This is a genomic window from Treponema denticola, assembly GCF_024181605.1.
Taxonomy (GTDB): Bacteria; Spirochaetota; Spirochaetia; order Treponematales; family Treponemataceae; genus Treponema_B; species Treponema_B denticola_B.
Map to the genome: position 1 here is coordinate 1 of NZ_CP054477.1, position 57,671 is coordinate 57,671.

The 57,671-nt window shown below is 38.0% G+C and carries 54 protein-coding genes, 3 tRNA genes and 1 pseudogene (1 of these 58 running past the window's edge); 25 read left to right on the forward strand and 33 right to left on the reverse strand.

Annotated elements, in window-relative coordinates:
- Positions 1–1,404 carry a chromosomal replication initiator protein DnaA gene (gene dnaA, locus E4N80_RS00005; RefSeq protein WP_253699562.1) on the forward strand — a complete coding sequence of 468 codons (1,404 nt, stop codon included), beginning with the start codon at positions 1–3 and terminating at the stop codon, positions 1,402–1,404.
- A gap of 45 nt (positions 1,405–1,449) precedes the next feature.
- Here dnaA and E4N80_RS00010 read toward each other — a convergent pair whose 3' ends face one another.
- Positions 1,450–2,742 carry a Fic family protein gene (locus tag E4N80_RS00010; RefSeq protein ID WP_253699563.1) on the reverse strand — a complete coding sequence of 431 codons (1,293 nt, stop codon included), beginning with the start codon at positions 2,740–2,742 and terminating at the stop codon, positions 1,450–1,452.
- Between the two features lie 185 nt (positions 2,743–2,927).
- Between E4N80_RS00010 and dnaE the strand changes: the two genes are divergently transcribed.
- Together dnaE and E4N80_RS00020 are read left to right on the forward strand one after the other, a co-directional pair.
- Positions 2,928–6,377, forward strand: coding sequence for a DNA polymerase III subunit alpha (dnaE, locus tag E4N80_RS00015; RefSeq protein WP_253699564.1), 3,450 nt, complete (start codon positions 2,928–2,930; stop codon positions 6,375–6,377).
- A gap of 39 nt (positions 6,378–6,416) precedes the next feature.
- Positions 6,417–6,998 carry a YggT family protein gene (locus E4N80_RS00020; RefSeq protein WP_253699565.1) on the forward strand — a complete coding sequence of 194 codons (582 nt, stop codon included), beginning with the start codon at positions 6,417–6,419 and terminating at the stop codon, positions 6,996–6,998.
- A gap of 2 nt (positions 6,999–7,000) precedes the next feature.
- Here the strand turns inward: E4N80_RS00020 and E4N80_RS00025 are convergent, their stop codons facing one another.
- The 5 genes from E4N80_RS00025 to E4N80_RS00045 form a co-directional block, all read right to left on the reverse strand.
- Positions 7,001–8,710 (reverse strand): DUF5312 domain-containing protein, encoded by a 1,710-nt coding sequence (locus E4N80_RS00025; RefSeq protein WP_253699566.1) that lies wholly within the window; start codon positions 8,708–8,710, stop codon positions 7,001–7,003.
- 83 nt (positions 8,711–8,793) lie between these two features.
- Positions 8,794–8,865 (reverse strand) — tRNA-Glu (locus E4N80_RS00030).
- 15 nt (positions 8,866–8,880) lie between these two features.
- Positions 8,881–8,951 (reverse strand) — tRNA-Gln (locus E4N80_RS00035).
- A 265-nt stretch (positions 8,952–9,216) separates the two neighbouring features.
- Positions 9,217–10,974 (reverse strand): ABC transporter ATP-binding protein, encoded by a 1,758-nt coding sequence (locus E4N80_RS00040; RefSeq protein WP_253699567.1) that lies wholly within the window; start codon positions 10,972–10,974, stop codon positions 9,217–9,219.
- A complete protein-coding gene (locus E4N80_RS00045; RefSeq protein ID WP_253699568.1) occupies positions 10,968–11,366 on the reverse strand; it encodes an SPASM domain-containing protein in 399 nt (132 codons plus the stop codon). The genes E4N80_RS00040 and E4N80_RS00045 overlap by 7 nt, the downstream gene beginning before the upstream one ends.
- Before the next feature lie 361 nt (positions 11,367–11,727).
- Between E4N80_RS00045 and E4N80_RS00050 the strand changes: the two genes are divergently transcribed.
- From E4N80_RS00050 to E4N80_RS00065, 4 genes are all read left to right on the forward strand, one after another.
- Positions 11,728–13,518 (forward strand): ABC transporter ATP-binding protein, encoded by a 1,791-nt coding sequence (locus E4N80_RS00050; protein ID WP_253699569.1) that lies wholly within the window; start codon positions 11,728–11,730, stop codon positions 13,516–13,518.
- Between the two features lie 17 nt (positions 13,519–13,535).
- Positions 13,536–15,365, forward strand: coding sequence for an ABC transporter ATP-binding protein (locus E4N80_RS00055; protein ID WP_253699570.1), 1,830 nt, complete (start codon positions 13,536–13,538; stop codon positions 15,363–15,365).
- A 66-nt stretch (positions 15,366–15,431) separates the two neighbouring features.
- A complete protein-coding gene (locus E4N80_RS00060) occupies positions 15,432–16,376 on the forward strand; it encodes a hypothetical protein (protein WP_253699571.1) in 945 nt (314 codons plus the stop codon).
- A 20-nt stretch (positions 16,377–16,396) separates the two neighbouring features.
- The gene (locus tag E4N80_RS00065; protein ID WP_253699572.1) at positions 16,397–16,627 is read left to right on the forward strand and encodes a PspC domain-containing protein; all 231 of its coding nucleotides are present in this window, start codon (positions 16,397–16,399) and stop codon (positions 16,625–16,627) included.
- Between the two features lie 50 nt (positions 16,628–16,677).
- Here the strand turns inward: E4N80_RS00065 and E4N80_RS00070 are convergent, their stop codons facing one another.
- Positions 16,678–17,637 carry a poly(ethylene terephthalate) hydrolase family protein gene (locus E4N80_RS00070; protein WP_253699573.1) on the reverse strand — a complete coding sequence of 320 codons (960 nt, stop codon included), beginning with the start codon at positions 17,635–17,637 and terminating at the stop codon, positions 16,678–16,680.
- A gap of 6 nt (positions 17,638–17,643) precedes the next feature.
- Positions 17,644–18,585: a prolyl aminopeptidase gene (gene pip / locus E4N80_RS00075; RefSeq protein ID WP_253699574.1), complete on the reverse strand. Its 942-nt coding sequence runs from the start codon at positions 18,583–18,585 to the stop codon at positions 17,644–17,646.
- Between the two features lie 861 nt (positions 18,586–19,446).
- Here pip and E4N80_RS00080 point away from each other — a divergent pair.
- The 5 genes from E4N80_RS00080 to E4N80_RS00100 all read left to right on the forward strand — a co-directional run bounded on the left by E4N80_RS00080 (position 19,447) and on the right by E4N80_RS00100 (position 24,737).
- On the forward strand, positions 19,447–20,886 hold the full coding sequence (locus tag E4N80_RS00080) for a Na+/H+ antiporter NhaC family protein (RefSeq protein WP_253699575.1): 1,440 nt from the start codon (positions 19,447–19,449) through the stop codon (positions 20,884–20,886).
- Between the two features lie 16 nt (positions 20,887–20,902).
- Positions 20,903–21,796 (forward strand): acetamidase/formamidase family protein, encoded by an 894-nt coding sequence (locus E4N80_RS00085; RefSeq protein ID WP_253699576.1) that lies wholly within the window; start codon positions 20,903–20,905, stop codon positions 21,794–21,796.
- Between the two features lie 130 nt (positions 21,797–21,926).
- Positions 21,927–22,949: an ABC transporter substrate-binding protein gene (locus E4N80_RS00090; protein ID WP_253699577.1), complete on the forward strand. Its 1,023-nt coding sequence runs from the start codon at positions 21,927–21,929 to the stop codon at positions 22,947–22,949.
- On the forward strand, positions 22,946–23,950 hold the full coding sequence (locus tag E4N80_RS00095) for a FecCD family ABC transporter permease (RefSeq protein WP_253699578.1): 1,005 nt from the start codon (positions 22,946–22,948) through the stop codon (positions 23,948–23,950). Before E4N80_RS00090 ends, E4N80_RS00095 begins: the two co-directional genes overlap by 4 nt.
- The gene (locus E4N80_RS00100) at positions 23,934–24,737 is read left to right on the forward strand and encodes an ABC transporter ATP-binding protein (RefSeq protein ID WP_253699579.1); all 804 of its coding nucleotides are present in this window, start codon (positions 23,934–23,936) and stop codon (positions 24,735–24,737) included. Before E4N80_RS00095 ends, E4N80_RS00100 begins: the two co-directional genes overlap by 17 nt.
- Here the strand turns inward: E4N80_RS00100 and E4N80_RS00105 are convergent.
- The 11 genes and pseudogenes from E4N80_RS00105 to E4N80_RS00155 all read right to left on the reverse strand — a co-directional run bounded on the left by E4N80_RS00105 (position 24,728) and on the right by E4N80_RS00155 (position 35,111).
- On the reverse strand, positions 24,728–24,931 hold the full coding sequence (locus E4N80_RS00105; RefSeq protein ID WP_253701076.1) for a hypothetical protein: 204 nt from the start codon (positions 24,929–24,931) through the stop codon (positions 24,728–24,730). The two genes, E4N80_RS00100 and E4N80_RS00105, sit on opposite strands and share 10 nt — an antisense overlap.
- 54 nt (positions 24,932–24,985) lie before the next feature.
- Positions 24,986–26,969: pseudogene (locus E4N80_RS00110) on the reverse strand (xanthine dehydrogenase family protein molybdopterin-binding subunit); the annotation flags it as partial.
- An 8-nt stretch (positions 26,970–26,977) separates the two neighbouring features.
- Positions 26,978–27,817, reverse strand: a complete 840-nt coding sequence (locus E4N80_RS00115) for an FAD binding domain-containing protein (protein ID WP_253699580.1) — start codon at positions 27,815–27,817, stop codon at positions 26,978–26,980.
- Positions 27,817–28,278, reverse strand: coding sequence for a (2Fe-2S)-binding protein (locus E4N80_RS00120; RefSeq protein ID WP_253699581.1), 462 nt, complete (start codon positions 28,276–28,278; stop codon positions 27,817–27,819). Before E4N80_RS00120 ends, E4N80_RS00115 begins: the two co-directional genes overlap by 1 nt.
- A 180-nt stretch (positions 28,279–28,458) precedes the next feature.
- On the reverse strand, positions 28,459–29,043 hold the full coding sequence (locus E4N80_RS00125) for an NTP transferase domain-containing protein (RefSeq protein ID WP_253699582.1): 585 nt from the start codon (positions 29,041–29,043) through the stop codon (positions 28,459–28,461).
- Positions 29,044–29,088: 45 nt separating this feature from the next.
- The gene (locus tag E4N80_RS00130; protein ID WP_253699583.1) at positions 29,089–30,048 is read right to left on the reverse strand and encodes an XdhC family protein; all 960 of its coding nucleotides are present in this window, start codon (positions 30,046–30,048) and stop codon (positions 29,089–29,091) included.
- 38 nt (positions 30,049–30,086) lie between these two features.
- Complete coding sequence (locus tag E4N80_RS00135) at positions 30,087–31,631, reverse strand: BCCT family transporter (RefSeq protein WP_253699584.1); 1,545 nt, start codon at positions 31,629–31,631, stop codon at positions 30,087–30,089.
- Positions 31,632–31,642: 11 nt separating this feature from the next.
- Positions 31,643–32,617 (reverse strand): aromatic amino acid lyase, encoded by a 975-nt coding sequence (locus tag E4N80_RS00140; RefSeq protein ID WP_253699585.1) that lies wholly within the window; start codon positions 32,615–32,617, stop codon positions 31,643–31,645.
- Complete coding sequence (locus tag E4N80_RS00145) at positions 32,598–33,140, reverse strand: aromatic amino acid lyase (protein ID WP_253699586.1); 543 nt, start codon at positions 33,138–33,140, stop codon at positions 32,598–32,600. The genes E4N80_RS00140 and E4N80_RS00145 overlap by 20 nt, the downstream gene beginning before the upstream one ends.
- Positions 33,141–33,310: 170 nt before the next feature.
- Positions 33,311–34,159 carry a DUF4300 family protein gene (locus E4N80_RS00150; protein WP_253699587.1) on the reverse strand — a complete coding sequence of 283 codons (849 nt, stop codon included), beginning with the start codon at positions 34,157–34,159 and terminating at the stop codon, positions 33,311–33,313.
- Between the two features lie 76 nt (positions 34,160–34,235).
- Positions 34,236–35,111: a PD-(D/E)XK nuclease family transposase gene (locus E4N80_RS00155; protein ID WP_253699588.1), complete on the reverse strand. Its 876-nt coding sequence runs from the start codon at positions 35,109–35,111 to the stop codon at positions 34,236–34,238.
- Positions 35,112–35,453: 342 nt separating this feature from the next.
- Here E4N80_RS00155 and E4N80_RS00160 point away from each other — a divergent pair, with 342 nt between their 5' ends.
- Genes E4N80_RS00160 through fliP form a run of 11 tightly spaced genes read left to right on the forward strand, consistent with a single transcriptional unit; the run spans position 35,454 to position 44,800 of the window.
- Positions 35,454–36,827, forward strand: a complete 1,374-nt coding sequence (locus tag E4N80_RS00160; protein WP_253699589.1) for a flagellar hook-length control protein FliK — start codon at positions 35,454–35,456, stop codon at positions 36,825–36,827.
- A gap of 11 nt (positions 36,828–36,838) precedes the next feature.
- Positions 36,839–37,348 carry a flagellar hook assembly protein FlgD gene (gene flgD / locus E4N80_RS00165; protein WP_253699590.1) on the forward strand — a complete coding sequence of 170 codons (510 nt, stop codon included), beginning with the start codon at positions 36,839–36,841 and terminating at the stop codon, positions 37,346–37,348.
- A gap of 12 nt (positions 37,349–37,360) precedes the next feature.
- Positions 37,361–38,752 (forward strand): flagellar hook protein FlgE, encoded by a 1,392-nt coding sequence (gene flgE / locus E4N80_RS00170; protein WP_253699591.1) that lies wholly within the window; start codon positions 37,361–37,363, stop codon positions 38,750–38,752.
- Between the two features lie 25 nt (positions 38,753–38,777).
- Positions 38,778–38,975, forward strand: a complete 198-nt coding sequence (locus E4N80_RS00175) for a flagellar FlbD family protein (RefSeq protein ID WP_253682773.1) — start codon at positions 38,778–38,780, stop codon at positions 38,973–38,975.
- A 21-nt stretch (positions 38,976–38,996) separates the two neighbouring features.
- Positions 38,997–39,776, forward strand: a complete 780-nt coding sequence (locus E4N80_RS00180) for a motility protein A (protein WP_253699592.1) — start codon at positions 38,997–38,999, stop codon at positions 39,774–39,776.
- Position 39,777: 1 nt separating this feature from the next.
- The gene (gene motB / locus E4N80_RS00185; protein ID WP_253699593.1) at positions 39,778–40,497 is read left to right on the forward strand and encodes a flagellar motor protein MotB; all 720 of its coding nucleotides are present in this window, start codon (positions 39,778–39,780) and stop codon (positions 40,495–40,497) included.
- Between the two features lie 42 nt (positions 40,498–40,539).
- Positions 40,540–41,085, forward strand: coding sequence for a flagellar basal body-associated FliL family protein (locus E4N80_RS00190; protein WP_253699594.1), 546 nt, complete (start codon positions 40,540–40,542; stop codon positions 41,083–41,085).
- Positions 41,086–41,099: 14 nt separating this feature from the next.
- Entirely contained in the window at positions 41,100–42,134 is a 1,035-nt protein-coding gene (gene fliM, locus E4N80_RS00195; protein ID WP_253699595.1) for a flagellar motor switch protein FliM, read from the forward strand.
- A complete protein-coding gene (fliN, locus tag E4N80_RS00200) occupies positions 42,127–43,302 on the forward strand; it encodes a flagellar motor switch protein FliN (protein WP_253699596.1) in 1,176 nt (391 codons plus the stop codon). The genes fliM and fliN overlap by 8 nt, the downstream gene beginning before the upstream one ends.
- A 26-nt stretch (positions 43,303–43,328) precedes the next feature.
- A complete protein-coding gene (gene fliO, locus E4N80_RS00205; protein WP_253699597.1) occupies positions 43,329–43,988 on the forward strand; it encodes a flagellar biosynthetic protein FliO in 660 nt (219 codons plus the stop codon).
- On the forward strand, positions 43,985–44,800 hold the full coding sequence (gene fliP / locus E4N80_RS00210; RefSeq protein ID WP_253699598.1) for a flagellar type III secretion system pore protein FliP: 816 nt from the start codon (positions 43,985–43,987) through the stop codon (positions 44,798–44,800). The genes fliO and fliP overlap by 4 nt, the downstream gene beginning before the upstream one ends.
- A gap of 32 nt (positions 44,801–44,832) precedes the next feature.
- On the opposite strand, the gene E4N80_RS00215 is transcribed toward fliP, so the two are convergent.
- From E4N80_RS00215 to E4N80_RS00235, 5 genes are all read right to left on the reverse strand, one after another.
- Positions 44,833–45,309, reverse strand: coding sequence for a hypothetical protein (locus E4N80_RS00215; RefSeq protein WP_253699599.1), 477 nt, complete (start codon positions 45,307–45,309; stop codon positions 44,833–44,835).
- Between the two features lie 25 nt (positions 45,310–45,334).
- Positions 45,335–46,078 carry a hypothetical protein gene (locus tag E4N80_RS00220; RefSeq protein ID WP_253699600.1) on the reverse strand — a complete coding sequence of 248 codons (744 nt, stop codon included), beginning with the start codon at positions 46,076–46,078 and terminating at the stop codon, positions 45,335–45,337.
- A gap of 101 nt (positions 46,079–46,179) precedes the next feature.
- Positions 46,180–46,485, reverse strand: a complete 306-nt coding sequence (locus E4N80_RS00225; protein WP_253699601.1) for a helix-turn-helix domain-containing protein — start codon at positions 46,483–46,485, stop codon at positions 46,180–46,182.
- 3 nt (positions 46,486–46,488) lie between these two features.
- Complete coding sequence (locus E4N80_RS00230; protein ID WP_253699602.1) at positions 46,489–46,842, reverse strand: type II toxin-antitoxin system RelE/ParE family toxin; 354 nt, start codon at positions 46,840–46,842, stop codon at positions 46,489–46,491.
- Positions 46,843–47,070: 228 nt separating this feature from the next.
- Positions 47,071–47,559, reverse strand: a complete 489-nt coding sequence (locus tag E4N80_RS00235) for a hypothetical protein (protein ID WP_253699603.1) — start codon at positions 47,557–47,559, stop codon at positions 47,071–47,073.
- A 166-nt stretch (positions 47,560–47,725) separates the two neighbouring features.
- Here E4N80_RS00235 and E4N80_RS00240 point away from each other — a divergent pair, with 166 nt between their 5' ends.
- Positions 47,726–49,345: a peptide ABC transporter substrate-binding protein gene (locus E4N80_RS00240; RefSeq protein ID WP_253699604.1), complete on the forward strand. Its 1,620-nt coding sequence runs from the start codon at positions 47,726–47,728 to the stop codon at positions 49,343–49,345.
- Positions 49,346–49,392: 47 nt separating this feature from the next.
- Entirely contained in the window at positions 49,393–50,484 is a 1,092-nt protein-coding gene (locus E4N80_RS00245) for a peptidoglycan DD-metalloendopeptidase family protein (protein WP_253699605.1), read from the forward strand.
- 116 nt (positions 50,485–50,600) lie between these two features.
- Here the strand turns inward: E4N80_RS00245 and E4N80_RS00250 are convergent, their stop codons facing one another.
- The 9 genes from E4N80_RS00250 to E4N80_RS00290 form a co-directional block, all read right to left on the reverse strand.
- Entirely contained in the window at positions 50,601–50,873 is a 273-nt protein-coding gene (locus E4N80_RS00250; protein WP_253699606.1) for a glutaredoxin domain-containing protein, read from the reverse strand.
- Between the two features lie 3 nt (positions 50,874–50,876).
- Positions 50,877–52,589, reverse strand: coding sequence for a DUF8510 domain-containing protein (locus E4N80_RS00255; protein WP_253699607.1), 1,713 nt, complete (start codon positions 52,587–52,589; stop codon positions 50,877–50,879).
- Between the two features lie 57 nt (positions 52,590–52,646).
- A tRNA-Ala gene (locus tag E4N80_RS00260) sits at positions 52,647–52,719 on the reverse strand.
- A gap of 65 nt (positions 52,720–52,784) precedes the next feature.
- Positions 52,785–53,960, reverse strand: coding sequence for a GTPase HflX (hflX, locus tag E4N80_RS00265; protein WP_253699608.1), 1,176 nt, complete (start codon positions 53,958–53,960; stop codon positions 52,785–52,787).
- A gap of 20 nt (positions 53,961–53,980) precedes the next feature.
- Complete coding sequence (locus E4N80_RS00270; RefSeq protein WP_253699609.1) at positions 53,981–54,196, reverse strand: PIN domain-containing protein; 216 nt, start codon at positions 54,194–54,196, stop codon at positions 53,981–53,983.
- On the reverse strand, positions 54,165–54,476 hold the full coding sequence (locus tag E4N80_RS00275) for a type II toxin-antitoxin system RelB/DinJ family antitoxin (RefSeq protein WP_253699610.1): 312 nt from the start codon (positions 54,474–54,476) through the stop codon (positions 54,165–54,167). The genes E4N80_RS00270 and E4N80_RS00275 overlap by 32 nt, the downstream gene beginning before the upstream one ends.
- A gap of 96 nt (positions 54,477–54,572) precedes the next feature.
- Positions 54,573–55,031, reverse strand: a complete 459-nt coding sequence (locus E4N80_RS00280; RefSeq protein WP_253697029.1) for a GNAT family N-acetyltransferase — start codon at positions 55,029–55,031, stop codon at positions 54,573–54,575.
- A 90-nt stretch (positions 55,032–55,121) separates the two neighbouring features.
- On the reverse strand, positions 55,122–56,852 hold the full coding sequence (locus E4N80_RS00285; protein ID WP_253699611.1) for a M3 family oligoendopeptidase: 1,731 nt from the start codon (positions 56,850–56,852) through the stop codon (positions 55,122–55,124).
- 234 nt (positions 56,853–57,086) lie between these two features.
- On the reverse strand, positions 57,087–57,671 hold the 3' portion of the coding sequence (locus E4N80_RS00290; protein WP_253701071.1) for a leucine-rich repeat domain-containing protein. 690 nt of this gene lie beyond the right edge of the window; the window shows 585 of its 1,275 coding nt (coding positions 691–1,275); the start codon falls outside the window, past its right edge; its stop codon occupies positions 57,087–57,089.

Genomic DNA, 57,671 nt, shown 5'->3' on the forward strand with positions numbered 1-57,671 from the left:
ATGAGTGAATGGGATTATAAAATTTTTTGGGATGAAGCTGTTAATCAGTTTAAGGAAGAATTAGCCTTTTCTATATTTTCTATGTGGTTTTTACCGTCCAAATATGAAAAATCGACGGAGAATTCAATAGTTTTGGCTGTGCCTTCACAGTTTTTTAGGGATCAACTTGTCTCAAAGCACAAAAAAGCTATCGAAAAGAAGCTTTTTGAGCTGTCCGGTAAAAAGTTGTCTATAGAATTCATTATCAATAAAAATTCTGCAAATTCCGAGGAGATGGAGGAAAATACAGCTATATCCGGCTCTGTATCAACTGAAAAAGGAGCAAAAAAAAAGCAGAAAACGGTCAAAAATGAAGATAATGGGAGAGGCCTGCATCCCGATTTAAGACCTGAGTATAATTTTGAGGACTTTGTTGTAGGTCCGAATAATAACTTTGGAGTAAATGCCGCTATAGCGGTCTCGACAAATCCCGGAACGGCTTATAACCCATTTTTGATTTACGGAGGGGTAGGCTTGGGGAAAACCCATCTTATGCAGGCTATAGGAAACAAAATATGGAATACGACAAAGCTTAAAGTTATTTATGTAACGGCAGAAAACTTTACAAACGAATTTGTCGAATGTGTCCAAAAAAAGATGATGCCTGCTTTTAAAAGTAAGTACCGAAAGGCCGATGTCCTTCTCATAGACGATATCCACTTTTTTCAAGGAAAGGTAGAAACTCAAGAAGAGCTTTTTCATACTTTTAATGAGCTCTACGAAAAGAATAAGCAGATTGTGTTTACATGCGACCGTCCACCCTCAGAACTTAAAAATCTTTCACAGCGTTTAAAATCCAGATTTGAAAGGGGATTAAATGTAGATTTACAGACCCCGGCTTATGAAATACGTTATGCGATTCTTTTAAAGAAAATGGAAAAACACAGCACAAAAATTCCGAATGAAGTCATCGACATGGTTGCAAAAAATGTTTCTTCAAATGTCCGTGATTTGGAAGCGGCCTTAACAAAACTTATCGCCTATACGGAACTTATAAAAAAAACAATGGACGAGGCTACGGCAAAGAATATTTTAAGAGATTTTTTCGGATCAGCCCGCCAAAGGAATGTTACCATCGACCTCATTCAAAAAACGGTAGCCGATTATTTTAGTATTTCAATTTCGGACATTAAAAGCAAAAAGCGCACCAAGAGCTTTTCGTTTCCGCGCCAAATTGCCATGTTCCTTTGCAGGGAAATGACCGAGTGTTCTACCACGGAGCTGGGTAACGACTTCGGAGGCAGGGACCACACGACCATCTTGCACGGTTGTAACAAGATTGAAGAGCAAATTGCTGCCGACCCAAGTTTAGAAAAAATTATACATGAACTTAGAAATACGATAAAGGAAAATACGAATAAATAGATGGGCATCTCTAAAAAACTTGTTGGATAGTTCAGACTTTTTAGTTTACGGTACGTTTTCCAACAAAGAGTCAAAAACTTTCGATCTTACATAGGCTCTTTTTACTTTATTAAGATTTATTTCCGATAAGAATTCGAGTTTTACCAAACCTTCCAAATCGCTTCGAGCTGTGAAGTTGGATACGGCAAAACGGTTTTCTATTTCACGGACTGTCAGCATAATATCCGGATTTTCCCGTACGATTTGAATAATTTCTCCCTGCCTTTCATTGATTCCGTTGATGTAACTTAGCAGTAAAGGATTTTTATTTTCTTGGGTTTTGCGGTTTATGTAAACTTTTAGATCTTCAAATGCTTTTTTGATTGTACGCAGATTGTACAAAATAAAATAAGTGAGATCATTTTCGTCGTACTCGGTATATAGAAAAGCCTTTTCGTACATTCGTTTTGTTTTATAGATAATGCGTGAAATAGGCATATATTCAATAAGCAAATACCCATGTTTTATCATGTACCAGTAGAATAGGGATCGTGCAGTACGCCCGTTTCCATCGGTAAATGGATGTATATAGGACATAATAAAATGAATGATAATCGCCTTTATTATGGGATGGATAAATATTTTATCTTTTCCATTAAAAAATTTTTCTAAATCGGAAATCAGCTCTTTTAATTCTTGATAATCAGGCGGACAGTGAGCAGTTTCTCCTGTAAGCCCATCCATTACGATGATATTATTATGTTCACGAAACTGACCTGAATCGGTTTCATTTTCCAATGTTTTTTTTGTCATTGAATGATGTATATCTTTTAAAATTTTGACCGAAAAATTTTTATATATATTTTCTTTTATGTAATTTATTGTTTGATAGTTATTTAAAATCATTTGTTGGTCTTTATTTTTAGGCTTTTCCTTTTTGCGCAGCATATTTTTTGCAACCTTTCTTGTGGTCGCAGCTCCTTCCATTTGGCTTGAAGCAATAGCTTCTTCCATTATAGATGAAATCAGTAAAGTATTTTTATTTTCGTAAGGAAGAATGTGAGATGTTTTAAAGTTTCCTCCGATATTCATATCAAAATAGTGAAGCAATTTGATTATTTCGTCATTTACCGTAAAACTGAATTTATATTTACCGAAGGTTAAAAAAGTACGATTAATCCGGCGAAGTTTCTTAATAGCGAACCATAGTTCTTCAGGGTTGATATTGGGTAAATGGAAATATTTTACCTTATCCCAATAGGGATAACCTGCATTTAGCTTTTCTATCTCAGGTTCAAATGCTGTTTGAGAGGTTTTTTTTTCTTGCTCTTTTGTAATTATAGGCGGACGTTCCAGCATACTTATATAACAACAGTGGTGTAAAATAGTTTCAAATTTCTTCTTGATTTTTAAAGAATCAAGAAGTTTCAAGAGGTTTTAAATCTTCCGGTTTTTCTTTCAGTTTTATTCCGATTGGCAGCTTGGGTGTTTTTCTTTTTACAAGTCTTGAAAAAAAGGGCATTTTGTGGTAGTCTTAAAGCCTTATGACTGTCGATTATGTTCATCTTCATGTTCATTCCGATTTTTCTCTTTTAGATGGAGCGGCTTCGGTCAAAGCTCTTGCGGCAAAGGCTGAAAAGCTGGGACAGACAGCCCTTGCATTGACCGATCACGGCAATATGTTCGGGGTTATAAATTTTTATAATGCCTGTAAAGAAAAAAATATAAAACCCATAATCGGCTGTGAGTTTTATGTGGCTCCCGAAAGCCGGTTTGAAAAAAAAGAAACTCCGGGCGGAAAAAAATACTACCATCTTATCCTCTTGGCGAAAAACGAAACAGGATACCGCAATTTAATGGTGCTTTGCTCTAAGGGATATACTGAGGGCATGTATTATAAGCCGCGTATAGATGATGAGCTTTTGGCACAGTATTCGGAAGGGCTTATATGCTTGTCGGCCTGTCTTGCAGGAGAACTTCCTGTTCTTTTATTAAACAGCGAAAAAGAAAAGGCCGAAGCCCATGTCCGAAAATACCGTGAAATTTTCGGTGCCGAAAATTATTTTATCGAGCTTCAAGACCATGGACTAAAAGAAGAAAAAAAGGCTTCCAAACTTTTAATCGAGATGGCCCGCAAGGTCGGTGTTCCTTTGGTTTTGACCAACGATATTCATTATGTAGAACAAAAAGATTATATAGCTCAAGATATTTTAATGTGTATCGGAATGAAAAAACTTAGAACCGATACCAACCGTATGCAGTTTGAGGGAAACGAATTTTATTTTAAGTCGGGAGAGGAAATGGCTATGCTCTTCCCCGAATATCCCGAAGCAATTTTAAACACTGTCCGTATTGCGGAAATGTGCAATTTGGAAATCCCTCAACCCGGTCCCATTCTTCCGATATACAAAATCCCTGAAGATTTTAGCTCAAAGGAAGACTATATCAGGCATCTGGCTGAGGAAGGCTTAAAAAAGCGTTATCCCGTCATTACCGATGAAATAAAGAACAGACTTAACTATGAGCTCGATATAGTTATAAAAATGGACTTTGTCGGCTATTTTTTAATTGTTTGGGATTTTATAAACTGGGCAAAAAATAACGGAGTACCCGTAGGCCCGGGGCGCGGTTCCGGAGCCGGTTCAATCCTTGCATACTCTTTGCGGATTACCGACATAGATCCCCTAAAGTACAACCTCCTTTTTGAACGCTTTTTAAATCCCGAACGGGTTTCGATGCCCGACTTTGACGTAGACTTTTGCTTTGAAAGGCGACAGGAGGTAATAGAGTATGTGCGTCAAAAATACGGGGACGAAAATGTCGGTCAGATTATTACCTTCGGAACCTTAAAGCCTAAGGCTGTCGTAAAAGATGTGGGACGGGTTTTAAATATTCCGCTTGCCGATGTAAATGCCATTACAAAGCTCATACCTCCAAAACCCTTAACGGACGGTATAAAAGAGGTTACCTTAAAATACGCTGTTGATGTAGTTCCCGAATTAAAAGAGATGGCTGAAGACTCTCAATACAAAGAGCTTTTTGAAATAAGCATAGCTCTTGAAGGCCGAAACCGTAATTCCAGTCTTCATGCTGCGGGTATCGTTATAGGTAAGACAGCCTTAACCGACTACGTTCCGCTTTACAAGGATTCAAAAACCGGAAAGGTCGCGACTCAGTTTACAATGGACTTAATCGAAAACTGCGGCCTTGTAAAGATGGACTTTTTAGGCCTAAAAACCTTAACCCTTATAAAACATACCGAAGACCTAATCCATAAAAGAGGCGGAGACTGGTTAAAATTTTCTATAGGCGATATTGATTATTCGGATGCTGCTACCTTTAAGATGTTAAGTGAGGGATTGGCGGCTGCAGTTTTCCAGTTTGAAAGTCAGGGAATGCAAAATATTTTAAAGCGTGCAAAGCCTTCCAAAATGGAAGATCTGATTGCTCTAAATGCCTTGTACCGTCCGGGGCCTATGGATTATATCAACCAATTTATCGAGTCAAAATTCGATAATTCTAAAATCAAATATCCCGACCCTTGCCTTGAAGATATACTTTCCGAAACCTATGGAGTTATCGTTTATCAGGAACAGGTTATGCAGGTTGCCCAAAGGATAGCCGGCTACTCTTTAGGTCAGGCCGATATACTCCGCCGTGCTATGGGAAAGAAAAAAATCGAGGTTATGAAAACCGAAAAAGAAAAGTTTATTAAGGGTGCACAAGAAAAGGGATTCAGCAGGGAAGACGCCGATAGAATCTTTGAGATTCTTATCCCCTTTGCAGGCTACGGTTTTAATAAGAGCCATGCAGCCGCCTATTCGGTTTTAGCCTTTCAAACAGCCTACCTAAAAGCTCATTTTCCGGCAGAATTTATGGCGGCTAACCTTACTAACGAAATTACCTCGACCGACAAGCTTCCCGAATACATTGCCGAAGCCGAAAAGATGGGCCTTAAGATTCTTCCCCCCAATGTAAATTTGTCCGATCCCTATTTTAGTGTTTCCCCCGATGGAAATATTATTTTCGGCCTTTTGGGAATCAAGGGTGTCGGAATGCAGGCGGCTCACGAACTTGTAGAAGAACGCGAAAAGAACGGCAGGTACAAGTCGTTTATCGACTTTTTGGAAAGAAACGATTTGCACACTCAAAACAAGCGGAACCTTGAAGTTATGATTAAAACCGGCTGTTTTGACGGCTTGGGGCAGGAACGTTCTACATTGATGGTAAACCTTGATGCAGCAGTTGCTTACGCTTCCCAAAAAAAAGAAAACGAAAGTACGGGGCAGGGAAGTCTTTTTGAGGGCTCCGGCATAAAAGAGTTTTCGGATTTTGTTTTTGAAAAAATCGAAGAGTTTCCCAAAAAAGAAAAACTGAGGCTTGAAAAAGAGCTGATGGGCTTTTATATTTCAGGACACCCTCTGGATGAATACCGAAAGGTTATAGATAATTCCGCTACCTTGGATATTTCACATCTTGCACGCGCTACCTCAAAAAAAAGATATGTTCTTGTGGGTATGCTTACAGGAGTCAGACAGCATCAAACAAAAAAAGGTGCGATGATGGGTTTCGGAACCTTTGAAGACTTAAACGGAACATTGGATTTGGTTTTCTTTCCAAAGACTTGGGAAAAATATAGGGCTGTTCTTTTACCTGAAACCGTCTGCGGCTTTGCCGGCTCCGTCGATAACAGTGACGGGGAGTCTCATTCCTTTTTGGTAGATGAAGTTTTGGAAATTGATAAGTTACAGCAAAAGGCTTTAAGCGAAGTTCATATTGAGCTTGATGAAAATATAACATCGGCAAAAGAATTGACAGGTTTAAAAGACTTCTTATATGAGCGGTCAGGGAATTGCGAGGTTTATATTCATGTAAAAGATGAGGATAAGGCTTATATAATTAAAGCTTCTCCTCAAATTCGAATTCCTTCAACTCCGGAATTTATAGAAGAATTAAATATGCAGTTCGGGGTTGAACAAATTTGGCTTGAATAAAAAAAATGATTAAATTAAAGTATAGGTAGAGAGGTTTATATGATATCATCACTTTTTAATACATTTGGTTTTGCGGTAAAGATTTATTCTTACCTTTGTATTGTTTATATTTTTCTTTCGTGGTTCGGTTCCAATTCACGAGGCGGTTTTCTTTATGAAATTTGTGATCCTTACTTGAGCTGGTTTAGAAGGTTTAAATTTACTCAAATCGGAATGGTAGATTTTTCGCCTATTTTGGCCATCGGGATTTTATCCCTTTTTTCCGGTGTGTTATTCCAAATTGCAGATATGCGGACATTTTCAGTTTTGGGAATTATATTAAACCTTGTAGGTATAGTTTGGTCATTTTTTTCATTCTTACTCAATTTCTTTATTATCATATTGATAATCAGGCTGGTGCTTGATTTTTCCGAAAACTACCGCCAAGGAAATTTTGCAGATATGCTCGACAGGTTTTTGTCTCCTGTTTTTGTTAGAGTGCACAAATTATCCGGCGGAAAATTTATGAGCTTGAGAAAACAGATAATCGTATGCTTAATAGTTTTAATTCTTATACGCTTTTTATTGGGAGCTTTCATAGGGTCTTTGAGTGTGATGTTTACCTACTTTAGATTTGTATAAGCTTATAGAGCCTCGGCTTCAAGTTTTTCCGCTAATGAGAGGAGGTTTATGCCTGTATGTATTTGTTCCTTTGCAGCAGCAACTTCCTCGCGGAAAATACCATTATTAACTCCGGCTATAACTGCCCAGTTTGTAATGGTTGCATATGTGCTTGTTTTTCCGCCTCCAAGGATTCCCGTTAAAATCATTTCAACCGATTTTAGAGCGTCAATACTCGAAGTTATAAGCTGCTTTGATTCAGACTCTATCGTGTGCATCAAACCTTCAATTTGATTTTTATTTTTTAGAGTTGCGGTTTTTTCTGCACGTATTTTTGCAAAGGTTGAACCGATATCGCCTGTGGGTGATAAGCGGTTTTCAAACTTTTCAAATTCACCCTTGCGGTGTTCAAGCACATTGTAAGAGGTTGTATACTCATTTAAATTTTCATGTTTGTAGAAGTTACCTTCTACCAAAATTGTTTTTAGGGTATCTGAAAGTTTTTCATTGTAAAAGGAATAAAAAAATGTTTTTAAAAATAAAAAGGGAAGTTCTTTTTTAAATTTGCATTCTACCCATAAATTCCTCCATGGGCAAAACTTCATGGATTCCAAATCTCCTACTTTTAGGAGATTAATCATTTGAACCTTAATATTAAACTTTTTTTGTTCATATGACCAAGTTGACCATTTTTGGTTAAACCTATCATACCAAGCCTGCTTAAAGTAAATAAACCAATCTTCACCGCCTGTTAGTCTATACGGCATCCAATTGATGTCTTTTTTGATGTAGCGGGTAATGTCAAGAAGCGGAACTTGTTTTAAAAAGATTCTTATTGCACTAAGGGCTTCGATAGCATCTTTTACGAATTCGTCCGCTTCTTTTACCATTCTGCTGTCATCATCTATTATTGTCTCTTGCGCATGCATTAAAAATAAGGCTTGCAGAAGGTTATGAGGTATATTTTTTTTGGAATAAAGTATTGATGAAAGGACTTCCATTTCGGGCTGTATTGTAAGGGCTTGGCAGGTAGCATTTGAATCCGATATCATATTAAATCTTAGTAGGGTTTTATCCAATGCCAGAGAGCAGAAGGACTTCATCCACTCTATGGCTTGGGCACATAGGTACATTTCACTTTTTTCTTCATCCGTTAAATTGGAAAAAACCGAATCTATTTTTCTTAAAAAGCCTGTCCTTATGTTTGAGGAAACTTCCGAGCCTATCTTAATTGAAAAAGGATTTGTTTCTTTCATAAGCTTTTCATAGGTTGCAGGTGCAACAAAGGAACTTACCAGCATATAGAAAGAGCCCTTTCCCGAATCATATGCAGAAAGAAGAGATGTAAAAAATAATTGGGTTTTTCGTAAATTTTTTAATTCCGTGTAAAAAACACCCGTATATACATTCTGGTGTATATTTATATACGCTCCGGCCGATCTTTTAAGGCTTTTTGCCATTCTTTTTAATAGTTCTTCATTATATATTACTTTTAAGGGGATGGAACGTAAGAATGACCTTATGGAAAGCCATAAGCGGATTAAAAAAGGCTCGCTTGATATGCCTGCATGCTGGTGTTCTATAATTTTTTCTGAAAGGCTGTTTTTTTCTTCCGGTTGTGCCTTTCTGCTAAATTCTTCCATGCTGTTCTGAATGCTTTCCAGTAAGCTTTGTGTTTCTTCTGTGGATAATGACTTTACTAATTGATCGAATGTTGATAGACTTCTTTCCATATCTTTATATATTATCGTAAATTTTGAAAAAGTCTATAGGGTATCAAATTACTTATTGCGGTATTTTTAACAGATGGGAAAATCGGTCCCTACGGGAATCGAACCCGTCTTTTAAGATTGAGAATCTCATGTCCTAACCGATAGACGAAGGGACCAAAGATATAGAAAAATTCCCCAGGGAGGATTCGAACCCCCACAAGCAGAACCAGAATCTGCGGTGCTACCATTACACAACCGGGGAATAACAAGACAAGAATATATCATCAAATCAAAAAAATGTCAATAAGGGTCCGTAGATGAAAAACCGTAAAGAGGAATCGGCATACTTATAATTCAAATGCTATCGAGGGAATACATTAACCCTCAAAGAAACAGCGTTGGTTATCAACAGAGGTTTGACTGTGGAAAATAAATCCTTAAAAGAACATTTTGAAGTAATAAATCATAAAGAATGTATCAATATGACTGAAAAGTATGTTGAATATCCCATTAATATTTCTTTCACATTATTTATACATATTGGCCTGATTTGAGTACAATTCATTATAATAGGAACAGGAGTTCATCAGGTTTTCATGTGAACCGGAGGCAATAAGCTCACCATTCCTCAAAACTAAAATACTGTCAGCCTTTTTTATACTGCCAAGGCGATGTGTTATAAAAATTGTAATTTTTCTAGCATGTGCCATTATTTTTTCATATATCCGGGCTTCTTGTATTGGATCAATTGATGCCGTTGGTTCATCTACAACAAAAATAGCTGAGTTTTTTTTCAATCCTCTAAGGATCGCTATTCTTTGCCATTCACCGCCTGATAATTCACGTCCACCAAATTCTGTGCCAAGCATTGTATCAAGCCCTTCCGGAAGAGTTTTATAAAAATAATCTCCAAGAATATTAACCTCTTCAGGTGATAATTCAAAATACCCATTATTTCCCGGCAAAATACTTTCTTTTAACAACAACTCAAATTTTGGAAAATCTTGAAAAATAGCAGATATTTTTTTTCGATATTGATGGATATCATATTTTTTAATATCAATGCCATTTATAAAAATAGTACCGGAACTTGCATCATAAAAACGCAAAAGTAATTTTATCAACGTTGTTTTTCCTGCTCCATTTTCGCCAACAATGGCAACTACACTTCCTAATTTTATTTCAAAGCTAATATCTTTAAGGACTGCTCTATCACCATAAGAAAAAGAGACTTTTTCAAAGCGTATTTCTTTTATTTCCTCATCAACCGATAAACCATCATCTGGAATTTCAATACTATCCTTATAGTCCATATAATCAAAAAAGTATTTAATTGTTTGTAATGCCCTGTCAACTTCTGTTTTCCACCCTGCAATCTGAAGAAAAGCATCTGAAAAAACAAAAACTGATTGTAGATATAAAGCGAGCATGCCCACTGTATAAAACACATCTTGTTTTGCAATTACCTTTAAAAAGATATAATACAAAATGGCTGAGGCAACAACAAGCCGGGGAAAAAATCCTAAAAGATTAAATTTTAATGTTTGCAATTCAAATTTTTTCTTTGTGTTATATATCTTATTTTGTATTTTATTATATTGCTGGCTGAATACAGAGAAAAAATTAAAAATTCGAAATTCTTTAGAATAACGAGGATCTATAATATTTCTTCTCAAATACATTTCTCGTATTTGAATTTGGCTAAGTTCTGTTTCAAGCTCTACATCTAAGACTGCGAGCTTTTTTTGTGTAAGGACAGCAGGTATGAGCGAAAAAATAATCGCTATTGGTATCCAAAATTTAATATTTCCAAAAATAAAAAAAACACTAGCGCACTGGATAATATATTGAGAAATATCGGTAAAGCAGTGTAGAAAGTATGGAAACATATTTGAACAAAAATCAAGCCGCCTCTCCATTTCTCTATATTCTTTACTTTCAAAGTTTTGAATTCCGTGGAACGAAATTGTTTTTTTCATTATCATATTATTCATGCGAAGGTGTGTTTTATTATTTAAATTTTGTCTTAAGGTTTCGTTTACTATTAAAGACAGATGCTGCATCAAAAAAGCCCCACCCCAAACCAATGACAAAATTAAAGTATTTTTAGCAAAGTTGGAATGACCACTAGCTGCGTCAATAATCAATTTAAAAACGGTAAGGGATAAAAAAGGCATAAAGCCTTGCAAAAATGTTAGAATTTCAACACCTATAAAAGTAAAAGGCCCCGACAAATAAAAAAGTCTGAGTGCATTGATTATTATCTTGCTCTTTTTATTTAACATTTGTTTCCTCTAATTAAATCCAAATATTGCATCTCCAGATATGCATCAAAATCACCTTTTAAAAAAATACATCTTTTCTTTTTTTCTGTTATCCGATAATTTGTACATCCACCATTGCAAACAAAAACAAGTGGGCAAACTACGCATTCTGGATCATCTAAATACTCACTTTTAATTAAATATTCTGCTTCTATAAAACTATTTTTTACTTCATCAGAAACAACATTAAACATAACTTTATTTATGTCTCCAATATCTAATATACATTTATAAACATCTCCTATCGGATCAAAGATAAAAGAGTCAATATTGTTGGCCCCACAACCAAATAAACCATATTGAAACTCACTTAAAGATAAACCATATGGAAAAGAGCCGTTGCTATCAAACAATGTTAGATTTTCCTGTAGTTACCAAATCACCAACTTCAGCAGAAAATTCTTCATCAACCTCTAATTATTTAGGTACCACGTCGAAACAAAGTTCATTCTGTCAAATAACATAAGGTCTGATGCTTACATTTACATCCCATTAGCCCAATTTTGTCTTTCTTCAGATTCTGATTAACAAAACACTTAGGATTTTTATATAAAATTCTTACTTTCATTGCTTCCTCCTTGATAGATTGTAGCACAGATTTTAAAAAAAACCAAGGTTTTTTGGACCGTAATAGGAATAATTTAGACGAAATTTATATAGCATAAATATTTTTTTTGTGCTAAAATAATAACTTAGGAATTAGAGTATCAAACTATGCAAAATTTAAAAAGACTTTTATCGTATGCGAGAGGGCAAAGCCGGCTTTATCTGCTTGCCCTTATTTTTACGCTTTTTTCGCAAGTGATTGTTGCCATGCAGCCCCAGCTAATCCGGATTACAATAGACTCGGTAATAGGCGGAGCTCCCCTGCCGAAAGGTTTAATATCTCGGCTTGTTGCCTTGTTTAAAAATCACTTAAACGGAACAAGCGGTCTTATTGTGATGGCCTCATTGGTAGTTGCATTTTCACTTATAAGGGGCATCTTTACATTCGGCAGAATAAATATAGCCAGTATTGCAACCGAGCGCTCAATAAAAACCCTTAGAAACAGGCTTTACAATCACATTCAGCTTCTTCCTTATTCTTATCATTCAAAGGCAGAAACAGGAAACTTGATTCAGCGGTGTACTTCTGATGTTGAGACCATCCGTTTGGCCCTGTATTCCCAGATAATGGATACTATAAGCGCCGTGTTTTTAATAATTTATACTATTTACCTGATGGCGCAATTAAACACAAGCCTGATGCTTATCTCTTTTTGCATTATGCCTTTAACATTTTTTTCGTCGGCTATATTTTTTAAAAGAATTCAAAGTCAATTTAAAAAGGCAACAGAGTATGAAGCCTCAATGACTACTGCAATACAGGAAAATTTAACCGGCATAAGAGTCGTAAAGGCTTTTACCCGCCATCAATACGAAATAGAAAAATTTATTAAACGGAGCGAAAAATACCGCAATCAGAATTTAAAGATTAACAACAGCTTTGCTGCCTTTTGGGCCTTTGCCGATTCTCTTTCGATTGCCCAAGTTTTTGGGATAATCCTTTACGGAAGCCTTCTGGCCTACCGCAATGAGATAACGGCAGGCGATTTGGTAGCCTTTATTTCTTATACGGAAATGTTAATCTGGCCTGTCCGCCGTTTAGGCCGAATAATAAGCAATATAGGTAAATCATTTGTTTCGGCAAACCGTATTGAGACTATTTTAAATGAAACGCCTGAAGATATTTTTCCGACAAACGAAAAACCCGAAATTACCGGAAATATAGTTTTTGATTCCGTTTCGTTTTCTTATCCCGAAACGCAAAATCAAAAGATACTCGACAATGTTTCTTTTAGTATTAAAAGCGGACAGACCCTTGCAATCTTAGGGCCTACAGGTTCGGGAAAAAGCTCCCTTGTACATTTACTTGCCCGTCTTTATGAATATGATTCCGGTTCCATCAAAATAGACGGAAAAGAATTAAACACAATAGACAAGGGCTGGATAAGGTCGCAGATAGGGCTTATTTTGCAGGAGCCTTTTTTATACGCCAGAACAATTATGGAAAACATCAAATTAGCTGTGCCTGATGTTTCAGATTCCTCGGCCCGTCATTTCTCAAAGGTTGCTTTTTTAGATGATGAAATAAGTAAGTTTGAAAAAGGTTATGAAACCTTGGTCGGCGAGCGCGGCGTATCTTTATCGGGAGGGCAAAAACAAAGGCTTGCAATTGCCCGAACCCTCATCAAAGACTCTCCCGTTATTATTTTTGATGACTCCCTTTCGGCCGTCGACACCCAAACGGATATCGGCATTCGTTCCGCTCTAAAAGAAGAAAAGGGAAACAAAACTATGATTATAATTTCGCATAGAATTTCAACTATTTGCGATGCGGATAATATAATCGTTTTAGAAAACGGGAAAATAAGCCAAGAGGGCACTCATGAGCAGTTGATAGCTCAAGAAGGTTTATATAAGAGAATTTACGATATTCAAAGTGCTGTACAAGCTAGAGCGTAATTTAAGGAAATAAAATTATGGAAGATTTTGATATAGATAAAGGTAACGAGAAATTTAAAAGCGGAGTATGGAAAAAGGTTCTAAAAGAATTCGGCTATTTTAAGGAACTTTTGATTCCGGGTGTCCTTTTGGGCGGTCTGACAGGAGTCTTGGATATTGTTCAGCCTAAGATGACAAAATATGTTCTAGACACCTTTGTAAAGGGGCGGGATTTAAGTAATTTTAATGCTTCAATCATTTTTACGGGGGTGTTTTTGCTGATTACGGCTGTTTCTACCTTTTTCTTTATAAAATTTATAGGCCATTTGGAAATAAAAATGTGCCATCGCCTAAGAACGAGGTGTTTTACAAAGCTGCAGTCCCTTTCTCTTTCTTTTTATGATAAAAATGCCGTCGGATGGCTTATGTCAAGAATGTCCTCAGATATAAATAAATTATCCGGTATTGTCGCATGGGGGGCAACCGACCTCTTTTGGGGTTTTTGTATGATGATGGCTGTAATAATTGCAATGTTGGGAGACAGCCCTCGGCTCGCCCTCATAGGTTTGGCGGCATTGCCCGTAATTGTGCTTTTCAGTATTTATCTGCGGGGGAAAATTTTAAAAGCCCAAAGGCGGGTACGCAAAATAAATTCTCAATTGACAGCTTCTTATAATGAAGATATTCAGGGTGCTAAGACTACCAAGACTTTGGTTCGTGAAGAACGTAACGCAAAAGAATTCTTATCTAAAACCGAGGAGATGAAAACCGCCTCTATTATGGGTATCTTAATTTCGTCTATCCTTATGCCGACAGTTCAATTAATCGGTGCTGTCGGCACCGCCCTCATGATTGTGTATGGAGGAATTTCGGTTGTTTCGGGTGCTATTACGATGGGCTTGCTGGTTGCCTTTTTTTCTTATGTTACTCAGTTTAATGCACCCTTGGCTGAAGCTGCCGACCTCTTTGCCGAATTTATTTCGGCTCAGGCAGCAGCTGAACGTATCTTCGGGCTTCTTGAAGAGGAGTCCGAAATTAAGGACAAGGATGAGGTTATAAAAAAATACGGCACAGCTCTTTGTCCCACAGGAGAGCAAATGCCGCCTATTAACGGCAGTGTAAAATTTGAAAATGTTTCTTTTTGGTACAAAGAGGGAGAACCTGTATTAAGCGGTTTTAACCTCGAGGTTGAAGCGGGACAGACTATAGCCTTGGTCGGAGCTACGGGAGCCGGAAAATCTACCATCGTAAATCTTTTTTGCAGGTTTTATGAGCCCAAAAGCGGCCGCATCCTTGTAGACGGCATAGACTATACCGACATGAGCGAAAGCTGGATTCACGAAAACCTAGGCTATGTGCTTCAGTCTCCCCATCTTTTTTCGGGAACAATTGCAGAAAATATCAGGTACGGAAAATTGGATGCAAGCGATGAAGAAATTATCGAAGCTGCAAAGCTGGTAGATGCCCATGATTTTATAGTTAAAATGGAAAAGGGTTATGATACGGAAGTCGGAGAAGGCGGAAGCCTTCTTTCCACAGGACAAAAGCAGCTTGTTTCTTTTGCCCGCACCTTGGTAAGAAACCCGCGTCTTTTTGTTTTGGATGAAGCGACTTCTTCGATAGATACCGAAACCGAACAAAAAATTCAGAGCGCCATTACGACCGTATTATCGGGACGCACCTCCTTTGTTGTAGCCCATAGATTATCGACAATAAGAAATGCAGATAAGATAATTGTTGTTGAAGGCGGAAAAATGATTGAATGCGGTAATCATGATGAGCTGATGAAGCAAAAAGGCCATTATTATGAGCTTTATACCCATCAATTTATCAGTGAAGAGCAAAGGTCGCTTAACATAAATAGTTAAAATTATCCTCATTGCTGTTGTCTTTTTGCAATTATAGGTGTATAATAGAAGGAGGAGGAATTGAAAATGCAAAAACTCTACTCAAAAATATTTATCGCAATTTTATGCACGGCTCTTGTTTTAGGCTGTAAATCGACTCCGAAGCAGGCTTCTGATACTCCATCAGGGCCCGGACAGATATCCATTAATTCGGTTACATGGATGATAGAAAGATTGGATACTTCAATATGGAACGGAACGCTTAAAGGAAATGGTGAGATGTTTATAAGCTTTTTTATCAATTATGAAGGCTCTTTTAATACAAATTATGTCCAGAAACTTTTGGTTGAATCCCCGGTCGATATGTGGGTATTAAATTCTTCTCAGCTTGAAAAGATAACCGAAATTGATGACAAGGCTAAGATTGCATCCGTAAAACGCCTTCAATGCGGGGAAGGATCAGGTTCCGTTGCTCTCGGAAAGTGGAAATTCATTCTTACCGATAGGAACGGCAATAAGTATGAGCAGGTTCTGGATATTACCGGTTTTGAAAAGAAAGCTCAAGATAAAACCGATGAATCCAAGGCTGAAGAAGGAAACCTTACTTCTGCCGAAACTGCTCCGGAAAATATCAAAAAGATAGTTCCTCAATCTTCGTCAAAGAATGAAATAGCCGCTCTTTCGGTTCCCGTAATTAAATCGGTTTCAAAAGAAGCTGACTCGATAGAAATTTTCTTTTCGGTAAATGATGAACGCGTAAAAAACGGATATTTTTGGTTTGATGTGCCGGGAGAAAAATACTATAAAGATTCCGGTTCTATGATAGATGCATCGGGAAAACCTGTAAACGGATGCAGAGCTTTTTCAAAAGACGGAAAGGAATGCCGTTACATCTTGCGCAAGGATGATTCCAATTCCGATTGGTTTGATAAGATAACCGCCTGTTTCTTTGTTGTATCAGATACAAACAGGGTTTCTTCTCCTTGGGAAGAGAGAAACAGAACCGTAAGTGCCAAGGCTGAAGTTAAATAGACTCATTTTACGAGGAAAAGATGAAAAAGAGATTATGCAAATCGTCAAGGGATAAAAAAATTTTAGGAGTTTGTGCAGGCCTTGCCGAGTATCTTGGCGTTGACCCTGTTTTGATAAGGCTCCTGTGGATTATATTTGCCTTATTTGTAGGCTCCGGAATCATTGTTTACATAATAGCAGCTATTATCATGCCCTATGATACGGAAGTTAAGGATGATGATGAGCCCTATGAGTATGCCCCCCGTGATTGATTGAGTTTATAACTATATAAAGCAAAAAGCTGCCGATAAAGGCAGCTTTTTTATTTTAAATTACGCGAATCATAGCTTGGATAGGCTTCATGTTCTCTATGTATTTCGGTATAAAGCAAGTCTTTAATATCTTGAAAACTTTCATCATTTATTTGAAAATATTTTAAATTTTCTTTTTTACCCTTTAAAAATGCATCAAACCATAATACTGAAAGACGGGAATAAAGTTTAAATGCTTTTTCATCATACCCTCCGGATAGGGGTGTTTTAAAAATATCCAAGGCTCCATTATGCTTTATATTTTTAAATGAGAGAAAACATGCAGGGGCGTCTTTATTTAAGTTTTTAAAAAACTTGTAGGTTTTTTCGGGATAAGCGGATCTATCAATTTCGGAAGTTAAAAATAAAACGGCACTTTTAATTTTCGGGAATTCGTCGCCTAGTTCTTCATTGGAGCTTGCTATGGCTTCAACAATAGGTGAGGCTCCATTATAAGGATGAATTGCACTTATAGCCTTAACTTCAGGCATAAGGCTTGCGTAATAAAAAGATGCAGGCCCGCTCATCGAATGGGTTACAATACCTATATTATTTATATCGATTAAGCCGTATAAATCGTGAGAGGAATCTTCATTTTTATTCTTTATCAAATTGTGGACGGCAGTAAAGGTTGGAATCCAATCCTTTGGGATGGCTTTTTTCTTTGAAGTAAAAAGAGCTACGGCATATCCGTATGAGGCAAGATAGTGTCCGATAGGTAACAAACCGTATTTATAATTAGCCCACCCATGGCTTACTAAAATAAGAGGGTATTTTCCTTTTTTTTTAGGTATATAGACTGTAACTACGTCTCTTAAATTTTCTTCATTTGAAAGGCTCTTGTCCTCTTTGTTGTCATCCAAGGTTTTTTTATAAACACGGTTAAAGCCTATAATATTTTTGTCATTATAAGCTCTTATATCGTAGGGGCCTTCAAAGATTTTATGCTCGTCTTGTAAATGAGAATTCATAATAAACTAAAAGAATTTTTTATGGTCTTCTGCAGCTCTTACAAGGCCGTCCACCAGTCCCGGTTCCATGCTGGAGTGTCCTCCGAATAGTACAATGTTCAAATTCGATTTGGGTAATTTTTTATGCAGTTTATAAGCGGAGAAGGGCGGACAGTCCATATCGTATCTTCCTTGCACGATAGTACATGGGAGGTCTTTAATCTTATTGCAGTTGTTTAAGATATAATTATCATCCTTAAAAAAGCACTTGTGCAAAAAGTAATGACATTCAGCCTTGGCCATAGCAAGGGCTTCTTCATCACTCATATCATAGACTCCGGGAAATAGACGCACGAGGGCCGATTCCCAACGGCTCCACTTATGGGCAGCTTCAAGCGAAAGTTTTTTATCCTCTCCAAAAAGGCGTTTTGAATAAGCCCTTACCAAGGAGCTCCTTTCTTCCAGCGGAATAAAATTTTGGTAGGCTTCAAAATCTTCAGGGAAGAATTTGGAAGCTCCGCCTTCTTCGTAAATCCAGTCTATTTCTTCTTGCGTTCCTAAAAAGATTCCTCGTAGGATTATAGATACAACCTTATCGGGGTGAGCTATGGAATAGATTAGAGCGAGGGTGCTTCCCCAGCTTCCGCCGAAGACCATCCATTTTTTAATACTTAGATGTTCCCGTAGTTTTTCTATATCTTCAATTAGATTTTCCGATTTGTTTTCTTTCATCTCGCAGGGAGGTAAACTTTTTCCCGCACCCCTCTGATCAAATAAAACTATTCGGTAAAATTCGGGATCAAAATACTGGCTGGCAACCGGAATGCATCCTCCTCCGGGGCCTCCGTGTAAAAAAACTACGGGCTTCCCATTGGGATTTCCGTATTGGGCATAATAAATACTGTGAATATCGGAAACTTTTAAAAAGCCTTCATCAAAAAGCGGTGTTTTTTCATATAAAATTTTCATAGATTACCTCTAATAAAAACTTTTTGCAAGGATTATCAAATCCTGAAAAAAGTTTTTCAAGTATGTGCTGAAAGCACATACATATAATAATGCGAAGTTTTGTACCTTAGGTACAAAACTCGGCAGATAAACAGTGAGGCTGAATTTCTGCCGAACTGTTTATCATACCTCCTAATAAAAACTTATAATAGCTTTTTTGTTGCGGAATTTCAAGTACGGATAAAAATAAGAAATTTAGCAGTTAAATTAATTTTTTTTCAGGTTTAGCATTGTTTTTTAAAAAACATTATGTTATAATTTTCAGTATGGGAAAGCAATATTTAATTTTAAATAAAAAATATTCTCAAAAATTAAGTAAACCACTTGACAAAGTTGAATCCGATCCCATAATTACTCGGTACTCGGTACTCGGTACTCGGTACTCGGTACTCGGTACTCGGTACTCGGTACTCGGTACTCGGTACTCGGTACTCGTGCATAGATTATAACCAAAATATACCATCATCACATTATAACGCACAAAGCGGCATAGTTCTGCTTTGTGCGTTTTTTTATATCTTACTCGTGGTATGCTGCCGCAAGGAAAGCTGCTGTGTAAAGAATTTAGGAGGTTTAATAAACCCTTAATATCTTTAGCACGGTTTGCAAACTGAGCGGTATGATACGGCTCAATGCTTTGCGGTTACATATAAAAATTATTTTAACAGGAGGATTACATGAAGAAAAGTAATTCACACAAAGAGAAGAGAACCGCATTGAAATCGGATAAGCGGTTCTTGAGTTGGATGGCAGTATTTGAGCTTACTGTGTTGTTTCTGTGTGCAGGTCCTTTGACCGGTTTTTGTAAGGAGGGTTAGGTAAATGTTTTCTTTAAAAAAGATATTATCTCCCCATACAGCTTTGCATAAGTTAATGACATTCGGTGTTGCACTAATTGTAATTCTTTTGGCTGCCTTTTTTACACCCGGAGCTGAGGGATTAAGTGCAAGTATAGGAACGCTGGTTATCGTATTTATTCTTTATTATACACTGGTCAGCCGAAGAATTTTGGAAACACTGATTTTAGGTACTTTTTTCAGTATTGCCTTGCTTAAAGGCCGGGGAGTTGTGCAGGGATTTATCGATCAACTCTTTGCAACAATGGCAAATGCGGATTTCGCATGGATTTTACTTATGTGCTGTTTTTTGAATGTTTTCAGCAAACTATTGGGTAAAGCCGGTTCTATGCATGCAATTGCACACTTGATTCGCCGTATAGTAAAAAAACCTAAAGATTTAAATCTTGCTTCATGGCTGATGCAGTTTCCGCTTTTTTTCGATGATTACATGACAATCGCCGTAGGTGGAAATATTATGGCTCCTATGTATGATGAGATGGACGTACCTAGAGAGGAAGGTGCATTTATCATCCATACATTAGCGGAACCTATGAGAGTTTTGTTCCCCATTACTTCATGGGCTGCATTTTTAGGAGGGCTTTATGTATCAGGCGGAATGAATGCAGATGGTACCGGAATGACAGCCTTTTTTAAATCTATTCCTTTTCAGTTTTATCCGATTATTGCCATAGTAGGAACATTGCTTTTTGCAATCGGGAAGCTGCCCAAATTCGGAACAATGAAAACGCCGGACAAAACTTTGTATACCCAATTAGAAACTGCAGAAGATGAACCTGATAAAAAGCACGGAACTTTATTGGATTTCTTTTTACCGCTAATTGGTATGATGGCTGCATCATTCTTATTTAACTTCGATATTGTTCCTGCAATGATGGTTATACTTCCTGCAACTGCAGCATATTATCTTATCCGTGGAATTATCAATTCGGAAGATGTTGAGGCATGTTTGGTTGAAGGTTTTGCAGATTTTATGAGTTTGATTTTACTTTTCTGTCTTTCATATATGTTAAATGCAGTGTTGTCGGAAATGGGTTATGTAGACTACTTGGCAGGATTGGTCAGCCGTTTTGTAAGTCCTAATCTTTTACCTTTCATTGTATTTACAGTGTTCTGTCTTTCTGAGTGGATTATGTCATTGAACTGGAGTCTTTTGCTGATAGCGTTCCCAATGATTTTACCGGTGGCAATTTCGGTAGGAGCTAATCCGTATCTTACAGGTGCTGCAATGATTTCTGCCGGCTGTTTCGGATGCAATATGTGTTATATCTGTGATTACACGATGTTGACATCCTCGGTTTTCGGATTAAAACCTGATCGCCATGCATCGACATGTGTACCTTATTCCGTAGGTTTTGCCGTTATTTCTGCCCTGTTATTCCTTTTGGCAGGGTTTGTATTTTAGTGAAAGGAGGAAATTTATGTTAACAGTAGAAAAAACAACATATACTTTTTCCAAAAACGCCGAACCTGCAGCGCGCGTAAAGCCAATGGATATATTGGAATTTATAACTGTAGATTGTTTTGGAAATCAGATTAAAAAAGAAACGGATTTAGCTGAAGTCATAGATTGGGAGCGTGTCAATCCTGCAACCGGACCTGTATTTGTTGAAGGGGCAGAAAAAGGAGATGTGCTTGCTGTTGATATTTTGGATATTACCGTTAATGAGTCCGGTGCTGTCTGTACAATCCCCGATTGCGGACCGTTTATAGAAAAAAGTGAACTGCGTACCCATATTATTCATGTCAAAGACGGATATGTACACTTCAAAGATATGAAGTGGCCCATTAAACCTATGATAGGTGTTATAGGCTGTGCTCATGACGAGCGTGATATTCCGACAGGGCATGTATATAATCATGGCGGGAATATGGATAGTGCCATTATCACAAAAGGGGTTACTCTCTGGCTTCCCGTTAGGGTAAAGGGAGCTCTCTTGGCTCTCGGAGATCTTCATGCAACTATGGGGGATGGAGAAGTCATCGGAAATGGTATCGAAATAGGCGGACGTGTTGTTGTGCGTGTGCGCCTGTTAAAAAACTTTGAACTGAATTGGCCGATGACGGAGACTGAAACGGATTTCTTTGTCAATACTTGCGGACCTACATGTGATAAAGCAATTGAAGCGGGATACCGTGAAATGCATCGTTTGATTTCCAATGCTTATGGCTGGGATTATACAGATACCGGTATGTATATGACAATGAGAGGTATACTCTCTGCAAACCAAGCTTGCTTAACTGATGAGGCGGGCGGAAATACCTTCCGTGTTGGTACACCCAAAGATGCAGGGAAAAAGAGACTAATCGGATAAAAACTTTATCGAAGGGCATATTGATTTTCAATATGCCCTTATTTTTTCATCTTGAATAAATGCTTGACAGACCATTCACATATCTGTAAAATCGTATGTTAGTTATAGTTAAATCACAGGAGGAATATCTATGAGAAAAAAAATGAAGTTGTTTGCTGTTTTTATGTTTGTTATTGCAGGATTCCAATTATGGGCTGGGGGAAGCCGTGAAAAGTCGGGAACAGGGACTTTTGCCGAAGTTACCGACCATCGGGGACGGCAGGTTATAATCCAAAAAAAGCCTGAGCGTATAGTTGCTCCTTTTTATATTTTGAGTAATACAGCTCTTGCAATCGGCTGTAGAGATATAATCGTTTCAGGTGACGGCGGTAAGAGCGGAGTAAGACCCTTTATAAAAGAATTCGCTCCCGAATTAGCTGAAAAGCCCGTTTGCGGCTCTGCAAAAAGTTTAAACCTTGAAGCCCTTGCTTCGGTAAATCCCGATCTTATCCTTGTTCCGTTTAAGGCTGCTGATCAATTGCCTCAAATAGAAGCTCTCGGAGTTCCGGCCTTGGTTGTTGAACCTGAGACTATAGAAAATTTTTTCATCTATGTGAAAATGTTGGGAAAAGCAGCCGGTAAAAATAAAGAAGCCGATAAACTTCTTAAATTTTATAATGAGATTTTAAGTGATGTGGCAGGTTTTATAAAAGGTGAAGCCCCTGTTTCAGTTTATATGAACAGCCGCTCCGATGCCTTAAATGCACTAAGCCCTAAAATGTTTCAAGCGGAGCTTATCAAGGCTGCAGGCGGCCGATTGGTTACGGACGATATAAAGGACACATATTGGACAAAGGTTTCTCTTGAGCAAGTGCATAAGTATGCTCCTCAAGTTATTGTTATGGCTGCCGGTGCAAAAAAATCAGGAGACCTGTCTTCTAAAAAAGAGTGGAAGGGTATTCCTGCGGTAGACACAGGAAAAATTTATACCTTTCCGTCATCGGTAGATGAGTGGGATTCTCCTATTCCCGGTTCATGCTTAGGTATTATTTGGCTCGCAGATAAATTGCATCCTGGTAAGATACCTGAAGGTTATCTTGAAACAAAAGTAAAAGCATTTTATAAGGAATTTTTCGGTAAAGAAAAAGACATAAAATCCTTGAATGTAGAGTGAAACAAAAGTATAAAATATTTTTAGTTATTATTCCCGTCATTGCGGTATTCTTTTCGCTTAGTTGGGGGAGGTATTTTATTCCATTTTCGGAAATATTTAAAATACTTATCCCGCTAGGCGGAGAATATTCTAATTCAGCTTATAATGTTTTTATAAATATAAGACTTCCCAGAACGTTATTTGTATTTATTGCAGGGGGCGTTTTAGCTTTAAGCGGTACAAGTTTACAAAGCCTTTTTAGGAATCCTCTTGCTTCCCCCGATATTATAGGTGTTTCTTCCGGCGCTTCTCTTGGGGCAGCTCTTGCAATAGTTATTTTTCATGCAAGCCCTTTTATCGTGCAAACATTTGCTTTTGCAGGGGGAATAATTGCAGTTATCTTGGTATTACAAATTTCTCATATAGGAGGGGAACATTCTCTTATAAGGCTTATCCTTGCAGGTATTATCATAAATGCAATAGCCGGTTCTTGTGTTTCGATTATTAAATATACTGCCGACCCGATGAATGAGTTACCCTCTCTTGAGTTTTGGCTGATGGGCTGTTTTAATATTATTACATGGCGGAATTTTATCGTGTTTTTGCCGATTGTGTTTTTGGGAGGAGGCTTTATTTTTTTATACCGCAGGCAATTAAATATTTTGTCCTTGGGAGATGAAGAAGCTGCAAGCCTCGGCGTATCGGTAAAAAAAATGAGGCTGCTTTTTATCGCTTCTTCTACCTTGTTGGTGGCCGTCGTTGTTTCTGCTGCCGGAATAATAAGTTGGATAGGTTTAATTGCTCCTCATATTGTAAGACTTCTTTTTGGAAATAATAACGATAAGCTGGTTCCGTTTTCGTTTATATGCGGGGCATCTCTTTTACTTGTTGCAGATACCTTTGCCCGTTCCATTACAGGAGGAGAAATTCCGATAAGTATTATAACGGCATTTATTGGGGCTGCGGGGCTTGCAAGTTTTATGTCGGCTAAAAAGAAGGTTGGCTATGAATACGGCTTTTGAGCTTAAGGATGTTTTTGCCGAAAGAGGAAAAATTACCGTACTTAAAAACATATCGCAAATTATTCCGCAAAATAAGATTATAAGTTTGATAGGTGCGAACGGTGCAGGTAAAACTACTCTTTTAAGATTATTGGCCGGTTTGGAAAAACCTGTAAACGGAACACTGTCGGTATTGCAAAAAGATTCTGTCTCATTAACACGGAAAGAATTTTCCCGCTATGTTTCTTATATTCCGCAAGAACATAGGAGTGTCTTTGCTTACACTGTAAGAGACTTTGTGGTTATGGGAAGAAATCCTTATCAATCGGAAATAAAGGCTCCTTCAAAAGAAGATTGGGAATTTACGGATTATGTGCTCGAAAAATTGAGATTAAAAGATTTTGCCGAGCGTCCTTATACTCAATTAAGTTCGGGTGAAGCCCGTCTAATTTTGCTTGCACGCGGTCTTGTTCAAAATGCTCCTATCATGCTTTTAGATGAACCTACCTCAAACCTTGATTTTTATAATGAGCATAAACTCATGGAAATTATATGCAAGCTGTGTAAAGAAGAAAAAAAAAGCATAATAGTTTCTATTCATAATCCGGCTCTTGCAATTCAATATTCGGATATTGTTTATTGTATTCATCAAAACACAATCTTTGAAACGGTAGAAAAATCCGATAATTCTTTTGACAAAAAAATAATCGAGCTTCTTAATCTTATTTATAAAAAAGATGAGGCTTCACAAATTCATTTAAAATATGTTGATGATAAACCCTTTGTTTATATAAAGCCTTATTTTTGAGATAATTTTGTAAGTTCTTCAACAATTCTTTCGGGTGTTGCAGGGTAGTCGGTTATGTTTGTTCCCAATGCATGATTTATTGCATTAAGAACAGCAGGGGCCGGTGCTACCGCCGAAATTTCGCCTACGCTTTTTAAGCCGTAGGGAGCCTTTTCGTCTTCACTCTCAATAAGAAGTGTTTTTATATATGGCATATCTTGCGAATTTAAAACATGATATTTTGAGAGAGTGCTGTTTTTGATATAGCCTTCCTTGTCTCTGATAATTTCTTCCGAAAGGGCCATGCCTAAAATAAATTGGCAGCCGCCGTGAATCTGGCCTAATGGCTTTCCCTATGTCATGAATTGCAAGTAAATCCGTTATTTCTACAAGCCCCGTTTTTTTGTCGACCTTAACTTCGGCAAAGCAGGCCGCAAAGGCTGCGGGGTTTGTTTTTTGTTCGTGGTGAACATAAACGGAAGTTTGATCCGAAAGCTTTTTTTCTCTCATTGTAGCTATTTCGCCGTAAGTGTAGGTTTTAGACGAGTTTTTGATTTTTACAATACCGGAATCCGTATACATATCTTCAAACGGGATATTTTCTACCTTGTTGAGCGTATCAAAAAGTTTTGTCTTTAATAATTCTCCGGCTTCGATTAGAGCTCCGCCAGCGACAAAGGTTACTCTGCTTGCTTGTGTACCTGCTGCGTCATAAGGTGTTATTGCCGTATCCGCTTCGGGTATTGTAATTGCGGATGGGTCAATGTCAAGGGCTTCCGCCGCTATAAGGCGTAAAGAGTCAATGGTTCCGCAGCCCTGTTCGTGTACTGCAATTTTTACAAATACGGAACCGTCGGGGTTTAATATCATTTCGGTATTTATAAAATCGGGGAAGGCACCAAGATAGCCGTTTCCGTGCGTGGCACAGGCGACTCCTACTCCGTAGGCATAGCGTTCGGTGTTTTGTTTATGGATGTTATTGTATTTGTTTTTCCAGTCGAAAGTTTCCATTCCTTTAATGATACATTCTTTGACGGCAGCCTTTCCTAAATTCGGGCCGCCTACCGGATCATCATCATAAGGGTCAACCAAATTTTTAAGACGGAATTCGCAAGGGTCTATTCCTAATTTTTTTGCGGCATTTGTTATATTAATTTCGGAAACGGCATGGGACTGAGGGCCTCCGTAAGCACGGCAAGCTCCTCCGGGGATTCCGTTTGTATAATAAGCCCTGCCGTGAAATTCCTGATTATAAATTTTATAAAGTCTAAAAAGTTTTTTTGCATAGGCATTTGTTATGCTTGTGTTATTTGTATCGTAGGCTCCGCCGTCGATTAGGGTTTCAACCTTTCTGCCTAATATGGTTCCGTCTTTTTTTACAGCGGTTCTGATTTTTACCTGAGTAGGATTCCGTGAAAATGTTCCTATTATGCTTTGTTCCCTGTCCATGTAAACAAGCACGGGGCGTTTACAAATCCATGCTGCAGCACCTGCAGTAAATTCCAAAAGGGGCTGCTGCTTTCCTCCAAAGGAGCCGCCCATGTTAGTCTTAATTACCCTTACCTTAGAATAAGGAATTTGTAAAATGCGGGCCATGTGCATTTGCACTGCAAAAACGATTTGTCCCGGGCTGTGTATTATTAAATTTCCGAAGTCGTCAAATTCGGCTAAGGAGATGTGAGGTTCTATTGCAAGGTGATGGGTACGCGGGGTGGAGCCCGTATCTTCTATTATGTAATCGGCTTCCGCTTCCGCTTTTTTAAAATCTCCGCATGCTATTTTTTTTTCATAAGCAAGGTTGGTTTCTCTTTTAAGGATTACCTTATCTTGAGCGGCTTCTTCAATGCTTGTTACAACCGGTAATTCTTTATAGTGTACGGTTACTTTTTTTATGGCTTCTTCAACAGCTCTTTTTGTTTCTCCTAAAACGAGGGCAATTCTGTCGCCTACAAAACGAGCCTTATCATTTAAAATATATTCATCACGGTGTGCAGCTATTCCTGTAAACCATTCCATACAGTTATAAGGAACTTTCGGAATATCTTTGTAAGTAAGAATTCGATAAATTCCTTTTACCTTTAATGCTTCGTCAAAATCAAAACTTATTTCTGCGTGAGGTTTTTCACTCAGTATTAGTTTACCGTAAAGCATGTTATATCTTTTTATGTCTGCTAAAAATTTTGTTGTGCCTGTTACCCTTTCAAGGCTGTCTTCCCGTTGGAATCTTTTACCGATGTATTTATATTTATTCATAATAAACCTCAATCTTCTTTTAAGTTTTTAATTAGGTCTTCAATTAATCCTTCGACCGCCGTTCTTTTATAAAATCTGGAAGAGCGTGCAGGAATTGCACTTTCTATTTCGTTATGTGCAATGTTTTGTAATTCTTGAAGATTAATATTTGAAACATTTTTCCCTTCAAGATAGGTTTCAATATTAACGGCTTTTACAGGCTTTATTCCTACAGCCCCTAAGTAGGCTCTTACATTTGTCAGTGCCCCATCATCGGGTATGTATTCTACAGCGCAGCTTACCTTAGAAATTGTAACGGCTTTCCTTGCTCCTACTTTTTTAAATGCACTCACTCTATTTTTTTGAGGGATTAGAATTTCGGTAACAACTTCATTTTTGGTAAGAATAGTTTTTTCCCTTCCGATTATAAATTCATTGATAGGCACGATTCTTTCCTCGCCGCTGTAATCAAGAATTTTTACGGCAGCTTCTAAGCAAAACAATGCTAAACTGCAATCTGCCGATTGGGATGCGTTGCAAACATTTCCGCCGATAGTTGCTCTGTTTCTTATAAGGGTAGAGCCTAATTCATAAGCGGCTTGGTGTAATGCTTTACATTTTTCTTTTATTATATTATTTTCGCAAAGTTCGGTCATAGTTATGAGCGAGCCTATATGTAAGAAATATTTTGTTTCATAGACAGTTTTAAATTCTTTTATTTTTGTTATATCGATAATGCTGTAATCGGTAAGCTTACTATTTTTTAAGTGAATAACCAAATCCGTTCCGCCGGCAATTATAAAAGTGGAATCGTCTATGTTTTTTAGCAGGTTTAATAATTCATTTTTTTCCTTAGGAGAATAGAGCATTAATTTACCTCCTTTACTGCCGCTTCTATGGCTTCAATAATTTTAATATAGCCGGTACATCGGCAGAGGTTTCCTTCTACGGCTCTTTTTATTTCATTGAGGCTGGGATTTTTATTGTTCATCATAAGGGCTTTTGCACTCATTATAAACCCCGGAGTGCAAAATCCGCATTGTACGGCTCCGTATTCAATAAATTTTTTTTGTAGAATATCAAGTTCTCCGTTTTGTGCAAGGCCTTCGATGGTTAAAATTTCGCAGCCGTCTATTTGTCCGGCTAAGACGGTACAGGAGGTAACGGCTCTTTTATCCATAATTACGGTGCAGGCACCGCATTCTCCTTCGGAACAGCCTTCTTTTGTTCCCATTAAATTTAGTTCATCTCTTAAAAAATCAATGAGCCTCATTTTTTCATCTACATCCGCTTCAATCGGACGGCCGTTAATTATCGTGTTTATTCTCATTATAAAACCTCAAACTGCATTATACACTAATTTTTAAATTATTAGAATATATGGCATCTCTAAAAACTTTGTTAGATTTTTAGAGATGCCTGACGAGTTTTTCATAAGTCCTTATATATCAATGACTTACGAAAAACATCGCAAGTTAAATCTAAGGTAAACCTCTAAAAACTGAGGTTTTTAGAGGTTCTCTATATTCATTTTAATAATTTTTTCATAGCTTTCAGTATCATCAATATCAAATCCTTCAATTGTGTTTTTAATGATTAAAAACTTTGAGTTATTCTCATTTATTAAAGAGGCTCCGCCCTTATCTTTTTCAAGGTTTAATAATTCGTTCTTGTATTTAGAAGGGAGGATTACGGGAGAACCCCGGTCATTCCCGTACTTAGGATAAATAATATAATCTTTGTTTTTGCAATAGAATTCCATAAGATTTTTTATTGTAGGAACCGTTAAAAAAGGCTGATCTGCTACAAAGAACATATAAGCATCGGCAGATCCGGACGCCTTTATTCCCTTTTTTATCGATTCCGATTTTCCGATATGTGCAGTTTCATTAGGTACCGGCTTGATTTTTCTTTCGGAAGCATAAAGTGAGATTTCGCTGTCATTTGTTACAATTATTTTTTCCGCAAATTCGATTTTTTCTATATTGTCGATAATGTACTGATATACTTTTTTCTCCCGTATCAAAAGTTTTAATTTATTTTGCGGCATTCTTTTTGAAAAACCGCTTGCCAATATTATTGCAGAAATTTTCATTATAATTATCCTTGTAATTTTTTGTGAGTTTGTAAAAACAAACAGCTATTTATTATTCCTGTAGCTTTGAATTATTTCACCTGCAATGCTTACTGCAATTTCTTCAGGAGTCAAGGCCGAAATTTTTATACCGACAGGAAGGTGAACTTTTTGATTGTAGATATTTTCCAAATCGGTATTTGTAAAATGTTCTTTATAAGAAACAGCTTTGTATTTGTTTCCGACAACGCCTATATAATAAGGCTCTTTTTTTAAGACGCTTTCCAATACCGTGATGTCATGCTGATGGCCGCGGGTCATGATACAAACATAGTCGCTTTTTCGAATATCGATGCAGTCAATTTCGGAAAAGTCCATAATAATTTTTTTTATTCCGGGAAAATCTTTTTCGGTTATAAAGTCTTTTCTGTCATCTATGACCGTTACATCAAGATTTAAAAATTTAAACAAGTTTGCTGCAGCTTTTGCTATGTGTCCTCCGCCGAAAATAAATACCTTCATCGGATTTTTTATTTTGGTTTTAAATAAGTCTTCTTCTTTGTATTTGTTGCTGCCGGAGGTAAAAGGATATAGCTTTCCGTTTATTTCTATTGAAATTCCTAAGTCCTCTTTTAGATTGTATACTAAATATACATCATTGTCTTCAACCGATTCGATTATTTTATCTAAGTATTCCAATGTTTTTTTATTGGTTACATCGATGTATTGATAATGAATGGTGTTACAACCTCCGCAAACCATTCCAAGATTTGCAGCCGTTATTTTTGAAACTTCATACTTGACATTTTCGGACTGTTTCTTTTCCAATAATTCGACCGCATGGTTTGAAACTTCGTACTCTTGGCTTCCCCCGCCTATAGTTCCTGCATATCTGCCGTCACTGGTAACGAGCATTGTGGCTCCCACTTCTCTTGGGGCTGAACCGTGTTTAAAAATTATTGTTGCCGCTACAAATGGAATCTTTTTTAGAACTAAGGAGTGGGCTTCTTCTATTATCTTTATCATATGAAAAAGCGGGTCAAAGAAGACCCGCTTGTTTTATCTTATTCTACGATTTTGTCCACAAAGAACATTTTGATTGCCGATATTACCTGTAGAATGAAAATGAATAATACGACAAAACCGCCTGCTGCCGCTAAAGACTTAACGCCGGCAACACCTTGTTCACCTCCGCCGAAGGCTGCCATAACGATAGCAACTACACCGATGATAACGCCCCAAAGAACTTTTAAATATCTGGGAGCTTCGGAACCGATAGGTATGTTTTTGATACACATGGATGCAACGTTGTTTGCAGTTGCATCGGCTGCGGTTACAAACGATATCAAAATTACAAAGAGGTTTACCGGTACAAGTATTGCAGCAAGAGGAATGTTCTTTATAAATTCAAACAGTCCCATAACCGCATTTGAATTTTGGATTACACCTACCAAGTCGACTTGACCTGTCAACTGCATATTTAATGCCGTGCTTCCCCATACTCCGAACCAAACGATGCCGAATACTGCAGGAAGAACCAGGTTTACAATTAAACATTCTCTGATAGTTCTTCCGTAAGAGATTTGTCCTAAGAAAATACCTGTTACGGGTGCATAAGCTACCCAGAATGCAAAGTCAAAAAGTGTCCAAGAACGGGTAAGAGGTGCTCCTCCGATATCGATAGGATCCAGTCCCCATCTCCAGAAGTTATGAAGCCATTCAGCCATACCTGCTGTCGTATTTCTTAAAATATAAAGGGTTGGGCCTGTCACGAGTAAAAGTATAAGCAATCCGTAATAGAAGTATGCATTAATACCTGCGAGCTTCTTTAATCCCTTATCAAGACCTACATAAGAAGAAAGTGTAAACATTGCAACAATTAAAATACCTACTACAATGAACATTGTCAAATTGTTTGATAGTCCGTATGAAGCATTTAAGCCGGTTATTATCAATGTTATACACATTGTCAATGCTGTACATAAACCTATGGCGATTGCAAGCATTGAAAGGGTGTCGATAATACTTGATGCAACTCCTTTTTTTATTTTGTCTCCAAATAGGGGCTGCAAGGTTGAAGTTACGTTTAATTGTTCTTTTTTGTTAAAATATATGTAAGCTACAACGATACCTGCAAGGGCATAAATAGCGTAAGGAATAAATGTCCAGTTATAAAAACATCTTCCCATTGCAAAGCGGGCTGCTTCTGCCGTTCCAGGCTGGATTCCTAATGCATCGAGTTCTCCCCAGACATTTCCCAAATAGATAATGGGCTCGTTTACACCCCAAGTTACTATTCCTGTTGCAACACCGCCTGTAAGGGTCATAGCAAACCATGTTCCGAAAGAATATTTCGGTTTTGCATCTTTACCGCCGATTCTAACGCTTCCAAGTTTTGAAAACATAATTACACAGGTAATAATAAATACGGCCATTACTGTAATTTGATACAGCCAGCCGAAGCTTTCTAAAGACCATGCAAAAAATGTATTTGACATGCTTGTCAAAGCTTCATTGTTTACTATACCGATAATAGCGGCAATTAGTACAAACGAAAATGCCGGAATAAAAACCGACCATCGTATTTCTTTTTTCTTGTTCTCATCCATAAAATTGCTCCTTAGATGTTTAATAATTTTTTTGATTTTATAAACTCGTACATTGTTTCAATGTCGCGGCTTATATTTCTATCTTCGTTGTAGAAAGGTAGGACTTCTCTTATAAGAGAATAGGCTTTTTTTGTACCTTCTCCTAACTTTTTATTTCCGCGCAAGTCTATTGCCTGTGCTGCATGCATTGCTTCAATTCCGATAATATAACGTATATTATCAAGCATTTGAAATATTTTATAACATGCCAAAGGTAAATTGCTTGCGTGGTCTTCAATAGTTCCTGCCAAAGAATAAAAGTCCATTGATGACGGATTTGCCAAACCTCTGTTTTGGGTGTCAAGCATTGTGAAGGTTTTTTGAATTGTACCGAAAGCAATGGTCTTTACGTCTTGAGGCGTTAAAAACCTGTTTAGCTTTGTAAAAGATGGGTCTGCAAGTTTTATCATTCTGTAGCATGAAGTTTTTGATAAATGGCTTAAAGCTGTTGCAAGCATTTCAACTCCGATTGCCAAAGATGTTATTTCAAAATTTGCACTGACAAAGGAAGAATGTTCGTCTATTATGATACAGGGATTGTCATCGGTTGTATTCATTGTGGTTAATAATTGTTCTCTGACATAATCCATTGCATCATACATTGTTCCGTTTACAGAATGTGCACACCTAAAGCTCAATGGGTCTTGTAAGGCTCTTTCAGGATCGGGATCATGTAAAAAGCTGCCTTTCAAAAATTCTCTGCACATTTCAGCTGCTTTTATTTGACCTTTGATTCCCCTTACGGCATTGACATCTTCTCTTAATGATTGAACAACTCCGTTGAGCCCTTCAAGGCTTAAACAAAATATCAGGTTGGACATATAAACCAAATCTTCTATTTCTTTTAAGACAATGGCAGTCATCGCTTCCCCTTGCGCATTACAGGAAACGATACTCAAACCGTCTTTGGGACCCAGCTTTGCCGGTTTAAGACCTGCTTTTTCCATAGCTTTTTTTGGAATTCATAATTTCGCCGTTAAAAGAAACATCTTCCTCTCCGATAAAAGCAAGGCCTATGTGGGAAAGGGTTGTTATGTCTCCTTCTCCTATGGAAGAACGCATCGGTATTCTCGGATGAATTCCGTAATTTAAAAAATCCCTGTAATGGTGTAAAAGCTCTGCGGAAATTCCCGTGTGTCCTGTAAGGGCCTTATTTAAGCGCAAAAGCAGGATTGCTCTTACCTGCTCATCGGGATGATAGGGTTTTACACCTAAACAATGGCTGTTTAACAGGTTGCGGTTATAGGTTGCAAAAAAATCTTCGTCAAATTCTTTGTCTTTGTTCCAGCCTACTCCTCGGTTAAGACCGTAGACGGGCTTTCCTTCGGCGGCCATATCGAATAAGATTTGACGGGCTTTTTTTACTTGGTCTTCCGCATCATCGGAAATTTTTACCTGGCGATTACCGTATGCAACAGAGTATACATCTTCCAAGGATAATGGCTTGCCTGTTAAAATTAAAGCATCCATAATTATTCCTCCTTAAATCTGCCTAAATAAGGGTTAGATTGGTTCCGCATTTGCCTATAACTGACAGACAAATCAATCTTTTTTTATCCATAATAGGCTCTTCAAAGATTATATAATATAAATTCCAATATTGCAAGAAAAATTTATTAAATTCTTGCTAAAAAATTTCCTTAATATAGCTCCAATTCCACAAGCTCTCCGTTTTCCATGATAAAAGGTTTTGCCGTATCTTCGTCTTGGTAATGTTTATATTTTAAAAAGAGGTAATTATAGCAATCTTCTTTTCGGGCAAATTTTACGGCTTGAAATGGTTCGGAAAAAGAAAGTTTTTCTACAAACAGGAATGTGTTATTATTTTGCAGCAATACACCCGTGTGTCCTATAAAAAGATAGTCTCCGTCCAAGTTATCATGCAGAACAACCGAAAGCATTTTTGCATTTTCATCGAAACCTATGTTTGTAAAATGTTCTTTCATCTTTTGGGCATGAATGAGAATATCCTTTGTATTTTCGGTTTTTACCCTTGAAAATAATTGTTTAAACCTTTCAGTATCGTTATCATTAAATATTTTCCCTGTGGAGATAGCTTCATTATCCATAAACAAAAGAGCATCATCGATAGGGGCTTTTTTAATTTCAATATTATCCTTTAGAAGCATAAAGACGTTTATCCTGCAATTTGTTCCGATAAAATTGCCCTTTTTAGATTTCCATAATTCGTCTATTTTTTGCTCATCATATTCAGGCGGCTTTTTTTCAAAACCCTTTGTCAAGCCGGTTTTTTCTATCGTTTCATTATAGTCGATAACTCCTCGTATAAAGGTTTCCGCATTTTTATTTTTCAAATGCGAATTCAAAACAGCTTGAACTTCTTTTATACTTTCATCGTCACTCATGTTCGAAAATAGTGGTTTTTTGTCTTGTACCTCATTTTGAATTGTAAGAGCCTCTTTTGTATCATTGTTTTTTTGGCATGATACAATGAGCATTACCATAAGCACTGTTAATATTTTTTTCATTATTGTCTCCTGAGTTTTTCTAAAATTTCATGTTTATTTAAGTTTAATTATTGCTTTAGCCGTATTCTATCATAAATTATAGTTGTTCGATTTCTTTAATATCCAATCCTGTAGCCCTTGCAATATTATTGGGTGATAGCCCCATATCAAGTAAATTCCTAGCCGTTTCAAGTGCTTTTTGATGTGAGCCTTCAGCTAAACCTATACTTCTTCCTTTTTCCTGCCCTTCGGCTAAACCCTCTCTTCTTGCTTCACTGCGTTCATCTTCCACATACATCCGGTATTTTTCGTCAGAGAGTTCTATTGCCATTCGCCTCTCTTCATCAGTTACCCTAAAGAGTGTTGCTTCTGCCATTTTTATACCCTCCTCTAATTTACACAATTCTTCCAACATTCCGCTTTTTTTGTCTTCTTCATAGTTGGCTAAAAACCTTATCCAAAAGTCTTTTAAGCTATACTCTTCCAAGCTCTTTTTCATAGTATAAACTATTAACTCGTTTAATTCAACATAAAGATATTGAATTATCGAGCTCTCAGGCATCTTTACAAGCTCTGCGTTTTTAGGAACATCGCAGCCGAAAACGGAAAGACTTATGGCGTACAAAAAGTCGTCCTCTTTGGGCTCCGTTTTTAAAAAGCGGGAAGCGAGACGCATGAGGTACATTTGACTTCTGCGATGATAATTTGTTTTCCAAAACTGCTGCATCTCAAGGTCTACAAGAAGACCGTTGTCGGTTCGAATCAAAAAATCGAGGCGGTAAGTTTCTCCCGAAGGCCTGTCCCTGATAAGCTCGGTGTTTATGATTTCGGCCTTGTTGATTTTACCGTAAGAATCTTCCAAAAAAGCGTTTAAAAAGCTTATAAGGGCTTTGTTGCCTTCTTCGCCTTTTGAAAACATCAGCTTAAAAACCCAATCGGTTTTTGGATTTAAAATAGTTTGTTCATCATTCATATTACATTTCTCCTTAAAACAGCAAATTATTTTGCTGCTCTCACTATTATTATTCAAATTTTTTGTAATATATAGTAATTTTTTTTAAGAAATTTTTAATTTAAAGCTTGTATAGATTTTTTTCCTAAACCCGCCTTAAAAATAAGCCGAAAATTTATTGAAGTAACATATAGGAGGTATGATAAACAGTTCGGCACAAATGGTACCTCTCTGTTTATCTGCCGAGTTTTGTACCAAAGGTACAAAACGTCGCATTATTGTATGCAGTTTGTAAACAAACTGCGTGAAAAAACTTTTTTCGGAAATTGATATTTCCTGCAAAAAGTTTTTATGGAGGTTCATATGCAAGCACTTGATGTTCGTATGCAGGCTTTGCCGGTAAAAGAGCCGGAGAGAGAAGACCCTAGGGACATTAAAAAAGCTGATGCGGAACCTGTAAGAAATGGAGATTCATTCCTGGCAATGATCAAAAAGATGATTGCCGCCGCCAAGGATGGAAGCAAGGAGACTGATGAAGCCCGATTTGAGGATGCCCGTCTTAGGGAAGATAAAATAAGGGATTTATCGCTTCAAAAGGAAGCAGGAAAGCAGAATACGGAACTATCATCTGAAGACCCTAAGTCTAAGAAAATAGATGCCGAAAAACTGCTTAATTCCAAAGAAGCTTATTTAAAAGAGGCCAAAGACTTAACGAAAAAGCCTAAAAACGAAACTCGTAAGCTGCACTCAGAAAATTTAGATACCCAAAAGGTACAAAAAAACATGCCTGAGCTGGAGCTTAAAATTCTCAATGAAGATTTTAGTGATGAGATTAAGGACTTTTTGCCGCAAGATGTAAAAGAAGACGAAACTATTTCTCTTTTTTCCGATGAAGCTTTAAAAAAATTAGACAAGGCGGAAAAGAAAAAGACTCAGTCCTTTGACGATGAAAAGACGGAACAAGCCGGAAAGTTAGGGCTTTTATCCAAGGCCGATAAAAAGGACTTATCAAAAAAACTTTCTTCACAAACAGAGGCAGCACAGGAAAATTTAAACAAAAAGCCGGTTTCCAAGTCTAAACCTAAGATTTCCGTAGAAGATTTACGCTCAATGCCTTCTGCCCAAGCGGATGCTGCTATTCATACCACAGCTTCCGAATCACGGGTTGAGACGGACAATTCCGTCGATATGGTAATCGATTTTAGCGGAAAGGCTCAAAATGCGTCACAGGGCGGAGAACTGCAAAACACTCAAACCGGAAACGAAGCTCAAAAAACAAACCAAACTTTTTCTGCTATGTTGACTCAAGAAATAAGGGATGCTGCCGCAGACTTTGTACAAGCCGGAAAAATCGTTCTCCGCGACAATAATGCAGGAGAAATAAGACTCCATCTAAGACCTGAAAATCTGGGAGCCGTAAAAATCAATTTGGAGCTGAGTGAAGGAAAAAGGGTTACGGGAACAGTAACTGTTGCCTCTAAAGAAGCCTACGAAGCCTTTGAGAAAAATTTGGATAATTTGGCCGAAGAATTTAAACAAAACGGTTTTGAATTTGCCGAATTTAATTTAGATTGGTCGGGTTTTTCGGGGCAAGAAGGATTTGCCGAAAATTTTGAATCTTTTGCAGGATTTGCCTATAAAAATCAAGAACAAGATTTAAGGCAGCTTGAAAAAACGGCCGATAATTTGAGTACCTACAGTTATGTCTATGGTTCGACTGTAGATCTTTTGGCTTAAAGGGGTATTTTATGCAAGTAAATAACATTAATAGAAGTGCCGTAGATACGGCTTTTGAACAAGCTGAGATGATGAAGGATTTTAAATCCGAGATGAGTCCTGAAGAAAAGGCTCTTTTAGGTCTGCAGGTTGACACCTTAAATAAGCAGAATTTTGCAGAAACAAGGGTTCCGAAACAGCAGCTTGGAAAAGACGACTTTCTTCAGCTTTTAATTGCCCAGCTCACCCATCAAGACCCTACATCTCCGATGGAAGATACGCAATTTATAGGGCAAATGGCTCAATTTTCATCCCTTGAGCAGATGACCAATATGAACAAAAACTTTGCCGCCTTAAACGAGCTTATGACAGGCTCATCGGCCGTAAACGCCGTCGGCAAAAAAGTTGACTTAGACCTAGGGTCTTCTCAGGTTTCCGGTTATATTTCAGCCGCAACACGCGGTATAAATCCGGAAGTTATGGTAAACGGAAACTGGTACAACTGGTCAGCCGTTAAAACAGTTTATGCAGATAACAATTAGGAGGCAATAATTATGATGAGATCATTATTTTCGGGTGTAACCGGAATGCAAAATCACCAAACAAGAATGGACGTTATCGGAAATAACGTTGCCAACGTAAATACAACAGGTTTTAAGAGAGGAAGAGTAAACTTTCAAGACTTAATTTCACAGCAATTAAGCGGTGCAGCCCGTCCTACCGAGGAACTCGGCGGTGTAAACCCCAAAGAAGTCGGTTTGGGTATGATGGTCGCAAGCATTGATACAATCTTTACACAGGGTGCCTTGCAGACAACAGGTGTCAACACCGATCTTGCAATTCAGGGAAACGGCTTTTTCATTCTTAAAGACGGAGAAAAAACTTTTTACACAAGGGCCGGTGCTTTCGGTATAGATAAAGATGGAACCTTGGTAAACCCCGCAAACGGAATGAGAGTCCAGGGCTGGATGGCTGAAGAAGCTGACGGTTTCAGGATAATCAATACATCGGGTCAAACGGAAGATTTAAATATTCCTATAGGTCAAAAACTTGATGCAAAGGCAACCACAAGTGTAAACTATGCTTGTAACCTTGATAAGAGACTGCCTGAATTGCCCGAAGGAGCAAACCGGGCTCAAATTTTGGAATCTACTTGGTCTACGGAATTTAAGGTATATGACAGTTTCGGTGAAGCCCACGAGCTTCAAATCGATTTTGCCAGAGTCCCCGGGGAAGTAAATGCTTGGCAGGCAACAGTAAATGTTGATCCGACAAATGCGGAAGCCACAGCTACCCGTGTAGGAATTGGAACAACCGACGGCGTTCAAAACAGCTTTATAGTCCGTTTTGACAATAACGGACATCTTGCTTCCGTTACCGACACTGCAGGAAACGTAACGTCTCCCGCAGGACAAGTTTTAGTTCAAATTTCATACAATGTAGTAGGTGCAAACCCTGATGAGGCCGGAGCTCCCACAAGACATACATTTGACGTAAACTTAGGTGAAATCGGAACTTCCAAAAATACCATTACTCAGTTTTCCGATAAGAGCACTACAAAGGCCTATGAACAGGACGGATATACTCTAGGTTATCTTGAAAACTTTAGAATAGACCAAAGCGGTATTATCACCGGCGTTTATTCCAACGGCGTAAGGCAGGAAATAGGTCAGATAGCTATGGCCGGTTTTGCCAATCAGGGCGGTCTTGAAAAAGCGGGACAAAACACTTATGTTCAGTCCAATAACTCGGGTATTGCCAATGTTTCCACATCGGGAACCGTAGGTAAGGGCTACTTTATCGGCGGAACCCTCGAAATGAGTAACGTAGATTTAACAGACCAGTTTGTAGACATGATTGTTACTCAAAAAGGCTTTCAGGCAGGTGCTAAAACAATACAAACTTCGGATACAATGCTTGAAACAGTCTTGAACTTGAAACGATAGTATGGTATAATATAGGGTATTATTTATGATACAGGTAACGCGGCTAAACGGAACAAAGTATTGGATTAATCCTCATCAAATTGAAACTATTGAGTGTAATCCGGATGTTACTTTGCAGATGCTTTCAGGAAAGTATTATGTAATTAAGGAAAGGCCTGAAGAAATTTTGGAGTCCATAGTCGCGTACCGCCGTAAAATCGGCGTATTTAAAAATGAATTGTAGTAGAAGCAAAAAGGGGTAGATATGGATATAGCGTCGTTTATAGGAATATTCGGAGGTATAGCAGTTGTTGCATTCGGTGCCATCCTCGGCGGTTCTGCCGGAGGTCTTGTTCACCCGGCTTCAATGTTCATTACAATGGGCGGCTCCTACATGTGTCTTTTTTTAACCTATCCTTTATCCTATACGATAGGAATCTTCAAGGTTGTTTCAAGAGTTTTTAAGGTAACCGATTACGGTGAAAAAGCTCTGGTACAGCGTTTTGTAGCCCTATCCGAAAAAAGCCGCCGTGCAGGTCTTCTTGCCTTGGAAGAAGAAATTGAAGACTTTGAAGATCCATTTATGCGCTCCGGTTTAAGGAACGTAGTTGACGGTATTGACGGAGAGGCTATCCGCTCCCTCATGGAAAATGAGCTTAACCAAATGGAAGAGCGCCATAACACATGGATATCTTTGGTAAATGCTTGGGCAACCCTTGCTCCCGGTTTCGGTATGTTGGGAACGGTTATAGGCCTTATCGGTATGTTGTTAAACTTGGATGATAAAAGTGCTCTTGGTCCTAACATGGCTACGGCTCTTGTTACAACCTTTTACGGTTCGCTTATGCAGAACTGGCTTTTGGTTCCTATAGCAACAAAGCTTATGTACCAAAACAATATGGAAGTTAAATCCAAAGAAATGATTATAGAAGGCGTACTTGGAATTCAAGCCGGAGATAACCCTCGAATCTTGGCTCAAAGACTTGTTACATATTTGACGCCTTCCGATCGAAAATCTATTGAGGCGGAAGTATTAAAGGATTAAAATGGCAAGGAAAAAGAAACACGGTGCAAGTGCCGCGGGAAGCGGATGGCTTACCACTTATGCAGATATGGTTACTCTCATGCTTTGCTTTTTCGTAATGCTTTTTGAGCCGTCTGAGGTTGATGTAACTCAGCTCATGGCTCTTTCTGCGTCAATAAGCGGTGACCCGACCGGTGGCGGCCTTTCTGTTTCTGCCGGTAGACTTTCAGATCTTGGAAACACCATAAGCTCCATGCCCTCAATGGAAAAAGGAAAGATGCTTGCAACTGCCTTAAAAAAGGCTGTTTCGCTTTTTGCCCCCGAAATCAAAACAAATAAAATTGCAGTTACAAGCGATGAACGGGGGATAGTAATCAGCTTGGCATCGGACGTTTTCTTTTATCCCGGGAGTGCAGAACTTAATATTGCCGAATCCAGAGATACGCTTTTAAACCTTGCTCAGTTTTTATCTTCACAAGATTTGGCTTCTCATAGATTTAGGGTTGAAGGGCATACCGATTCGGGCGTAACGGATCCGGATATATGGAAAAGTAATTGGGAACTTTCATCTGCAAGGGCAATAAATATTTTGCACAGCCTTACGGACTTTGGAGCTCAAGAATCCAGATTTTCCGTGGCAGGTTATGCGGATACCCGCCCTATATTTTCGAATGATACGGCAGAAGGAAGAGCCTACAATAGGCGGGTTGATATAATTATTCTTGATGATGCACACTTTTAGTAAAAATAAAAATGTGCCGATTATAATAGTAAGGAGAAAATTATGGCTGATAATGACTTAATGGATGACGATGATATTCAGGAAAATATGACTTCATCAGTAGATACCAAAAGAAGAGGTGCAGGTCTTATACCCATGTTGATAAAATGGGTTGCTATTGTATTGGTTGCTCTAATATTCATTGTTACCGTTGTAGTTATTACAATGAACATAAGAGATAAAAAAGGTGCATCTCATTCGATATCCCCCGTTTCTGAAGAGTACAGGGAAACAAGGGACGTTTTGCAATGGTATCAGGCAATCGGTATTTTGAAGGTACATACGGCAGATAGAATTCCTGCAACCTTGATAGTTGATGTCGCCTTAGGCTATACTAACAATGATAAGTCTACACCTCAAGAGCTTTCTGCAAGAAAGGTCGAAATAATAGACTTTTTACGCTCTTATTTTAAAGGCAAGACTACTGCTGAGCTAAGACAAGAAGAAAAAATAAAGATTGAAATAAAGCACGAAATAAACGATAATGTACTTACAAAAAATAAAATAAAGGATGTTCGATTTACGCAATACGATATTGTTGAACAATAAAGGATAGGAGAGCCATGACAGAAGTTCTTTCGCAGGATGAAATAGATCAGCTTCTCACCGCAATAAGCTCAGGAGATACGGAGACAGAGGATTTTCGTGCTGTTAACGATACTCGTAAAATAAAAATTTATGACTTTAAACGTCCCGACAAATTCTCTAAGGAACAGATGAGAACGGTACAGATGATGCATGAAACCTTTGCCCGTCTTACAACCACTTCTCTTTCCGCTCAGCTGCGAAGCATGGCTCATGTTCACGTAGCAACTGTAGAACAGCTTACGTATGAAGAATTTATAAGATCAATACCTACGCCGACAACCTTGGCGATTATAAATATGGATCCTTTAAGGGCCAGTGCCCTTTTGGAAATAGACCCCTCGGTTACCTTTTCGATTATAGACCGTTTGTTCGGCGGTAAGGGACATGGGACAAAGGTTCAGAGGGAGTTGACCGAAATTGAAAGCTCTGTTATGGAAGGCGTTATCGTACGTATCCTTGCAAATATGAGGGAAGCGTGGACAACCGTAGTAGATTTACGTCCCCGTTTGGGAAACATAGATACTAACCCTCAGTTTGTTCAAATTGTAACCCCTTCTGAAATGGTGCTTTTGGTAACCTTGGAAACTAAGGTCGGTGAAGAAGAAGGAATGATGAACATCTGTCTTCCTTATATTACCCTCGAACCGATTATTTCAAAATTGTCGACACAGTTTTGGTTTTCTTCGGTTAGAAGGGCTTCGACGGGACAATATGCGGCAGCAATTAAGGATAAACTTTCTTCGGTTGAAGTTGATATGGTTGCTGAGGTAGGCTCCTTGGATGTTTCAATCAGGGATGTTCTTAACTTGAGAGCCGGAGACGTTGTACGCTTACCTAACGTAAGAGTTGGAGATCCTTTTAAGCTCACAGTAGGAAGCAGGCCTAAATTCTCCTGCCAGCCAGGTGTAAAGGGTAAAAAGTTAGCAGTTCAGATTTTGGAAAAAATAGAAGATATTAGCGGTGATGAATTCGAAGAATTAACATCGGAAGGAGATGAGTTGTATGAGTGATGGTTCAATTTCTCAAGATGAAATAGATGCTTTGTTATCTGGAGTAGGCGGAGGCGGAATTGCTTCGGCTCCTGCTGCAGGTGCAGGCGATGATTTGGCTGCTTTCAAAAAAACGGCCATGCTTCAATTTACAAAAGAAAATATCCCGGGGCTATCTTCTAATTTGGAGTCTATGACGGGTAAAACTGTCAGCATCTCGGAACCGGTTATCGAACTTTCAGATAGAGAGGCCTTTTTACGAAAAGTATCAGAAATGGCTGTTGCTACCCTCATTGATTTTTCGGGGGCTATGACCGGCGATCATGCCTTTATGATGACTCCTGAGCTTGCAAAAAAAATAGTCAGCTTGGTAAATCATGAAGACAATGTAGAAATAGATGATATGGCCCTTTCGGTTATAAGTGAGACAATCGCTCAATATGTAGGAACCGAGCTTAGCTACCTTGAGCGTTCCGGGCTTGCCGGTGTTTCATCTGCTCCGGCAGAATCTTCACATGTTCCTAAGGCTATGATGAGATTACCTCAGCGTAACTTTGTAAGCGTAACTTATAATGTGCAGCTTGATGATTCTTCATACCAACTGTGGGAGATTCTTTCTGAAGATGTTGTTGATAAAATAGCCTCTACGATTGCAGGTCCTGATCCTTCAATGCAAGGAATGGGAGGAGATGCCGGAATGCAGGGTATGGCTGCAATGGGAGGTATGCAAAATATGGGTGCAATGCAAAACGGAATGATGGGCGGTTCTGCACAGCAAGCGTTTAGTTCCGGTATGCCCCAAGGATCGCCTCAGCAAGGAGGAAATATGCAGGCTATGAATAATATGGGCATGATGCCACAAATGGGAATGGGCGCCAGTGTTCAGCCTGTTCAATTTCCGCCCCTTCAGGGTTTTGTAAGTCAGGAGGAGCAGGGTAATATCGGTCTTATCATGGACGTTTACATGGAAATGACCGTAGAACTAGGACGAACAAAGCGAATGATTAAAGAAATCCTTGGAATGGGTGAAGGGCATATTATTGAACTTGATAAACTTGCCGGTGAACCTGTAGACGTTCTTGTAAACCACAAGCCTATAGCCAAGGGAGAGGTTGTAGTTATAGAAGAAAGTTTCGGTGTCCGTATAACCGAAATTTTATCTCCGGCTGAGCGTATTTCGGATATATAAACTTAAAAATCGGGTGGGGGCCTTTAATGAGCTTGGGGAAAAAGCTGTTGTTTATTCTTTTCTTTTTGTTTTCGGTTTTTTTGTTTGCAGAAACTGATGAAACTTCTTCGGATGGAGATTCACTGCCTTCAGAGTCGGGTATTTTGTTGGATGCAAAAATAACAGATAATATCGGCGAAACCGGGGATAATTCTACACCCGCAGAAAATGAAACCGGTTTTAATTTGAATGTTGCAGAAAGAGCTCAATCTCCTATTTCAAACCTTTTACAAGTTCTTGTATCTTTAATTATAGTATGTATTTTGGCCTATGTTGTGCTGAAATTTTTAAAAAAATCTTCACTATCTTTTTCTTCGGATAGCCCTTACCTAAAAAGCGTTGCTTCAATTAACATTGCTCAAGGAAAAAGTATTCATGTTATTACCTTGGGTGAAAAGGCGTACATTGTAGGCGTTACCGATTCTTCAATCAATATGATAGGAGAGGTGGAAGATAAAACCCTTGTCGATACTATGAACTTGGATGCTGAAAGACGCAGCTCCTCTCCTAAGCAAGATTTTGCTTCTATGCTGGCCTCGGTTTTTAAAGGCTCAAAAAATAATGACGTCGATGTGAATTTTTTTGAAGCACAAAGAGAAAGGCTAAGCAATGCTGCTAAAACTCAAATGCCGGAGGAAAGAGAATGAAAAGAAATCTTTTGATTCTAGTTTTTTTCGGTATGATCCTTTTTGTTCCGGTTCAAGCTTTTTCTCAGTCGAGCTTTCCCGACGGCACTACTGCCGGAAGAACTGATGCCGATCCTAACAGGCAGGCAGGGCGAATTCCTTTTATCGATTTTTCGATAAGAGAACCTTCGACAAATAAGGATGTTGCTTTTTCAGTTCAGCTTTTAATTTTTATTACGCTTATTTCGATAGCTCCAAGTCTTTTGTTATTGATGACGAGCTTTTTGCGTTTAAGTATTGTTCTGGATTTTGTTAAAAGGGCCTTATCTCTTCAGCAAGTGCCGCCGACTCAGGTTTTAAACGGAATTGCCTTTTTTCTAACTCTCTTTATTATGCAGCCGACATTTACTCAAATATACAATAACGCTTATAAACCTATGAGTGAAGGACAAATCGGAATAGAAGAAGCCTATAGGGAGGCGGAAAAACCCATGCGGTATTTTATGTACAAGCAAATGCAAAAAAATCCGACACATATCCGTACATTTATGGCTATGTCTAAACTCCCGAAGCCCGATACTCTTGCAGATGTACCGACCCATATTTTAATAGCTGCCTTTATATTGCATGAGCTTACAATAGCTTTTCAAATCGGAATATTTTTGTACCTGCCCTTTATTATAATAGATATGATTGTCGCCAGTATTCTTATGTCTATGGGTATGATAATGCTTCCGCCCGTCCAAATATCCATGCCGTTTAAATTGATTCTTTTTGTTATGGTTGACGGCTGGGGACTCCTTTTCGGTAAATTATTTGAATCGTTTTTATAAAAAATCACTATATTTTACTGATAAGTCAATATTTATTTTGCTAGTTTAATATCGGTATATAAAGTATTTTCTGATATTTGGTCTTTTATTGTGTAATAAAGACATAAATAATACATTGCTTTATTTCTATACAGTTCTATTCTTTCAGCACAATATTCACCAATATACACTTCTCTCCCTATTTTATTAAAATCAACATTTTCAGCTATTAATTTAAAATCTTGTTTTAGCGTTTCTTCCCATTTTTTTTGATTTTGTCTTATTTCCTCTTCAAACTCTGGAATAATTGAGATCAATCTTTCCATTTCCAAATACATTTGCTTTTCCCAAATAGATACATATTTTCCAATAATGCTCTGCCATTCATAATTAGTAACCCAAGACTGCATATCTATTTCATATTGTTTATCAATTTCATTATTTTTTGGAAAATAATCTTTATTTATCACTTGCGAGAAACAGGGAATACTTATAATTAAAACTAATAATATTAAAAATAATTTTTTCATTTTTATACCTTTCCATTCCTATAGGCTATTTATCTAACATCCGCCTAACCTGTATTTGCGGCTTGTCCACAATGTCAGCGTTGAAGCGGGTGTTAGGCGAATTTTTTCTTTCTAAATAAAGTTTCTTGCCTTTATTATCCAAACACCATAAAAACTTACTTGTTGCTTTACAATTATTACATTTATAGAAAAATTTCTTTCTAAATAAAGTTTTTTTAATTTCTGGAATTACTAATTTATTACATTTTTCACAGAAAGCCATCTTAAAAAAATTATCAGGTAATTGCTCTTTGTATAGGTCTATATCCAATAGTATTTTTTCTTTTATATAATCACATAAATTGTCTTTATTTATATCGTATTCGTAATAAGTAATTCCATCTTCGAGTAAATCAACAGCATCACCAAATTCAACCCATTCCCAAAATCTTTTATCATTTGTTTGATAATACATTTTTTCTAATATTGTAAGTGCATATATTGCTTCAATTTCATCATTATGAACTTTTCTACCTAAATAGCACAAGAAATTGTAATTAATATCTTCATCCATTTTAACTATTTTAAGCTCATTAGTGACAGCAAAAAAATATTTATTTATATTATCATAATCATCTGAATCTAAGCCGGCCAAAATATATATGTTTTCAGATTCAATCTTTTCATCTAATAAATATAAAGCAAAATTTACGCATTCATACCATTTATTTTGAAGTTTAGCAGCAGAATAATTTTCTTTAGCAATTTTTTCTATTTCTCTTAATTCCAATTTTAATGCTTTCCCTTCATACTATACCAGCGGCATAACTTGCTTAACCTGTATTTGCGGCTTGTCCGTAATGTCAGGTTGAGGTGCGGGGTTAGGATATTTTAGGTTCTCAACAAAACTTCTTCTTTTACTTTTGAATTAGTTAATTTAGGATATATTTTTATTTCCAACCCCATGCCAATACTATCAACATAATCAATAAGTGTTGATAGTTTTATATCTTTTCTTTTTTCTAATCTCGAAACAGATGATTGACTAAAATTTGCAATCTCACTTTGTGTCAGTTCCTGTAATTCTCTAATCTTAGCTAATTTAATTGAAAAATTTTCTCTTTCAGCTCTTAATTTCGCCTGTTTTATTTCTTCCTTATCCATATATAATTCCATCATTTCAAACGCATCTTTCATAATTTACCTCCTCCTAAATATATCCATGTTTTTCAGCAATTTCTTCTGATTGCTTTTTAAATCTTTATAAAATTTCTTTTCATTTACACCTTTTTTATCCCCACCTATAAGCAAAATTGCTTTTCTTTCCTTATCAAAGAAAAACGAAACTCTCAAAACGCTTTCAGAAGTTCGGCCTCTTAATTCTTTTAAATTTTTTATCTTCTTTGAACCGTGGATAATATCTGCATATGGACGGCTTAATTCAGGACCATTTAATTTCAAAAGTTCTGTCAAATAGTACAATTCCGACATACTATCCTTGTCCAAAAATTTATACCATTCTTCGTATTCTTCTTTTGCATTGACTTTCCACATGCTTATATTATATGCATTATAGTGCATATTTGTCAATAGATAAATAAAAATATCTTATAAAAGTAATAAAAATAAATTCAAAAATAGTTCTTGCTTTTGTTAATGTATTAATATTGCTAATTTTATTATTTGTAAAATACCAATAATAAATGATTATATGGGCTTTGAAGCGGGTGTTAGATTAATAATTACCTGTAGTAATTGCTTCCCGTAAAATACTATTTATTCTTATTTGATAGCCTTACCTCCGAGAAGACCCTTGATTTTGTCTATGGTGAGTTCGCTTATCTTTATCGGTGGCTGAATTGGACGATTTTTCGTTTCGGATTCACAATCGAATTCTCCTTTGTCATGGTCATAAGTGAGCTTAGATACCGTTGAATCTATTTTGTACAGGCAAGGCTCGCCCTCAATTTCCTTAAAGAAGAAAATTTCAGTCCAATAAAATCTGCCGCCTCCCCAATAGAAACCAAGCGAAAAACCGTCATCGGTCTCGGTAAAGACTGGGTCATCAAGGTTTTTCACTTCTTGATAAGAGGGAATCTCAAGTACCCATTTTCCGCCGTTGCGCGCAATTGTAACATCCCGCCTTTCAATCGAATAATCTTTCCGTAATACTACAGAACGACTCTCGCATGAGAATGTATATTTTGGCTCTGCAAACACAGGTGCAAGTATAAGAGTGAGAAATACAAATAGTAAAAATTTCTTTTTCATTCTGTTCCTTAAAAATTAGTGGCTCAATGCGCCGTCCACCTAACCTACATCAGATCTATCTAAATAATACACCGGCGAATTATTTTTTTCAAGGTATCTTAAAAAATACTATTGACTGCTGGAAGAATTATTTAAAATTTGTTATATTGTCAGCCGAGGTTTATATATGAAAGGTAGAAAATTATTTTGGTTGGCAGCGCTGGTGCTGCTTTTTTTTGCCTGCAACGGCAATAAGAAAATTAGTGAGCCTAAAACAGTTACGGCCTCATTGGGTGCGGAACCGAGTATTTTGGATGCCGCAAAGGCTTCGGATAGATACTCTTTTATAATATTGGACTATATCAACGAAAATTTGACCGATATTTTAACTGAGGATGATGGGGAGATAAAAGTTCTTCCGGCTCTTGCCGAGTCTTGGACTCATAATGCCGATTATACGGAGTGGACTTTTAAATTGCGTGAAGCCTATTGGTCTGACGGTCTAAAGATAAGAGCTGAAGACTTTGTTTACAGTATTCGCCGTATCATCAATGCCGAATCGGCCTCACCTATGGCAATGTATTATGACTATATCAAAAATGCTCAAGATATTTTAAAGGGCAAACTGGATTATTCTGAAATAGGAATCAAGGCTCTCGATGAAAAAACTCTTCAAATCGTAACCGAAAATCCCATAAAAAATCTTCATGAATTTGCCGCAAAAATTCCTCCGCAAAGGGAAGATATTATAAAAGAATTCGGGCTATCCTACGGCAGTGAGGCCGAAAAAATAATTTGCAGCGGGGCTTTTAAAGTAAAAACTTGGGTACATAATAGCAAGATTGAGCTTGTTAAAAACGAAAAATTTTGGAATGCTGAAAATGTAAAAATAGATGCTCTTACATTTAAAATAATAAATGAAGAAAATGCCGCCCTCGGTGAGCTTTTAAACGGCAGCATCGATATTGCAAATGCTTATTCTATCAGCTGGATAAATAAGCTGAAAAAAGAAAACCGTTTTGCAGAAATAAATGGAGTTGACAGCCGCGTTCAATATATCTTTATGAATCAAAAAGACAAGTTGTTTTCAAACAAAAAAATTCGACAAGCTCTTTCGGCAAGTCTTGACCGCAAAGAAATTTGCACCGACCTGTTTGACGATATTTATAAACCGGCCTACGGTTTTGTTTCGATTGCTACCGAGCTTGAAGGTAAAAATTACCGCAACCTTGCGGGAGAGCCGATTCAAGAATTGATAAAAAAAGTTCCTGATCCTAAGGCTCATTTTATTGAGGGCTTAAAGGAATTGAGGCTTGGAGATGACCCTTCAAAGATAACAATTTCGATAATGTTCCCTTCAAATGAAAGCTCTAAATTTAATGAATATTTACAAAACAGGCTTTCAAATGTTCTGGGGGTAAATGTAGAACTTGATAAAATCGAGGGAACAGTCTTTAAAAAACGGAATAAGAGCTTGGACTATCAAGTAGGTTTTAAATCATGGGGCGGCGGTATTGATACACCCGCCAGATATTTGGATCTGTTTTTACCCGGAAATAAAATTGTTCCGATAGGCTGGGAAAATAATGAGTACACCGATTTGGTTCTGCGGGCAAAAAAAAGCTCCGATTTTAACGAAAAGCTGGAACTTTTTAAAAAAGCGGAAATGATTTTATTGGCAGAAGAATCTTGTATTGCTCCTTATGCTAACCAAACCTATAATATCTTTATGCAAACAAAATTAAAAGGAGTTAAACAGTTTTATCCGGGAACCTATAACTTAAAGTATGCTTTTATATCGGATTGATTTTAATTTAGCCTAAAAAGCTATTTTTTTATGCCGATATAGGAGATATGGATATTATAACTTATGCTGATGCGGTGCATCATAATAATAGATTGTATTATAGCAATAGATATGGAAAGCCGAATACTGTAAAAAAAAGCAGACTTAGCTCTAGAGATGAATCGCTGATTGTTTTCGGGCTCTTAGCCATGCTCACTGCAGGATTCCTATTTTTTTATTTTCCGATTTTAAAGCTTAATTGGGGGCTTTCATCAATAAGGTCTATATCATTTTGGGAAGAGCCTTCTGCGATAAATGCAATGCGTCAATATACCATGCCTTCTTCCGAGATTGCAAAGGGAGAGGGCATCCCTCATTCGGAAGCTGTAGAAGTAACCCCTTTTTCCCTTGCAGATGTACCTGATTTTATTACTGCAGTCGATTTTGAAGAGTACATGGTTGCAAAAGGGGATACGGTAAGCGGTATTATTCAAAAATTCGGTCTTAAAAATATGGGAACATTGCTTTCCGTAAACGGAATAAGCAGTGCAAAAAAGTTGAAGATTGGCCAAAAGTTGGTTATCCCTTCGATTGATGGGCTTATTTATACGGCTGTAAAGGGCGATTCCTTGAGTTCTATTGCCGGTAAATTTAATCTGCCCATCAATGCAATCTTGGATGCAAATGATCTTGAAAATCAGACGGTAAGTATAGGGCAAAAACTTTTTATTCCGGGGGCAACGATGAGCTCCTTTGAGCTTAAAAAGGCTTTGGGTGAGCTTTTTATTTATCCTGTGATTGGACGGCTTACCTCCCCATTCGGCTACAGAAGAGATCCCTTTACCGGAAGAAAGAGTTTTCACACGGGTATAGATATTGCATCCCCTACGGGAACACCTATTAAACTAACTCTTGACGGAATGGTATCTTATACAGGCTATTCTGCCGTTTATGGAAATTATGTCATTGTAACTCATTCCGGCGGCTACCAGTCAATGTATGGACACATGCATACGATAAAGGTAAGACGTGGTCAAGTTTTAAATCAGGGCGGTATTATCGGAACTGTAGGAAATACCGGCCGTTCTACAGGTCCTCATGTTCACTTTTCCATATATAAGAATGGGAAACTTATTAATCCCTTAACAGTGTTAAAATAAGATTTGCATAAAAAAAGCAGGACGTGTCCTCACACGTCCTGCGAGATGGTATTAGGATTAACCTAAATACCAACCGGCTTAAGATACCTGACTTATAGCAAGAAGGTTGGTTAGAGTTAAGACCATTTTGATAGGTCTGCTCCTTCAATGTCGAATACAAACTCTTCGCCGTCTCCAACCATCAAGCATGGGATGCCGATCTTCCCCTCCTTTTTGAGCCGATCAAATTCAGCTCTCTCATCCCGATATTTCAACAAAAATTTTAGATAGCCTAAATCTTCAGTAATGTCAAAATAGCGGAATTTTACTCCTTTTCTTTCTAAATATTCCTTTGCAGGCCCGCAATCGGGGCATAATTTACTACCGAATAAAAATAATTGTTTTTTCATACTTTAATACCCATCCGACATTTGGCGGTTTAAGTCTCTTTGACAAAGCTCTTGATATACCAAAGCTCTGTCTTTAAGTTTTGCCTTAATTGAATCGGCAAAAGGCATATACCGCCAAAATACTTCTCTAACTTCTTTGTCTAATTTTTGGATGCCTTCGCTTTCTTTTATCATCCAAGTTATATAATCCTGAATAAAATATTCTTTTATGTCACCTTTTAGTTTTTGGTTTTGGAACCATTGATAATAATTACCGGTCAAGCCTTCTTCCATCCAATAGTAGGACGCTTTTTCTTTTGCGACCTGCCAGCGTAAATCTGCAGTAGCCATTAAGAGGGAAACTTTAAGACTTTTAGGGTACATCGGGATTACTATCCTTCCTCTACTTGTAACCCTATTATAGCGGTCAAAAGGTTCCCAGCAAAAGCCGATATCCCCATACGTCGGAACCAATATGACAAAGGGAGGAATCCGATTTAATTGATTTTTATATTGACGGCAATATGCTTCCACATCTATATCTTCAAGCCATTTCATTTCACGCAAGATATTCTCTCTGGTTCCTATCTCCTTTGATGAGCACCTAAAGTATTCCCGTGACAAAATAGGAAAGTGATTACCTTTACGTCCGCAGGTCATCTTAGCCATTTGTTTAACGGTATCGAATTCTCCTTCAGCCCCCGACATATTGGTCGTGATTCCTCCGGAAGCATCAGCCTTTTCTCTCAAGCTGCGTACATCTGCATCGGCTTCTTTATAATCGGAAATACAGTTTTGTAATTCTTTATCAAAATTGAGCAGTTTTTTAAGTCTTTCGTTTATTTGCATGATTTGCTGTTTTTGTGATTCGGAATAAGGCGATTTTACATTGGAGAAATTGGCCAGCATATCATGAGAGAACATACTATCGATTTGCTGTTTTATTGAATCTTCATTGCGGCTGATTTCTTCCGATTTTGCTCTCAGCAAATTGTCCGCAGTTTGGAGTTTTCCCTTTGCCTTTTCTAAGAGCTGATTAAATCTTGAATTATCATCTCTTTTTGAAATTTTAACTTCGTCTGTTGCCGAAGGGTTTATTTTTCCTATTCCGATTTCTCTGAACCACTCATCCAAATAATAGACTGCCTCACAATATTTATTTTCATCTATTACCTTTGCAAACATATCTTTTTGTTCTGTAGTTAAAAGTGTAGGAAGAACGAGCCCGAACCTTACTGCATATTGTTTTTCTTTTGAAGATTTTCCTGAAGCTATTTTCATGACCATATCGGAAACAAGATTCCAATAAGTTGATTCGACTTGCTGTCTAAATACTGTTCGATCTTTAGGGTCAGTAGTCGTTAAGAATTTAGTAAGAGAAGTATGAAGACGCTGAGCATTCTCGCCTTCGCCTTTTAAAACAGCCTTGTAAAATTCTGCAGTATCAAATAATGTATGGGGGGTATCGGAAAAAAACTTTTCAACTTTTTCAAAATGAGTTAAGGTAAGATCCGGTTCGCTCGGATCCCTCTTTGCTTCTCCTCTGGCTTCAGGTGCTATGGAAAACATTGTATCTTTGCTTAACCCGCCGGTTTTAATATCGGGAAATGGAGCTCTTTGGCCGACATCAAAGTCAAAACCGGAAGAAACCGGAGGAGGCTGCACTGATGTATCACCTGAAGGCATTACCACATCTTTGAGAAGTTCATCAAGATCTATTTCAGTTGTCGAATCCACCGATTAAACCACCTTAATTAAACCAATAAGTCGGAAAAGACTAATAACTTTAAATATTGGAGATAAGGGGAATTGAACCCCTGACCTCTTGCATGCCATGCAAGCGCTCTACCAATTGAGCTATACCCCCATCAACATACGCTGATTATATCAATAAACTTAATAGTCTGTCAAGTATATTTAAAAAATATATTATTATTTATCAAAAATAATTATATTGGCTATTTTTTTCTTTAAACCTTCAAGACCCTGTCCCGTCTTAACCGAAATTTCGACGGCTTCGGGATAACGCTCTTTTAAGCTTAGTAATTGAGCTTCATCAAAAACTTCATCCATTTTGTTTATTGCAATTATAGAGGGCTTACCACTGCAAGAAAGCTCGTCTAAGACCTTTTTTGTTACTTCAAGACATTCAGGCATTGCAGGATGGGCTGCATCGCATACTATGATTAAAAAATCTGCAAGGGCGGCTTCTTCCAAGGTTGAGCGGAAGGCATCAATCAGCTGATGAGGCAGATTACTTACAAAGCCTACGGTGTCAGTCAATAAAATTTGAATATTTTTTTCGCCGGTTTGTAAAAAAACTTTTCTGGTTTCGGCATCAAGGGTGGCAAAAAGCTTATCTTCGGTAAATACTTCAGCTCCCGAAAGTTTTTTTAAAAGGGAAGATTTTCCGGCATTTGTGTAGCCTACGATGGCTCCTATTTTTTTATCCCCGTTTAAGCGGGTTTTACGCTGTTCACTCCGTTGAAGTCTTACCCGCTCGACTTCTTTTTTGAGCTTGGCAATTTCGGTTTTTAAGCGCCTTCTGTCAAGTTCCAGCTTTTTTTCGCCCGCACCTCTGGAAGCTCCCCTTGTTCCCTTTGCCCCGCCTCTTTGTTGGGCAAGGCTCGTCCATCTTCTGGTAAGGCGGGGCATAGAATATTCTAAACGGGCGAGTTCAGCCTGCAAAACCGCCTCCCTTGTTTGCGCCCTGTCCGCAAATATTTGGATAATAACCTCGGAGCGGTCTATAACGCAGGTGTTAAGGGCTGCTTCAAGGTTTCGCTGAATGCGGGGGCTTACAGCACTGTTAAAGACAACAAGGTCGGCTCCTTCTTCTTCGATAGCTTGAGCAATTTTTTCAAGCTGCCCCGAACCTACAAGAGTTGCAGGGTTTTCTTTTGCTATTCTAAATCGGAGGGAGGATAGGGGCTTTAAAAAGATAGTTTCAACAAGACTTTTCAGCTCATTTTCTTCTATTTCTTTTAGGGCTTCCGCACTTTTTTCCTGTAAGGAGGAGCGGCTTATATAAGAGTTTGAGGCCTGTCCTGAAAATATATCGGTAAAAATAAGTAAGGCCTTTTTTATTTCGTTATCGGTTCTATACATGCGGTGAAGCTCCTTTGTTACTAAATTGGTTTCTCAAGTAAATCTAAAATTTGACGCGGTGTTACAACAAAGGTTTCCACCTCATTATAAATTGGGATGATTTTGCCTGCATACATATAGTTAATCACAAAACGAGGAATAGAATTTTCTTTTAAAAATGCAGAAACAAGAACATTTGTATCAATTACGGCGTACAGCGGCACTCTATTTTCCTCTTCGTGCTGCATCAATTTCATTATTAATTTCCTCAATGCTCATTTCGGAAACTCCATAAATTTCTGCACTTTTAGACATAGATTGCATTGCTGAAAGAATGTCCGGAGGGATTTCTTTTTTTATTAAAGTTTGTTTGGTATTTTCCAGTTTCATATTAAAAGGAATCCCATTTTCAGCAACACTACGCTTAAAAAATATACGTACGGCTGTGGATAAGTCTAATCCTAACTGCTCATAAACAGCAGTCACATCGTCTTTCAGTTTCTCATCAACCCTAATTTGAACTAATGTACTTGCCATACTTACCCCCTAATAATATTATAATATAAAATAATTTTTTTGCAAGTACAATGTAATGATAAAATACTAAAATTATCCGATAATACTTTCGATGTTTTATAATTTTTGGATCATTATCAGACAAGGATTCCACTCATCCCAAAGTGTAGGAAAAACTTCTAATTTTTTAAATCCTTGTTTTTTATAAAAGGCTATTGTTTGGTCATATTCTTTATAATGACCTTCATCTACCGTTTTTACCTGTATATAATCATATTTAGTTGAAGCAAATTTTTTCAGCTCATTAAATAATAATGTGCCGATTCCCTTATTGTGATATATTTTTTTTACTCCCATGCAATGCACATCAGCACAATCAGGGCTTGATTCGGTTAATGTTATAAACCCGATAATTTCATCATTTTCTTTTGCTGCCCATAAATCCAATTCTTTTGAATCATTGATATATTCTTTTGTGCTTTCAGGCAAGCCGAACCATTCCGGTAAATCCGTCAAAACTTCTTCGACAATTTTTGCTTTTTCGTCTTTGTTTTCTATTTTTATAATTTTTATCATAAACGGCTCCTATTTTGCTCGATAAACTTATTCTATATCTAAGCTTTAAAAAAAACAAGGGCTTACCCGATTTTAGGTAAGCCCTTATGATTACAGTTTTAAATCGTCTATCGAATTAAGCCATTTTTCACATTCGGGGGTAACCGAAGCGATGCAGCCTTCTTCAAAGGGATTTTTTAGGTTTGCAAGTTTTAAAAGCTCCAAGAAGGGAAGGCTTCCGCCGGCCTTGCAAAGGCGTAAATAATCCTCCCAAGCCGTTTTGCGGTCGGCATTGGCTTTTACCCAGAACTGTAAGGCACAAACTTGGGCCAGGGTGTAATCTATATAATAGAAAGGAGAAGCAAAGATGTGTCCCTGCTTTACCCAAAGGCCGCCTCGGTTCAGGTAGCCGTTATCGGCATAATCAATTGAAGGATTATACTTTAATTCGATTTTATGCCATTCGGCCTTTCTTTCGGCAGGGCTTGCTTCGGGGTTTTCATATACCCAATGCTGGAACTCATCGACTGTCGCTCCGTATGGGAGGAATTCAAAGGCTCCTGAAAGATGGGTAAACTTAAATTTTTCGGTTTGGTGTTTAAAAAACAGCTCCATCCATGGCCATGTAAAAAACTCCATACTCATAGAGTGAATTTCGCAAGCTTCAAGCGTCGGCCATCCGTATTCGAGAAGTCGTGCATTTCTGCTCTGATAAGCTTGGAAGGCATGGCCCGCTTCGTGGGTCATAACCTCGACATCGTGCTGGGTTTTGTTAAAGTTTGCAAAGATAAAGGGAACCTTGTACAAGGGGAAGCCCGTACAATAACCGCCGCCTGCCTTTCCTTTGGTTGAAAGTAAGTCCATGAGTCCGTAATCGGTCATCATCTTAAAGAATTCGCTTGTTTCGGGCGAAAGCTCATTGTACATCTTCTTTGCCTGTTCTACAATCCAATCAGGCTCGCCTTGAGGAACGGCATTTCCCGTAAGGTATTTAAGCCCGGTGTCATAATAATAAACCTTATCGAGCTTTAACCTCTTGCTTTGGCGTTTTTTTAAACTTTGGGCAATGGGAACAACAAGCTCGTAAATCTGCTTGCGGTATTTTGCAACCATTTCGGCATTGTACTCGGTTCTGCCAAGGCGGTCATAAGCAAGCTGAACAAAGTTTTTGTAGCCCAACTTTTTGGCTATCTTTGTACGAACCTTTACAAGTTCATCATAGATAGAATCGAATTCGGCTTCATTTTCTTCAAAGAAACCGTAGAAGGCCTTTGCTGCCGCCTTTCTTACCTCCCTGTCCATGTTCTGCATAAAGGGACTTAATTGGGAAAGGGTGCGCTTTTCGCCTTGGAATTCGATTTGGGCAGAAGCTATGAGCTTACTGTATTTGCTGGTCAGTTTGTTTTCGGCCATGAGGTCATCCATAATTTCGGGACTGAACACCTTTAAGGATAGATCGGTTAAATCAAAGACCTGATGCCCGAATTCCTTTTCGAGCTCGGCTCTGAATTTGGACTTGACCATTTCTGCACCGAATTCGTTTGAAAGCTTACTAAAAAGAGGCCCTGCTTCATCATAAAAGTCGTTCTCTTTATCGTAGAATTCATCCCTTGTGTCGATGGTGTGCCTGACCGAGGCCAAAGAAGACATGGTGCTGTACTCGCGGTTTATAGCCTGCACCATATCGATAGCTTCGATTTGTTCTTTTACCGAAGCGGCTGCCTTAAATTTAGATAGGGCATCGGCAAAGCCCTTTTCAATAGCCTTCATATCCGGTCTCGTATAAGGCATTTCCTTAAACGGAACCAGAGGAAGTGTTTTTACTGTAGATGTGTTTGACATAAGTCCTCCCATGAAAAGTTTTACAAAACAAGTATATAGAAGAATAAGCCTTATGTCAATTGAAGGTTTTTCAGTGCCGTCCCCCCAAAGCCGGAGTTTTGTCCGGCTGGGGGGCGGTACCGCCTTAAAGGGCGGGCTGGTTAAGTTTTGCCGCGAGGGGCAAAGATAAAACGATTTACCTTAGGGTGTGTATTGGGGACTGTCCCGCATTATACTGCGGTGCGTACCCGCTAGTTATGGTGCGGCAACAAACCTGTCTGCCGTGGTGCCCATATCATCGGCGCCGGCTTGATATGCCGAAAGCTGCCCCGCCGGAACCTTTATGGTGCCTGCGGTCAGCTTATCGCAGAAAAAGAAAGCCTCCTTAAAGTTGTTACTGCCGCCGTAATTACATTCTAGCGTAACCTCTGTAAGCTCTCTGCAAAATTTAAAGCAGTATTTCATAACTGTAACGCTTTTAGGAATGACGGGAGCATTTGTAAGCTTTCTGCAGTTGTCAAAGCAAGAGTGCAGATTGGTAACGCCTTTAGGTATTGTAGAAGGAGCTTTTGTAAGCTTTACGCATTCTTTAAAGCAGCTTGTCATCTGCGTAACGGAAGCAGGAATTTCGGGCGCCTGTGTAAGGTTTCTGCACTTTATAAAACAGTGGGTTATATCCGTAACGGAAGCAGGAAGAGAGGGAACTTGTGTAAGGTTTTCGCACTCGACAAAGCAGCCATTCATATTTGTAACCTTTGCGTTTGCAGGAAAAGCGGGAACCTGTATAAGGTTTTTGCAGCCGTTAAAGCAGCTATTCATATTTGTAACGCTTTCGGGTAT

Excerpts from the sequence above, each read along its gene's own strand:
- dnaA (WP_253699562.1), top strand. The coding sequence starts at position 1 with ATGAGTGAATGGGATTATAAAATTTTTTGGGATGAAGCTGTTAATCAG.
- E4N80_RS00010 (WP_253699563.1), bottom strand. The coding sequence starts at position 2,742 with ATGCTGGAACGTCCGCCTATAATTACAAAAGAGCAAGAAAAAAAAACC.
- dnaE (WP_253699564.1), top strand. The coding sequence starts at position 2,928 with ATGACTGTCGATTATGTTCATCTTCATGTTCATTCCGATTTTTCTCTT.
- E4N80_RS00020 (WP_253699565.1), top strand. The coding sequence starts at position 6,417 with ATGATATCATCACTTTTTAATACATTTGGTTTTGCGGTAAAGATTTAT.
- E4N80_RS00025 (WP_253699566.1), bottom strand. The coding sequence starts at position 8,710 with ATGGAAAGAAGTCTATCAACATTCGATCAATTAGTAAAGTCATTATCC.
- E4N80_RS00040 (WP_253699567.1), bottom strand. The coding sequence starts at position 10,974 with ATGTTAAATAAAAAGAGCAAGATAATAATCAATGCACTCAGACTTTTT.
- E4N80_RS00050 (WP_253699569.1), top strand. The coding sequence starts at position 11,728 with ATGCAAAATTTAAAAAGACTTTTATCGTATGCGAGAGGGCAAAGCCGG.
- E4N80_RS00055 (WP_253699570.1), top strand. The coding sequence starts at position 13,536 with ATGGAAGATTTTGATATAGATAAAGGTAACGAGAAATTTAAAAGCGGA.
- E4N80_RS00060 (WP_253699571.1), top strand. The coding sequence starts at position 15,432 with ATGCAAAAACTCTACTCAAAAATATTTATCGCAATTTTATGCACGGCT.
- E4N80_RS00065 (WP_253699572.1), top strand. The coding sequence starts at position 16,397 with ATGAAAAAGAGATTATGCAAATCGTCAAGGGATAAAAAAATTTTAGGA.
- E4N80_RS00070 (WP_253699573.1), bottom strand. The coding sequence starts at position 17,637 with ATGAATTCTCATTTACAAGACGAGCATAAAATCTTTGAAGGCCCCTAC.
- pip (WP_253699574.1), bottom strand. The coding sequence starts at position 18,585 with ATGAAAATTTTATATGAAAAAACACCGCTTTTTGATGAAGGCTTTTTA.
- E4N80_RS00080 (WP_253699575.1), top strand. The coding sequence starts at position 19,447 with ATGTTTTCTTTAAAAAAGATATTATCTCCCCATACAGCTTTGCATAAG.
- E4N80_RS00085 (WP_253699576.1), top strand. The coding sequence starts at position 20,903 with ATGTTAACAGTAGAAAAAACAACATATACTTTTTCCAAAAACGCCGAA.
- E4N80_RS00090 (WP_253699577.1), top strand. The coding sequence starts at position 21,927 with ATGAGAAAAAAAATGAAGTTGTTTGCTGTTTTTATGTTTGTTATTGCA.
- E4N80_RS00100 (WP_253699579.1), top strand. The coding sequence starts at position 23,934 with ATGAATACGGCTTTTGAGCTTAAGGATGTTTTTGCCGAAAGAGGAAAA.
- E4N80_RS00105 (WP_253701076.1), bottom strand. The coding sequence starts at position 24,931 with ATGCCATATATAAAAACACTTCTTATTGAGAGTGAAGACGAAAAGGCT.
- E4N80_RS00115 (WP_253699580.1), bottom strand. The coding sequence starts at position 27,817 with ATGCTCTATTCTCCTAAGGAAAAAAATGAATTATTAAACCTGCTAAAA.
- E4N80_RS00120 (WP_253699581.1), bottom strand. The coding sequence starts at position 28,278 with ATGAGAATAAACACGATAATTAACGGCCGTCCGATTGAAGCGGATGTA.
- E4N80_RS00125 (WP_253699582.1), bottom strand. The coding sequence starts at position 29,043 with ATGAAAATTTCTGCAATAATATTGGCAAGCGGTTTTTCAAAAAGAATG.
- E4N80_RS00130 (WP_253699583.1), bottom strand. The coding sequence starts at position 30,048 with ATGATAAAGATAATAGAAGAAGCCCACTCCTTAGTTCTAAAAAAGATT.
- E4N80_RS00135 (WP_253699584.1), bottom strand. The coding sequence starts at position 31,631 with ATGGATGAGAACAAGAAAAAAGAAATACGATGGTCGGTTTTTATTCCG.
- E4N80_RS00140 (WP_253699585.1), bottom strand. The coding sequence starts at position 32,617 with ATGGAAAAAGCAGGTCTTAAACCGGCAAAGCTGGGTCCCAAAGACGGT.
- E4N80_RS00145 (WP_253699586.1), bottom strand. The coding sequence starts at position 33,140 with ATGGATGCTTTAATTTTAACAGGCAAGCCATTATCCTTGGAAGATGTA.
- E4N80_RS00150 (WP_253699587.1), bottom strand. The coding sequence starts at position 34,159 with ATGAAAAAAATATTAACAGTGCTTATGGTAATGCTCATTGTATCATGC.
- E4N80_RS00155 (WP_253699588.1), bottom strand. The coding sequence starts at position 35,111 with ATGAATGATGAACAAACTATTTTAAATCCAAAAACCGATTGGGTTTTT.
- E4N80_RS00160 (WP_253699589.1), top strand. The coding sequence starts at position 35,454 with ATGCAAGCACTTGATGTTCGTATGCAGGCTTTGCCGGTAAAAGAGCCG.
- flgD (WP_253699590.1), top strand. The coding sequence starts at position 36,839 with ATGCAAGTAAATAACATTAATAGAAGTGCCGTAGATACGGCTTTTGAA.
- flgE (WP_253699591.1), top strand. The coding sequence starts at position 37,361 with ATGATGAGATCATTATTTTCGGGTGTAACCGGAATGCAAAATCACCAA.
- E4N80_RS00175 (WP_253682773.1), top strand. The coding sequence starts at position 38,778 with ATGATACAGGTAACGCGGCTAAACGGAACAAAGTATTGGATTAATCCT.
- E4N80_RS00180 (WP_253699592.1), top strand. The coding sequence starts at position 38,997 with ATGGATATAGCGTCGTTTATAGGAATATTCGGAGGTATAGCAGTTGTT.
- motB (WP_253699593.1), top strand. The coding sequence starts at position 39,778 with ATGGCAAGGAAAAAGAAACACGGTGCAAGTGCCGCGGGAAGCGGATGG.
- E4N80_RS00190 (WP_253699594.1), top strand. The coding sequence starts at position 40,540 with ATGGCTGATAATGACTTAATGGATGACGATGATATTCAGGAAAATATG.
- fliM (WP_253699595.1), top strand. The coding sequence starts at position 41,100 with ATGACAGAAGTTCTTTCGCAGGATGAAATAGATCAGCTTCTCACCGCA.
- fliN (WP_253699596.1), top strand. The coding sequence starts at position 42,127 with ATGAGTGATGGTTCAATTTCTCAAGATGAAATAGATGCTTTGTTATCT.
- fliO (WP_253699597.1), top strand. The coding sequence starts at position 43,329 with ATGAGCTTGGGGAAAAAGCTGTTGTTTATTCTTTTCTTTTTGTTTTCG.
- fliP (WP_253699598.1), top strand. The coding sequence starts at position 43,985 with ATGAAAAGAAATCTTTTGATTCTAGTTTTTTTCGGTATGATCCTTTTT.
- E4N80_RS00215 (WP_253699599.1), bottom strand. The coding sequence starts at position 45,309 with ATGAAAAAATTATTTTTAATATTATTAGTTTTAATTATAAGTATTCCC.
- E4N80_RS00225 (WP_253699601.1), bottom strand. The coding sequence starts at position 46,485 with ATGAAAGATGCGTTTGAAATGATGGAATTATATATGGATAAGGAAGAA.
- E4N80_RS00230 (WP_253699602.1), bottom strand. The coding sequence starts at position 46,842 with ATGTGGAAAGTCAATGCAAAAGAAGAATACGAAGAATGGTATAAATTT.
- E4N80_RS00235 (WP_253699603.1), bottom strand. The coding sequence starts at position 47,559 with ATGAAAAAGAAATTTTTACTATTTGTATTTCTCACTCTTATACTTGCA.
- E4N80_RS00240 (WP_253699604.1), top strand. The coding sequence starts at position 47,726 with ATGAAAGGTAGAAAATTATTTTGGTTGGCAGCGCTGGTGCTGCTTTTT.
- E4N80_RS00245 (WP_253699605.1), top strand. The coding sequence starts at position 49,393 with ATGGATATTATAACTTATGCTGATGCGGTGCATCATAATAATAGATTG.
- E4N80_RS00250 (WP_253699606.1), bottom strand. The coding sequence starts at position 50,873 with ATGAAAAAACAATTATTTTTATTCGGTAGTAAATTATGCCCCGATTGC.
- hflX (WP_253699608.1), bottom strand. The coding sequence starts at position 53,960 with ATGTATAGAACCGATAACGAAATAAAAAAGGCCTTACTTATTTTTACC.
- E4N80_RS00270 (WP_253699609.1), bottom strand. The coding sequence starts at position 54,196 with ATGAAATTGATGCAGCACGAAGAGGAAAATAGAGTGCCGCTGTACGCC.
- E4N80_RS00275 (WP_253699610.1), bottom strand. The coding sequence starts at position 54,476 with ATGGCAAGTACATTAGTTCAAATTAGGGTTGATGAGAAACTGAAAGAC.
- E4N80_RS00280 (WP_253697029.1), bottom strand. The coding sequence starts at position 55,031 with ATGATAAAAATTATAAAAATAGAAAACAAAGACGAAAAAGCAAAAATT.
- E4N80_RS00285 (WP_253699611.1), bottom strand. The coding sequence starts at position 56,852 with ATGTCAAACACATCTACAGTAAAAACACTTCCTCTGGTTCCGTTTAAG.